Source organism: Mycobacterium shunyiense (assembly GCF_058270075.1).
Map to the genome: position 1 here is coordinate 287,769 of NZ_JBZDPU010000005.1, position 57,671 is coordinate 345,439.

The window sequence follows — 57,671 nt, forward strand, 5'->3', positions numbered from 1 at the left end:
CCGTCTCGACGGCGTCATCGAACATGACGTCCTCGAACGGGCCATTCGTCACGTGGTCGCTGAGGCCGAACCCCTCAGGGCTGTATTTGCGGAGGTAGACGGCCAAGTTTTCCAGACAGTTGTCGACTATCCGGACATCGAACTCGGCCGCTACGACTTGACGGGCTCGGCCGACCCGGTGCAGGACGCCTATCGGGTGGTTGCAGCGATCCGTCGAACGCCGATGCCGCTGGACGGTCCGCTGTTCAAGTTCGCGTTGATGCAGACTCGGTCTGACGAGTTCTACTTTTTTGTGTGCTGTCACCACATCGCGATCGACGGCATCGGCATGGGTCTCGTCATTCACCAGATTGCCGCCGCCTATACAGCAATCGATGCCGGCGAGGCGATACCGCCCACGATCTTCGGCCCGCTGAAGAGCATCATCGATTGCGAGTCCGAATACGAGGCTACCGACGATTACCTCGTTGATCAGGCCTATTGGTCCAAGAATGTACCGCCTGAAGCTGAGTCTCGTCCTGGACCCGCCGTCGGAGTCGCAAACCCGATCGATGAGTACGAGCCTTCTGCGCCAATCCGATTGGATCGTTGCGCGGTCGACAGGGCGCGAGAGCTCTCGAAAGCTCTCGGGGTCCGCCGAGCGTCGGTGGTCGCCGCGGCGTACGCGCTGCTCGTACATGGCGAGACCGGGGGATCCGAGGTTGTCCTCGATTTTCCGGTGAGTCGACGGGTGAGTCCTGAAGTACTGCTGATGCCCGGGATGGTCTCCGGAGTCGTGCCATTGGTTCTGACAACGTCACCGCAGTCCACAGTGGCCGAATTCTGCAGGCATGTCGACACGCGCATCCAGGAAGCGATGCGCCATCAGCGTTTCCCGCTCCGCGCTATCGAGAACAAGACGCGTTTCCAGGGGGCCGGGCAGCCGTCGACTCGGGCCGCGATCAATTTCATCCCGACCATCCCGGTCGCCTATTTCGGTAGCACTTTCGGGTCGGGGACGGTGACCCACACCGGGCTGGTGGATCAGTTCGGTCTCGTGTTCCTCCAGGAAGGTGAAGATCTCCTTCTCAGCATGACGGGCGTGGGGGAGCTGTTCGCCGGCTGCGACGCAGGCGATTTGGCGGACCGTTTCCAACGGGTGCTGACATCGATGACGGCCGACCCGGGACGGTCGATTTCCACTGTCGACGTCCGTGATGAGCTCACCGGGTTGGACGGGTGGGGTAATCGGGCGGCGCTCGAGGTGCCGGCTGCGGTGTCTGTGTCATCAGCGGCAATTCCGGAGCTGTTCGCCGCGCAGGTGGCCCGCGATCCGGCTGCGGTGGCGGTCAGTTTCGGTGACAGTTCGATGTCCTATCGCGGGCTGGATGCGGCTGCGAATCGGTTGGCGCACTTGCTTGTCGAGCGCGGTGTCGGTCCGGGGCAGCGGGTTGCGCTGCTGTTTCCACGCTCGGTCGAGGCCATCGTGGCGATCCTGGGTGTGCTCAAAACCGGTGCGGCGTATGTGCCGATCGATCCGTCGGTACCCGATACCCGGCTGGAGTTCGTGCTGACCGATGCATCCCCAGTTGTCGCCGTGACCACCGCCGATCTGTTGGATCGGCTCAGTGGGCGCGGGCTGGCGGTGATCGATGTTCACGACCGTTCGGTGTACGGCCGGCCGAGTACGCCGCTGCCGGCGCTGCCGACACCGGACGATACCGCGTATCTGATCTACACCTCGGGTACGACGGGTGTGCCCAAGGGCGTGGCGATTCCGCATCGGAATGTGACGCGGTTGTTGGATGCAATCGATCGTGATGTGGCGTTGTCGTCGGGTCAGGTGTGGACGCAGTGTCATTCGTTGGCGTTCGACTTCTCGGTGTGGGAGATCTTCGGTGCGCTGCTGCATGGTGCGCGGCTCGTCGTCGTATCCGAATCGGTGACGCGCTCGCCTGAAGAGTTCCACGCACTACTCGTCGACGAGCACGTCACGGTGCTGAGTCAGACTCCGTCGGCGTTCTATGCGTTGGCTGCCGTGGACACGGCACAGCCGGAGAACCGGCTGGCCCTCGAGGTGGTGGTGTTCGGTGGAGAAGCACTCGACCCGCCCCGCCTGAAAGCATGGCTGGCCGAACACCCTCGGCTGCCCCGGTTGATCAACATGTACGGGATCACCGAGACGACGGTGCACGCCTCGTTCCGTGAGATCACCTCCGCGGACGCCGAAGGCGATGTGAGTCCGATCGGTGTGCCACTGGCGGATCTGGCGTTTTTCGTGCTCGACGACTGGTTGCGTCCGGTGGCTACCGGTGCGGTGGGCGAGTTGTACGTGGCCGGTGCCGGTTTGGGTTATGGCTATGTGGGCCGGGCTCCGTTGAGCTCGACGCGATTTGTGGCCTGCCCCTTCGGCACACCGGGTGCGCGGATGTATCGCACCGGGGATCTCGTCTGTTGGAGTGCCGACGGGGAGCTCCATTATCTGGGTCGTGCCGACGAGCAGGTCAAGATTCGTGGCTACCGGATCGAGCTCGGTGAGATCGAAGCCGCATTGACGGCTTTGGTTGGCGTCGAGCAGGCGGTGGTGATCGCCCGGGAGGATCGCCCCGGGGACAAGCGGCTGGTGGGTTACCTGATCGGGTCCGCCGATCCGTCCGTGGCACGTGCGGCGCTGGCCGAGCGTCTGCCGTCCTACATGGTGCCCACGGCCGTGATCGCCTTGGATGCGTTCCCGTTGACCGTCAACGGCAAGCTCGACCGGAAAGCGTTGCCCGCACCCGAATATCACGACGTCGATGACTACCGGGCCCCGTCCACTCCCACCGAGGAGATCCTCGCCGGCATCTACGCCCAGATCCTGGGACTGGACCGGGTCGGCGTCGATGCATCGTTCTTCGAGTTGGGCGGGGACAGCATCCTGTCGATGCAGGTGGCCTCCCGAGCCCGCGCGGCGGGGCTGGTGTGCCGCCCCCGGGACATCTTCGTCCAGCAGACTGTCGCCCGCCTCGCTCAGGTGGTCGGGACGACCACGGTTGCGCACCGGCCCGCCGACGACGGACTGGGTTCGGTGACTGCGACCCCGATCATGTGGTGGCTGAAGGACCTGGAAACGGCCGACAGCCCGATCGACCAGTTCAATCAGACGGTGGTGCTGCAGGCACCCTCCGAAATCAGCGAGTGCGATCTCGTAATCCTGTTGCAGGCCTTGATCGATCGGCACGGCACACTCCGGTTGCGTGCCCAGGACGACGGCGCGGCCAGATGGTCGTTGACTGTTCCCGATGTGGGCTCGGTTGACGCCGCCGACTGCCTGCACGCGGTAGATGTGCTGTCCGATGAGGCCCTGCTGACGGCACGGTCGCGGTTGAACCCGGCCGCCGGGACGATGCTCAGCGCGCTGTGGGTGTCTTCTGCACGCCAGCTGGTATTGATCGTTCACCATCTGTCGGTTGACGGGGTGTCGTGGCGAATCGTGTTGGAGGATCTCAACATCGCCTGGGCCCAGCTTCGCAGCGGGCAGCCTCCGGCATTGCCGGATACCGGCACGTCCTTCGGTCGCTGGGCGGATCTGCTGGCTCACGCTGCGCGGCACCCGCACGTAGGGGAGCTGGCACAGCAGTGGCGGCAGATCGCCGCGACACCGGCGAAGTTGCCCGAGCCGCAACCCGAGGTCGACACCTACGCGACCGCCGGACAGCTGTCGATGGTGCTGGACGCCGAGACCACCCAGATGCTGCTCGGCGCAGTGCCTGCCGCGTTTCACGCCGGGGTGCATGACATCTTGTTGATCGCCTTCGGGTTGGCGGTGGCCGAATTCTCACGCGCCGGCGGCGCACCGATCGCCATTGACGTCGAGGGTCACGGTCGCCACGAGGAGATGGCAGACCTGGGTGGGATTCCCGCTCGAGATGTCGACCTGTCGCGCACGGTCGGATGGTTCACCACCAAATACCCGGTGGCGTTGAGCTTCGATCGCGGTGGTGGCCTGTCGTGGGCCCAGGTGGTCGCCGGTGATGCGGCTCTCGGCGCCACGCTCAAAGATGCCAAGGAGCAGCTGCGGGCCCAGCCCGACGGCCTGACTTACGGCCTACTGCGGTACCTGAACCCGGACGTGGACCTGGCCGGGCCTGACCCGGTGATCGCATTCAACTACCTGGGGCGCCTGGGGGCGACGCCGGACGAGACGTCCGCTGATGTCTGGCGGATCTGCCCCGATGGCTTCTCGTCGGCGAGCATCGCAGCGGCGGTGCCCACCGCACTGGGGCACACCGTGGAACTCAACGCGGCCACTGTCGACACCGCCGTCGGCGTCCAATTGAATGCCGACTGGACGTGGGCGCTCTCTGCGCTCGACGACGAGCTGGTGAACCGATTGGGCCAGTTGTGGTTCGAGGCCCTGACCGGCATCTGCGAGCATGTGCGTCGCGGTGGCGGCGGCTTGACTCCGTCGGACATCGCCCCGGCCGAGTTGAGCCAGCAGCAGATCGACGAGCTGAGTCGGCAGTACCGCGTCGCCGACGTGTTGCCGCTGACACCGCTGCAACAGGGACTGCTCTACCACGCCGGCGCCGCACTGGACTCTGACGACGTCTACGCGATGCAGCTCGACATCACATTGAGCGGACCGCTCGACGAGAATCGGCTCCGCGATGCGGTGCAGACGGTCGCGGCACGGCATCCCCACCTCGCGGCCCGGTTCTGCGAACAGTTCGAGCAGCCGGTGCAGGTCATCTTTGTCGACCCCGCGGTGCCGTGGCGGTTTGTCGAACTGAATCCCGACGCCGACGTCGTCGATGACCAGATCCAGGCGGTCTGTGCCGCCGAACGTGCCGCGGTGTGCGACCTCCACAACCAGGCGCCGTTTCGGGCTGCCCTCATCCGCGTCGCGGATGAGCGGCACCGTTTCGTACTGACCACCCACCACATCGTCCTCGACGGCTGGTCGATGCCGATCCTGCTGCAGGAGATCTTCGCAAGCTTCGGTGGGCATCGGCTGCCTGCCGCCGCACCGTACCGCCGATTCGTCACCTGGCTGGGCGAACGGGATCACGCCGGCGCCCACGAGGCGTGGCAGGAAAGGTTGACTGGCTTCGACACTCCCACCCTGGTCGGCCCGGGAGACCGAAAAGGGCTGGGGCAACGAGGCGTCGAGTCATTCCGGCTGCCCCTCGAGATCACCCGGGCCCTCGGCGACCTGGCTCGCTCGCATCACACCACCGCCAACGTGGTGTTGCAGGGCGCGTGGGCGCTGATGCTCAGCTCGCTGACCGGTCAGTCTGACGTCGCATTCGGCACGACGGTCTCGGGGCGTCCGGACGAGGTCGCCGGCGCGGATTCGATGGTGGGCCTGCTCATCAACACGGTGCCGGTTCGGGCCACCTTCACGCCGGCAACCAGCACCGCGGACCTGCTCGATCAGCTGCAGAGTGCCCACAACGACACGCTCGAGCATCAGCACCTGGCGCTCCGGGACATCCACCGCATCACCGGCCAGGACCAACTGTTCGACACCCTCCTGGTTTTCGAGAACTATCCGATCGAGACCACCGCGCCGCTGGGTGTCGACGGCTTGACCGTCACCGAGTTCGATTTCCGCGAGTCCAACCACTACCCGCTGGCGGTGCAGGCGCTGCCCGGCCGCGAGACCGGGCCACGCGTCGACCGCGAAATGCAGCTACGCGTTGAGTACGACACCGATGTCTTCGACCTCGGCGCCATCGAGGTCCTGATCGATCGGTTGAAGACGATCCTGGCGTCGATGGCCGTGGATCCGGACCGGCCATTGTCGTCGGTCGATCTGCTGGACGAGCGCACGCACTCCCGCCTCGACGAGTGGAGCAACCTGGCGGTATTGGCCAAACCGGCCACAGCGCAGTCAATTCCGACGTTGTTCGCCGAACAGGTCGCGCGCACGCCCGACGCCGTGGCGGTGACCTTCGACGGCCGGTCGATGACGTACCGGGAACTCGATGTCGCAGCCAACCGGCTTGCGCACCTGTTGGCAGGTCACGGCGCCGGCCCGGGTGAGGTTGTGGCGCTGCTGTTCTCCCGGTCTGCCGAGGCGATCGTGGCGATTCTGGCGGTGCTGAAGACCGGCGCGGCCTATGTCCCGGTGGACCCGGCACTTCCGTTGGCGCGTATCGAGTTCATGGTGGCCGACGCCGCCCCCATCGTCGCGGTCACCACCGCCGACCGGCGGTCGCGTCTGGACGGGTGCGACCTCCACGTCATCGACGTCGACGACGCGGCTGTGGACCACCACCCCGCCAGCGCGCCCTCGGGACCGGGACCCGACGACATCGCTTACATCATCTATACCTCGGGCACCACCGGTGTCCCGAAAGGTGTTGCCATCCCGCATCGGAACGTACCCGGGCTGTTCGGCTCACTCGACACCAACGTGTCGTCAGGGCCGGGTCAGGTTTGGACGCAGTGGCATTCGTACAGCTTCGACGTCTCGGTGTGGGAGATCTTCGGTGCGTTGCTGCACGGCGCACGTCTGCTGGTGGTGCCTGAACACGTCGCCGAATCGCCCGACGCTTTCCATCAGCTGCTGGTCGCCGAACGCGTCACCGTGCTGAGTCAGACGCCCTCGGCAGCGGGGATGATCTCGCCGCAAGGCCTGGACTCGGCTGCCTTGGTGGTGGCCGGCGAGGCCTGCCCGTCTGAATTGGTCGACCGCTGGGCGCCCGGACGCGTGATGATCAACGCCTACGGTCCCACCGAGGCCACGGTGTACGCGTCGATGAGCGCACCGCTCGCCCCGGGGCCGGTCGTGCCCATCGGCAAGCCGGTGGCCGGGGGAGCGCTGTTCATCCTGGACGCCTGGCTGCGTCCGGTGCCGCCCGGAGTGGTCGGCGAGCTTTACATCGCCGGTCGCGGTGTGGGCGTGGGTTATTGGCGCCGGGCAGGTTTGACCGCGTCGCGGTTCGTGGCCTGCCCGTTCGGCAGCGCGGGACAACGGATGTATCGCACCGGCGATCTGGTGCGGTGGGGCGACGACGGTCAGGTGCAGTACCTCGGGCGCGCCGACGAGCAGGTCAAGATCCGGGGCTACCGCATCGAACTCGGTGAAGTACAAGCCGCGCTTGCGGCTGTCGACGGGGTGACACAGGCGGTGGTGATCGCCCGCGGCCACGACGCCGGTCCCGTGCGTCTCGTCGGCTACATCACCGGCACCGCCGATCCGGGCCAGGTCCGCGCCGAGGTGGCCGAGCGGCTGCCGAACTACATGGTCCCGGCCGCGGTGGTGGCGATCGACGCGGTGCCGCTGACGGTCAACGGCAAGCTGGACCGACGCGCGCTGCCCGCACCTGACTTCGCCGGCACCGATCACTATCGGGCACCGTCCAACCCGGTCGAGGAGATCCTGGCCGACGCCTATGCCCGGGTCCTGGGCCTGAATCGGGTAGGTGTCGACGACTCGTTCTTCGATCTGGGCGGGGATTCGCTCTCCGCGATGCGTCTGGTCGCGGCGGTCAACACATCCCTGAAGGCAGGAATCGGGGTGCGCTCGTTGTTCGACGCGCCCACGGTCGCGCAGTTGGCGTGCCATATCGGTGGGGAAGCGGCTCAGTTGCAGCCGCTGGCCGCCGGTGAGCGCCCGGACGTGGTTCCGTTGTCGTTCGCCCAGTCGCGCTTGTGGTTCCTGGATCAATTGCAGGGCCCCTCATCGGTTTACAACATGACGGCCGCCTTCCGCCTCAGCGGCGCGCTGGATGTCGATGCGTTGCGTGCGGCGCTGACCGATGTGGTGGACCGGCACGAGAGCCTGCGGACGTTGTTCGCCGCACCCGACGGGATTCCCCGCCAGGTGGTGATGGCACGTGGATCTGTGGAATTCGGTTGGGAGGTCGTCGACGCCACCGATTGGACGGCGGTGCGCCTACAGGAGGCCGTCGAGGCCGCGTCGCGACACACCTTCGACCTGTCCACCGAGATCCCTTTGCGGGCCCGGCTGTTCCGCCTGGCAGAGGACGAGCACGTGCTCACTGCGGTGGTGCACCATATCGCCGCCGACGGCTGGTCGATCACTCCGCTGGTGGCCGATCTGGGGGTGGCCTACACCAGTCGATGCGCAGGACAGGCACCCGGTTGGGCGGACCTGGCGGTGCAGTACGCCGACTACACGTTGTGGCAGCGCGCCCAGTTCGGCGATCTCCAGGACAGCCACAGCCGAATTGCGGGGCAGGTGGCCTACTGGCAGGACGCGCTGGCCGGGATGCCCGAGCGCACCGCGCTACCCACCGATCGGCCCTACCCGCTGATGTCCGATCAGCGGGGCGCGACGTTGGCGGTGGACTGGCCCGCCGAGTTGCAGCAGCAGGTGGCCCGGTTCGCTCGGGAGCACAATGCGACCAGTTTCATGGTGGTCCAGGCAGCGCTGCTGACGCTGCTGTCCAAGCTCAGTGCGAGTGCGGATGTGGCGGTTGGCTTTCCGATCGCAGGACGTCGCGATCCGGCACTGGATGACCTGGTCGGCTTCTTCGTCAACACCTTGGTTCTGCGGGTCGACCTCTCAGGCGATCCGACGGTCGCCGAGGTCCTGGCTCAGGTTCGCGCGCGGAGTCTGGCCGCGTTCGACCACCAGGATGTACCGTTCGAGGTGCTGGTCGAGCGGCTGAACCCGACTCGGTCGCTGGCACATCACCCGTTGATCCAGGTGGCGTTGGCATGGCAGAACCTCGGCCGGCACGACGTCAACGATCCGGCCGCCGGAATGGCGTTGGGCGATCTGCAGGTCTCCCCGGTGCCGGTGGATACCCACACCGCGCGAATGGATTTGAATTTCTCGCTGACGGATCGCCGGACCGACGCCGGTGAGCCGGCAGGCATCGGCGGGACGGTGGAATTCCGCACCGACGTATTCGACGCCGACACCATCGCAACACTGGTCGCCCGGCTGCAGCGAGTCCTGACCGCGATGACTGCCGATCCGGCCGCGCGGTTGTCGTCGGTTGATCTGCTCGATGCCGATGACCACGCCCGTCTCGCGGCGGTCGGCAACCAGGCGACGCTGACCCGCCCCGCGCCGAGGGCCGTGTCGGTGCCGGCATTGTTCGCCGAACACGTGACGCGTACTCCGGATGCAGTGGCGGTCACCTGCGGCGACCGTTCATGGACCTACCGCCAACTCGATGAAGCCGCGAACCGGTTGGCGCACTTGCTGATCGGTTATGGAGCCGGTCCCGGCCGGTGTGTGGCGCTGCTGTTCAACCGGTCAGCCGAGGCGATCGTGGCGATCCTGGCGATCCTCAAAACCGGTGCCGCATATCTTCCGATCGATCCGTCGGTGCCCGATACGCGGCTGGATTTCGTGCTGGCCGATGCGGTACCAGTGGCCGCGGTCACCACCACCGATCTGGTCGAGCGGCTGCAGGGCCGCAGCTTGGCGATCGTCGACGCGAGCGTCGAACCCGGCAAGCAGTCGACTAACGCCCTCCCGGCGCCCGATGCGGACGACATCGCGTACCTGATCTACACGTCGGGCACCACAGGCGTTCCTAAAGGTGTCGCGGTCACCCACCACAACGTGACCCAGCTCCTCGAGACACTCGACGCCGGACTGCCGCACCCCGGCGTATGGCCGCAGTGCCATTCGCTGGCCTTCGATGTTTCGGTCTGGGAAATCTTCGGCGCTCTGCTCCGTGGTGGACGGGTGGTGATGGTGTCCGAGGAGATCACCGTTTCCCCGGAAGACTTCCACGCCTTGCTCGTTCGCGAGAACGTCGACGTTCTCACCCAGACACCGTCAGCAGTGCGGGTGTTGCCGCGCGAGGGGTTGGAGTCGGCGGCACTGGTCGTGGTCGGTGAGGCCTGCCCACCCGAGGTGGTGGAGCAGTGGGCTCCTGGCCGGGTGATGATCAACGCCTACGGTCCGACCGAGACCACGATGTGTGTGGCGATCAGTGCGCCCCTGAAGGTGGAAGCCGCCGGACCACACGTGGTCCCCATCGGCTCACCGGTTCCCGGAGCGGCGCTGTTCGTGCTCGACGAGTGGTTGCGTCCGGTTCCGGCCGGAGTCATCGGCGAGCTGTACGTGGCGGGTGCAGGCCTGGGATACGGCTACGTGGGCCGGACCGGGTTGACCGCCTCACGGTTTGTCGCATGTCCGTTCGGCGGCGTCGCAACGCGCATGTATCGGACCGGAGACCTGGTGTGCTGGCGGCCCGATGGGCAGCTGGAGTACCTCGGCCGCGCCGACGAGCAGGTCAAGATCCGCGGCTACCGCATCGAACTCGGTGAGGTCCAGGCCGCCCTGGCCGAACTCGACGGCGTCGAGCAGGCCGTCGTGATCGCCAGGGAAGACCGTCCCGGTGACAAGCGGCTGGTCGGATATCTCACCGGCACCGCGGATCCGGCCGGGGTCCGCGCCGCGCTGGCCGAGCGGCTGCCCGCCTTCATGGTGCCCGTCGCCGTGGTGGCGCTGGCGGCACTTCCGTTGACGGTGAACGGAAAACTCGACACCCGGGCCCTTCCCGCGCCCGACTACGCAGACGGGGAGCGTTACCGTGCCCCGGCAGACGCCGTCGAAGAAGTCCTGACCGGTATCTACGCACAGGTTCTGGGGCTGGAGCGGGTCGGAGTCGACGACTCGTTCTTCGACCTCGGCGGCGACAGCATCCTGTCGATGCAGGTCGTTGCGCGGGCCCGCGCGGCCGGCCTGGTGTGCCGCCCACGCGATGTCTTCGTCGAGCAGACCGTGGCCCGGTTGGCCCGGGTTGCCGGTGTAACCGCCGGATCACATGGCCCGGTCGACGAAGGCGTGGGACCGGTGCCGGCCACCCCGATCATCAGGTGGCTGCATGCCGTGGAACGCTCCGGCGGCCCCATCGACCAGTTCAACCAGACGCTGCTGGTGCAGGCTCCCGGTGGGGCGACCGAAGCCGACGTCGTCATCATGTTGCAGGCCGTGCTGGATCGGCATGCCATGCTGCGGCTGCGTGCCGAGGCCGACCAGGCGGGCGGGTGGTCGTTGACCGCGCCCGAGCCGGGTTCTGTCGACGCAAGCGAATGTCTGCAGTCGGTGGACGCCCTGACGGATGAGGCACTGGTAGTCGCACGGTCGGGGCTGGACCCGGCCTCCGGCGCGATGTTGCGGGCGTTGTGGGTCACCTCCACGGCTCAGCTGGTGTTGGTCGTTCACCACCTGGCGGTCGACGGGGTGTCGTGGCGAATCATCCTGGAAGACCTCAACATCGCCTGGGCGCAGCATCGCGGCAGCCAACCGGTCGTGCTGCCTCCCGCGGGGACGTCGTTCACCCGCTGGGCCGGACTGCTGGAGGCCTACGCGAGCGATCCGGACGTTGCGAGCCGGGCGCAGGAGTGGCGACGGATCGCAGCGACGCCCGCGGTGTTTCCGCCAGTGCACCCCGAAACGGATACCTACGCGACCGCCGGCCAGTTGCCGATATCGCTGGACACCGAGACCACGCGAATGTTGCTCGGCGAGGTGCCGACAGCGTTCCACGCCGGGGTACACGACATCCTCCTGATCGCATTCGGCCTCGCGCTGGCTGAATTCACGGGCAGCGGCGGCGATCCGATTGCGCTCGATGTCGAGGGCCACGGGCGGCATGAGGAGATTGCCGCTGACGTCGACCTGTCCCGCACGGTCGGGTGGTTCACCACGAAATACCCGGTTGCACTGTCTCTGGGCGCGCTGTCCTGGGATCAGGTGATCGCCGGTGACCCGGCGTTGGGCGCGGCGGTCAAAGAGGCCAAGGAACAGCTGCGGGGCCAACCGGACCCCTTGTCCTACGGGCTGCTGCGCTACCTCAACCCCGATGTCGACCTCGACATGGCCGACCCCACAGTCGGATTCAACTACCTCGGCCGCCTCGGGGGCGGGTCCACGCAAATGACCGGCGAGTTGTGGCAGATGCCGGCAGAAGCCGCATCGACCACCGCTGTGACCGCGGCGATATCGATGCCGTTGTCCCACACCGTGGCCCTCAATGCCGGCACCGTCGACACCGGTGCAGGCCCACATCTGCAGGCCAACTGGACCTGGGCGCAATCGTCGATCGACGAGGCCGAGATCATGCGGCTGAGCCAATTGTGGCTGGACGCCCTGAGCGGTCTCTGCGTGCACGTGCGAAGTGGCGGAGGAGGATTGACCCCGTCGGACATCGCGCCGGCCCGGCTTGCCCAGCACGAGATCGACGAATTGTCACAGCAGTACCGGATCGCGGACATTTTGCCGCTGACCGCGCTACAGCAAGGCCTGGTCTTCCACAGCAGCACCGCGCAGGGGCCCGACGACGATCTGTATGTCGTCCAACTGGACATCACGGTCGCCGGAATGCTCAACGAGCACCGGCTGCGCGATGCTGTACAGGCCGTTGCCAATCGCCATCCACACCTGGCGGCCCGATTCTGCGAGCAGTTCGACGAGCCGGTGCAGATCATTCCGGCCGATCCCACCGCGGGTTGGCGATATGTCGAATTGGGCGCCGCGGCAACCGAGGAACAGATCCGACAGATCTGCGCCGAGGAACGCAGCGCGGTGTGCGACCTGGCCCATCCACCGGCTTTCCGGGTGGCGGTCGTCCGCACTGCGAACAACCGACATCGAGTGCTGCTGACCAATCACCACATCGTGCTCGACGGCTGGTCGCTGCCCATCCTGTTGCAAGAGATCTTCGCCTGCTATCAAGGGCTTCGGCTGCCCGCGGCCACGCCGTATCGCAGTTTCATCACCTGGCTGGCCGATCGCGACGTCGCGGCCGCACACGCAGCCTGGCGCGAGGTACTGGCCGGCTTCGACACACCCACCTTGGTCGGTCCGTCGCAGAAGTCAGGGTCGGGGCGCCGTGGCGTGCGGGCGCATCGACTGTCCGAGCAGACCACCCGGGAGCTCAATGATCTGGCGCGCTCACACCACACCACTGTCAACATCGTGCTGCAGGGTGCGTGGGCACTGCTGCTGAACTCCCTTACCGGCCAGCATGACATCGCCTTCGGCACGGTGGTCTCGGGTCGGCCGGCCGAGGTGCCCGGCGCGGAATCGATGGTGGGTCTGCTGATCAACACGGTGCCCGTGCGCGCTGACATCACCGCGGCGACCAGCACCGCCGACCTGCTCGACCACCTGCAGAGCGCACAGACCAAAACCCTTGAGCACCAATATCTGGCGCTCAGCGAGATTCATCGCATCACCGACCAGGACCGTCTGTTCGACACCTTGTTCGTGTTCGAGAACTACCCGGTGGACACCAACGCATTGTCCGGAGTGGACGACGGACTGGAGATCACCGAGTTCACCAGCCACGAGTCCACCGACTACCCGCTCACGATGCAGGCGATACCCGGTGACGAACTGCGGCTGCGTCTCGAATACGACACCGATGTGTTCGACCCGACCGACATCGAAGCCCTCACCAAACGGATCGAGGCGATCCTGGCGGCGATGACCGCCGCCCCGGATCGGCAGCTGTCGGCGCTGGATCTGCTCGACGAGTCCGAACGGGCGCGCCTTCAGCGCTGGGGCAACCGGGACGTCCTGGCTCACCTGCCGCAGCCGACGTCGGTGCCGGAACTGTTCACCGCCCAGGTTGCACGTACGCCGGAGGCGGTGGCGCTGGTCTGCGAGGACCGGACCTTCACCTACCGCGAACTCGACGAGGCCGCGAATCGATTGGCACACTTGCTCGTCGGTGAGGGAGTAGGACCCGGCGAGCGGGTCGCGTTGATGTTCCCCCGTTCGGCAGAGGCAGTCGTGGCGATCTTGGCGGTGCTCAAGGCCGGTGCGGCCTACCTGCCGATCGACCCGGCCCTGCCGGAGACCCGGGTCGATTTCATGCTGACCGACGCCGCTCCCATCGCCGCGGTCACCACCAGGGCGCTGTTCGATCGGTTCGACGGTCACCAGCTGAGGATTTTCGACGGCGGCGATGTTGCCGACCCCATCGTGGCCACCCAGCCCAGTACGGCACCGACGCCGCCGGCCCCCGACGACATGGCCCACATCATCTACACCTCGGGCACCACCGGGCAGCCCAAGGGTGTTGCGGTCACCCAGCACAACGTGGCGCAGCTGTTCGACTCGTTGCAGATCGGGATACCGCTTGCGCCGGGACAGGTGTGGACGCAGTTCCACTCATATGCCTTCGACTTCTCGGTGTGGGAGATCTGGGGTGCGCTGCTGCACGGCGGGCGCCTCGTGGTGGTGCCGGAGTCGGTGACGCGCTCACCGGAGGACTTCCACGACCTGTTGGTGCGTGAACAGGTCACGGTGTTGACGCAGACCCCGTCGGCCGTGGGCGTGCTGGCGGTGCAAGGCCTGGACGACACGGCGCTGGTGATCGGCGCCGAGCCCTGCCCGCCGGACCTGGTGGATCGCTGGTCTCCGGGGCGGGTGATGGTCAACGTCTACGGCCCGACGGAGACCACGATGTGGTTGTGCGCCAGCACGCCTCTGGAGGCCGGTTCCGGTGCGCCGCCGATCGGCTCGCCCACGGCGTGGGCGGCGTTCTTCGTACTGGACGAGTGGCTGCGCCCGGTGCCCGCAGGCGTGGTCGGCGAGTTGTACCTGTCGGGTGCCGGTGTGGGCGTGGGGTATTGGCGTCGTACGGGATTGACCGCATCGCGTTTCATGGCGTGTCCGTTCGGGGAACCTGGCTCGCGCATGTACCGCACCGGCGATCTGGTGCGTTGGCGCGCCGACGGACAGCTGGACTACTTCGGCCGCGCCGATGAGCAGGTCAAGATCCGCGGGTATCGCATCGAGCTCGGCGAGATCCAGTCCGCGCTCACCGCGCTCGAGGGAGTTGACCAGGCAGCGGTGATCGCCCGCGAGGACAATCCGGGTGACAAGCGACTGGTTGGCTACATCACCGGGACCGCCGATCCCGTCCAGGCACGCGCCGCGCTGGCCGAACGCTTGCCGGGCTACATGGTTCCCGCCTCGGTGGTGGCGCTGGCCGCGCTGCCGGTGACGGTGAACGGCAAACTCGACGCCCGGGCGCTGCCGGCGCCGGACTTCCAGGACGCCGGTCACTATCGTGCGCCCGCCGGCCCCGATGAGGAGATCCTGGCCGGGATCTTCGCCCGCGTCCTCGGCGTGGAGCGGGTGGGCGCCGACGACTCGTTCTTCGATCTGGGCGGGGATTCGGTCTCGACCATGCGCCTGGTCTCCGCGATCAACGCCGCTCTGGACACCGAACTGTCGGTACGCACGGTGTTCGAAGCGCCCACGGTCGCCCAATTGGCATTGCATGTCAGTGAACGCGCAGGGCGCCTGGAGCCACTGGTGGCCGGGGAACGCCCGGATGTGATCCCACTGTCGTTCGCCCAGAACCGGTTGTGGTTCGTCGACCAGTTCCAGGGGCCGTCCCCGGTTTACAACATGCCGGTCGGTCTGCAACTGCATGGGCACCTCGACGCGGACGCGTTGGGTGCAGCGCTCGCGGATGTGGTGGCTCGCCATGAGAGCCTGCGGACGTTGTTCGATGCGCCGGAGGGAACACCTCGGCAGGTGGTGGCATCGGTCGACGCGATCGAGTTCGGTTGGAGCGTCGTGGATGCCACGGCTTGGCCGGCCGGTGCGCTCAAGGAGGGCATCGCCGAGACAGTGCGGTACAGCTTCGACCTGGCTGCCGAGATACCCTTGCGGGCAAAACTTTTCCGCGTCGCGGAAGATGAGCACGTACTGGTGGCCGTCGTGCACCATATCGCCGCCGACGGGTGGTCCCTTACCCCGCTGGTGCGTGACCTGAGCGTGGCCTACGCCGGCCGGAGCAGGGGAGAGGCTCCCGAATGGGAGCCTCTGCCGGTGCAATACGTCGACTACACGCTGTGGCAGCGTGCGCAGCTCGGTGATCTCGACGACACCGACAGTCCGATCGCCGCGCAGCTGGCCTACTGGGAAGAGGCGCTGGCTGGCCTGCCCGAACACCTGGCTCTGCCAACCGACCGTCCTTACCCGCCGGTTGCCGATCAGCGCGGGTCCACCGTGGCGGTGGATTGGCCGGTCGAGTTGCAGCAACGGGTGAATGAGGTGGCCGCCGAGCACAGCGCGACCAACTTCATGGTGATGCAGGCTTCCCTCGCCGTTCTGCTGTCCAACCTGGGCGCGAGTTCAGATGTGGCCGTTGGTTTCCCGATCGCCGGGCGCGGTAACGCAGCTCTCGATGAGCTGGTGGGCTTCTTCGTCAACAACTTGGTGTTGCGAGTGGATCTGGATGGGAATCCCACGGTGGCGGAGTTGCTGGCGCAGGTGCGGACTCGCACCCTGGCCGCCTTCGAGAACCAGGACGTGCCGTTCGAAGTTCTGGTGGAGCGCCTCAATCCGACCCGGAGCCTGACCCATCATCCGCTGGTGCAGGTCGCGTTGGCTTGGCAGAACCTTCCCTGGCAGGACACCGGTCCAGCGGACGGGTTGACCCTGGGCGATCTCCAGGTGACACCCCTGCCGGTGGACACCCAGACCGCCCGTATGGACCTGACCTTGTCCCTCGGCGAACGGTGGACCTCCGACGGTGAGCCCGCCGGGATCGGCGGCGCGGTGGAATTCCGCACCGACGTGTTCGACGCAGACAGCATCATGGCGCTGATCGCGCGGTGGCAGCGCGTATTGGCAGCGATGACATCCGATCCCACCCAGCGGCTGTCGTCTCTGGATCTGCTCGACACGGCCGAGCATGTCCGCCTCGACGGCTGGGGCAACCGGGCAGTGTTGACGACTCCCGAGCCCGACCGCTCCGCCGTGTCGATTCCAGAACTGTTCGCCATACAGGTCGTCCGTGCCCCCGAGGCGGTGGCCATCTCCGCCGACGGTCGCAGCATGACTTATCTGGAACTCGATAGTGCCGCACACCGGTTGGCCCACAAGCTGGGTGCCCACGGTGTCGGCCCGGGGGCATGCGTGGCACTGCTGGCGGAGCGCTCCGCGGATGCGGTGGTGGCCATGCTGGCCGTGCTCAGGACCGGTGCGGCGTATCTGCCGATCGACCCGGTGCTACCCGATGCGCGGATCGAATTCATGCTCGCCGACGCCGCACCGGCCGCCGCGATCGTCACCGCGGGTCTCGCCGACCGACTGGCCGGATGCGACGTCCTGGTCATCGACGTCGGTGACACCGCCGACGTCGCACACCCGGATCCCTACGGGGCCACCGACATCCGACTCGCGGCGCCGGAAGCCGACGACATCGCGTATCTGATCTACACCTCGGGCACCACCGGTGTCCCCAAAGGCGTGGCGATCACCCACCGCAACGTGACCGAACTGCTGGGGACCCCGGACACCTTCCTGGCCGGAAAGACCTGGACACAGTGGCATTCCTACGCCTTCGATGCCTCGGTCGAGGAGATCTGGGGCGCGCTGCTACACGGTGGCCGACTGGTGGTCGTACCCGAATCTGTGGCTCGCTCACCAGAAGATCTGCAGACCCTGCTCGTTGCCGAACAGGTCGACGTGTTGAGCCAGACCCCGTCGGCGGTGGCGATGTTGTCACCTGAGCGGTTGGCCGGCGTGACGTTGTTGGTGGCCGGTGAGGCCTGCTCGGCCGACACGGTGGACCGTTGGGCGCCGGGGCGGGTGATGGTCAACGCCTACGGCCCGACGGAAACGACGATATGTGCCTCCAGGACTGTGCCTTTGAGCGCCGGGTCCGGGGCGCCGTCGATCGGGGCGCCGGTACCGGGCGCGGCGCTGTTCGTGCTCGACGGATCGATGCGGCAGGTGCCGCCCGGCGTCGTCGGGGAGTTGTACGTGGCCGGCCGCAGCGTGGGTCTCGGCTACCTGGGCCGGGCCGACCTGACCGGCTCCCGCTTTGTGGCCTGCCCGTTCGGCCTACCGGGCAGCCGCATGTACCGCACCGGCGACCTGGTGTCCTGGGGCACCGATGGTCAATTGCGCTACGTGGGCCGTGCTGATGAGCAGATCAAGATCCGCGGATACCGCATCGAGCTCGGCGAGATCCAGGCGGTGCTGGCCGGTTTGGACGGCGTCGAGCAGGCGGCGGTGGTCGCTCGTGCGGACCGGCCCGACACCCTGCGGCTGGTGGGCTACGTAACCGGGACAGCGGAGCCGGGCAAGCTGCGTGCCCAGCTCGCCGAGCAGCTCCCGTCCTATATGGTTCCGGCCGCCGTGGTCGTCCTGGCGGCTTTGCCGTTGACCCCCAACGGAAAGCTGAACACCCGCGCCCTGCCGGCACCCGAGTACCAGGACATCGACCACTACCGTGCCCCCGCGAACCCCACCGAGGAGATCCTGACCGAGATCTACGCCCGCGTGCTCGGCGTGGAGCGCGTCGGAGTTGACGACTCGTTCTTCGACCTCGGCGGAGATTCCCTGTCTGCGATGCGTCTGGTCGCCGCGGTGAACACGGCCCTGGACACCGGCCTTGCGGTGCGGGTGCTGTTCGAGGCGCCGACGGTGGCGCAACTGGCACCCCGCATCGGCGGGGAATCGGCACGCCTTGATCCGCTGGTGGCCGGTCCGCGGCCCGCGGTGGTTCCGCTGTCGTTCGCGCAGTCCCGGCTGTGGTTCCTGGACCAATTACAGGGCCCGTCACCGGTTTACAACATGCCGACCGCACTCCGTATCAGCGGGGCACTCGATGTCGAGGCGTTGGGTGTGGCGCTGGCCGATGTGGTGGCCCGTCACGAGAGCCTGCGCACCGTGTTCCCGGCCGTCGACGGCATTCCGCGGCAGTCGGTGGTGGCGGTCGAGGACGCCCAGTTCGGCTGGGATGTCGTCGATGCCACCGGTTGGACCACGGAGCGGCTGCAGCAGGCCGTCGGCGAGGCCGCGAGTCACACGTTTGACCTGTCCACCGAAATACCGTTGCGGGCGCGGCTCTTCCGCCTTGCCGACGACGAACACGTACTGGCGGCGGTGGTGCACCACATCGCTGCCGACGGTTGGTCGGTCACTCCGCTGGTGGCTGACCTGGGAGTGGCCTACGCAGGCCGAAGCTCCGGACAGACGCCCGGCTGGGCTGATCTGGCAGTCCAGTACGTCGATTACACGTTGTGGCAACGCGCGCAGTTCGGCGACCTGGGCGACAGTCAGAGCCGGATCGCCTCGCAGCTGGCGTACTGGCAGGATGCCCTGGCCGGGATGCCTGAACGGGTGGATCTGCCCACCGACCGCCCCTACCCGCCGGCCGCCGATCAGCGTGGCGCCACGATCGCCCTGAGCTGGTCCGCCGACCTGCAGCAGCAGGTGGCCCGGGTGGCTCGGGAGCACAACGCGACCAGCTTCATGGTGCTGCAGGCGGCGCTACTGACCGTGCTCTCCAAACTCAGCGGAAGTTCCGATGTGGCAGTGGGTTTCCCCATCGCCGGACGCCGGGACCCTGCGCTGGATGAGCTGATCGGCTTCTTCGTCAACACCCTGGTTCTGCGGGCAGACCTGGCCGGTGACCCCACCGTGGCGGACTTGCTCGCCCAGGTACGGGCCCGCAGCCTCGCCGCCTACGAGCACCAGGATGTGCCGTTCGAGGTGCTCGTCGATCGGCTCAATCCGACACGCTCCCTGACCCATCACCCATTGATTCAGGTGGCTCTGGCGTGGCAGAACGTCCCCGGACGGGCCACGAACGCATCCGGCTCCGGGCTCGCGCTCGGCGACCTTGAGGTCAGCCAGATGCCGATGGACACCCACACGGCACGAATGGATCTGAGCTTCTCGCTGGCCGAACGCCGCACCGTGGACGGGGCTCCCGCCGGCATCGGCGGCACGGTGGAGTTCCGCACCGACGTGTTCGACGCGGCGAGCATTCAAACACTGATCAGACGATTCGAGCAGGTGCTGGTCGCGATGACCACCGACACCGACCGGCGGCTGTCCAAGCTCGACCTACTCGACGCCGTTGAACACGCCCACCTCGACGTGATCGGAAACCGGACCGCGCTCGCCCGGTCCGCCCGCACACCGGTGTCGGTTCCCGCGCTGTTCGCCGCGCAGGTCGCCCGCGCTCCGGAGGCCGTCGCAGTGACCTCGGACGGGCATTCGCTGACCTACCGCGGACTCGATGAGGCTGCAAACCGGTTGGCCCGCCGGATGATCGGATGCGGCGCGGGTCCTGGAACCTGCGTGGCCCTGCTACTGGACCGCTCCGCCGAGGCGATCGTCGCGATGCTGGCGGCGCTGAAGACCGGAGCCGCGTATCTGGCGATCGACCCGGCGCTGCCCGCGGCCCGGATCGATTTCATGCTGGCCGATGCCGCACCTGTCGTCGCGGTCACCACCGCCGCATTGGCTGATCGGTTGGCCGGACATCGCCTGCAGACCATCGATGTTCACGATCCGGCTTTGGCCGACCAACCGGCTACACCGCTTCCTGACCTGGCGCCCGAGTTCGCCGCCCATGATCTCGCCTACCTGATCTACACGTCGGGGACCACCGGTCTGCCCAAGGGCGTGGCCGTCACCCACGACAATCTGGCGCACCTGGCCCGGTCCACGCCTGCGGATCTCCCGGCGAATCAGGTGTGGACGCAGTGTCATTCGTACGCCTTCGACTTCTCGGTGTGGGAGATCTGGGCCGCCTTGCTGGGGGGTGCGCGCCTTGTGGTCGTGCCCGAGTCGGTGGTGAGCTCACCGGACGATTTCCATGCCCTGCTGGTCCGCGAGCAGGTCAACGTGCTCACCCAGACGCCGTCGGCCGCCGGGGCGCTGTCACCGCAGGGCCTGGAATCGGTCGCCTTGCTGCTCGGTGGTGAGGCCTGTCCCGGTGAGGTGGTTGATCGCTGGGCTCCCGGACGGGTGGTGATCAACGCCTACGGACCCACCGAGATCACGGTCTACGCGTCGATGAGCGTGCCATTGAAAACCGGAGCTGCCGGTCCGAATGTCGCCCCGATCGGGGCGCCTGTCGCCACGTCGGCGCTGTTCGTGTTGGACGAGTGGTTGCGCCCGGTGCCGCCCGGAGTGGTCGGTGAGCTGTACGTGGCCGGCGACGGAGTGGCATGCGGTTACCTCGGCCGGTCGGCCTTGACCGCAGCCTGGTTCGTGGCGTGCCCGTTCGGCGAGCCGGGGGAGCCCGCGACGCGGATGTACCGCACCGGGGATCTCGTGAGCTGGCGTGCCGACGGACAGCTGCAGTACCTGGGTCGCGCCGATGACCAGGTCAAGATCCGTGGTTACCGCATCGAGCTCGGCGAAGTGCAGACCGCTTTGGGCGGGTTGGACGGCGTGGGGCAGGCGGTGGTGATCGCCCGTGAGGACCATCCGGGTATCAAGCGCCTCGTCGGCTATGTCACCGAAGAGACGACCGGGACGGTGGATCCGGGCGCGCTGCGAGAGGCGTTGGCCGACCGACTGCCCCCCTACATGGTCCCGACAGCGATCGTGGTGCTGGAGGCGTTGCCGTTGACGGTCAACGGCAAACTCGACACCCGCGCCTTGCCCGCACCGGAGTACCAGGACACCGGTCGGTACCGTGCACCCGCGACCCACATCGAGGAGATCCTCACCGGCATCTACGCCCAGGTTCTCGGCCTCGAGCGGGTCGGGGTCGACGAATCATTCTTCGACCTGGGCGGGGACAGCATTCTTTCCATGCAAGTGGTCGCCCAGGCCCGGGCGTGCGGCGTGATGTGCCGTCCGCGTGACATTTTCGTCGAGCAGACCGTGGCCCGACTGGCACAAGTGGTCGGCGTGACGAGCGATGACGACGGTCCGGTCGACGAGGGGGTCGGGCCGGTGGCGGTGACCCCGATCATGCGCTGGCTGGAGCAGGTGGAGCGTGCCGGGGGTTCCACCGGCGAGTTCAACCAGACAGTGATGGTCCAGGCCCCGCCGGGAGCCACCGAGTCCGATGCCCAGTTGGTCATGAGTGCCCTGCTGGACCGGCATGCCATGCTGCGGTTGCGCGCCGAACACGACCAAGCTGGCAACTGGTCATTGCTGGTCCCCGAGAAGGGTTCGGCGCAAGCACATCTGGAGTCGGTCGACGTACTCTCGGATGAGGCGTTGGTGGCAGCCCGATCGCGGCTCGACCCGGCCGCAGGCACGATGGTGAGCGCGCTGTGGGTGGCATCCACCCAGCAGTTGGTGTTGACCATTCACCACCTGGCCGTCGACGCGGTCTCGTGGCGGATCCTGTTGGAAGACCTCAACATTGCCTGGGCGCAGCACTGCCAGGGCCGGCCGGTGGCATTGCCGGTGACTGGGACGTCCTTCGCGCAGTGGGCCGCACTGCTCGACGAGCACGCCCGCTCCGTCTCGGTGGAGGCTGAAGCCGACAATTGGCGACGAGCGTTGGCGACTCCATCCGTGCTGCCTGCCGTGCGACCCGAGCGGGACACGTATGCCACTGCCGGCCACCTCACCGCGTCACTGGATGTCGAGACGACGCGGGCTCTGCTCGGCGAAGTCCCCGCAGCGTTCCATGCCGGGGTGCAAGACATCCTGTTGATCGCCTACGGGCTTGCTTTGACACAGTTCCTGGGAGTTACCCTGCCGGTGGCCATCGATGTCGAGGGCCACGGCCGTCACGAGGAATTGGCGGAGCTGGATGGGCTTTGGGATCGGGCCGTCGATCTGTCCCGCACCGTGGGCTGGTTCACCACCAAGTACCCGGTGGTGCTCAACGTCGCGACGGATGTCGGACCGCGCCAGTCGGGCCTGAGCTGGTCTGACGTGAAGGCCGGCGATCCGGCACTCGGCCGCGTGGTCAAAGACGCCAAGGAACAACTGCGTGCGCTGCCCGAGGGACTGACATACGGACTGCTTCGCTACCTCAACCCGGATGTGGATCTGTCCGGTTCCGACCCTGCCGTGGGATTCAACTACCTCGGTAGGTTGGGCGCATCGGGCGCCGCGCCGCAGACCGACATGACCGGGCTGTGGCAGGTCAGCGTCGACGGAGCGGCGGTCGCCACGACTGCCGCGGCGATTCCGATGCCACTCGGGCATACGGTCGAGCTGAACGCAAGCACGGCCGAAACTGACGACGGCCCAAGCCTTTACGCTTCGTGGACCTGGGCTCCGTCGGCTCTGGACGAGTCGCAGGTCGGCAGGCTCAGCCAACTCTGGTTCGACGCCCTCACCGGAATCTGTGCACACGTCCGTGGGGGTGGCGGCGGTCTGACCCCGTCCGACATCGTTCCGGCGGACCTCACCCAGTCACAGATCGATGAGCTGAGCCAGGACCACGACCTTGCCGACGTGCTGCCCTTGACGCCGCTGCAGCAGGGACTCCTGTTCCAGGCCAACGCGACCCGCGGCAGTGACGACGACGATGTCTACGCCATGCAACTCGAGGTCACGGTCACCGGCCCGCTGGACCCCGACCGGCTGCGCGAGGCGGTACGTGCGGTGGTCGGGCGCCACCCGAACCTCGCGGCCCGGTTCGACAAGCGATTCGACGAACCCGTGCAGATCATTCCGGCGGATCCCGATGTGCCCTGGCAGTACCTCGAAATGGCCACGGAGACAGATGTGCAGCAGTTGTGTGCCGGCGAGCGGGCCGCGGTCTGCGATCTGGTCCACCACTCGGCCTTCCGTGCGGCGCTGATCCGGACCGCCGGCGGCGAGCACCGGTTCGTCATGACGTATCACCACATCGTGCTCGACGGGTGGTCACTGCCGATCCTGCTGCAGGAGATATTCGCGGGCTACTACGGACAACGCCTGTCGACTCCCGGATCGTATCGCCGGTTTGTGACGTGGATGGCCGAGCGGGATGTCGACGCCGCCCATACCGCGTGGCGTGAGGTGCTGGCCGGTTTCGCCACACCGACACTGGTCGCGCCGAACCGGACCCGGCCGGGGCGACGGGCCACCGAGACGTTCCGTCTGCCCGCCGAAACCACCCGGGCTGTCAACGAGCTCGCCCGGTCGCAACACACCACCGCCAACACCGTGCTGCAAGCCGCCTGGGCGCAGGTGCTCATGTGGCTCACCGGTCAGCAGGATGTGGCGTTCGGCGTTGCGGTCTCGGGTCGATCGGCAGAAGTGGCCGGCGCGGATTCGATGGTCGGCTTGCTCATCAACACAGTGCCGGTGCGGGCCACCATCACGCCGGACACCACCATCGCCGGTCTGCTCGAAGAACTGCAACGACGTCACGGCGACACCCTTGACCATCAGCATCTGGCACTCAGCGAGATCCACCGCGCCATCGGCCACGATCAACTGTTCGACACGCTGTTCGTGTACCAGAACTATCCGGTGGAGAGCGTGGCGGCATCGATGGCCGACGGATTGGCCATCACGGAGGTCAACGGCCGCGAGTACAACCATTATCCGCTTACCCTGCAAGCGATGCCGGGGACGGAACTGGTTCTCCGTGTCGAATTCGACACGGGCGTGTTCACCGCCAAGCGCGTCAACAAGATCGTCGGGCGTTTCCAGCGGGTGCTGGAGGCCATGACCGGGGAGGAACAACAATCGTGAGTGCGGACGCCAACCGGCGATTGTTGTCGATGGATCTGGACGACGACGATGATCTCGAGGAATTGGACGAGTGGGGTAATCGCGCGGCCTTGAATGGGGCGACGCCGATGTCGTCAGCGGCAATTCCGGTGTTGTTCGCCGCACAGGTGGCTCGTGATCCGGCTGCGGTTGCCGTCAGCTGCGCCGGGCGCCACATCACGTACGGGGACCTTGATCGGGCTGCGAATCGGTTGGCGCACTTGCTTGTCGAGCGCGGTGTCGGTCCGGGGCAGCGGGTTGCGCTGCTGTTTCCACGGTCGGTTGAGGCCATCGTGGCGATCCTGGGTGTGCTCAAAACCGGTGCGGCGTATGTGCCGATCGATCCGTCGGTGCCGGATGCGCGCATAGAATTCGTCCTCGCTGATTCAGCGCCGGTAGCAGTGGTCAGCACCGCCGATCTGATGGATCGGCTGAGTGGGCGTGGGTTGACGGTGATGGACGTCGACGATCCCGCGATGAGCTGCCGGCCGGACACCGACCCACTGATCGAACCTGCCCCCGAAGATGTCGCGTATCTGATCTACACCTCGGGTACGACGGGTGTGCCCAAGGGCGTGGCGATTCCGCATCGGAATGTGACGCGGTTGTTGGATGCAATCGATCGTGATGTGGCGTTGTCGCCGGGTCAGGTATGGGCACAGTGTCATTCGTTGGCGTTCGACTTCTCGGTGTGGGAGATCTTCGGTGCGCTGCTGCATGGTGCGCGGCTCGTCGTGGTGCCCGAATCGGTGACCCGTTCGGCCGAGGAGTTCCATACCTTGTTGGTCGCTGAGCGGGTCAGTGTGTTGAGTCAGACTCCGTCGGCGTTCTATGCGTTGGCTGCCGTGGACACGGACCGGCCGGAGAACCGGCTGGCCCTCGAAGTGGTGGTGTTCGGCGGAGAGGCGCTGGATCCGTCCCGCCTCGGGGCGTGGTTGGCCGTACATCCGGGGTCGCCCCGGTTGATCAACATGTACGGGATCACCGAGACGACGGTGCACGCCTCGTTCCGTGAGATCACCGCGGCCGATCTGGAAGATGCGATCTCGCCGATCGGTGGACCGTTGGCGGATCTGGCGTTTTTCGTGCTGGACGGCCGGTTGCGCCCGGTGGCTGCCGGTGTGGTGGGCGAGTTGTACGTGGCCGGTGCGGGTTTGGGTTATGGCTATGTGGGCCGGGCTCCGTTGAGTTCGACGCGATTTGTGGCCTGCCCGTTCGGCAGCGAGGGCGCACAGGCTAGGCGGATGTATCGCACCGGCGATCTGGTGCGCTGGGGCACAGATGGACAGCTGCAGTATCTGGGTCGTGCCGATGAGCAGGTCAAGATTCGTGGCTATCGGATCGAGTTGGGTGAGATCCAGTCGGCGCTGATGGCTTTGGAGGGTGTCGAGCAGGCGGTGGTGATCGCCCGGGAGGACCGTCCCGGGGACAAGCGGCTGGTCGGCTATCTGATCGGCTCCGCCGACCCGTCCGTGGCGCGGGTGGCGCTGGGGGAGACGCTGCCGCCCTACATGGTGCCCACGGCCGTGGTTGCCTTGGATGCGTTCCCGTTGACCGTCAACGGCAAGCTCGACAAAAAGGCTTTGCCTGCACCCGAATTCCAGCACATCGACGATTACCGCGCTCCGACCACGCCCACCGAGGAGATCGTGGCGGGCATCTACGCCCAGGTCCTCGGGTTGGACCGAGTCGGCATGGACGACTCATTCTTCGATCTCGGGGGAGATTCGCTGCAGGCCATGCGATTGGTCGCTGCGCTCAATCGGACCCTGGACGCCGGACTGGATGAGCGGGTCATATTCGAGGCTCCTACGGTCGCTCGATTGACGCCTCGTATCGGTGCTGACGAAGGTCGACAACAGCCCTTGGTGGCCGGCCAGCGGCCGGCGATGATGCCGCTGTCCTTCGCGCAAAGCCGACTGTGGTTCATCGACCAATTGAACGGGCCGTCACCGGTTTACAATCTGGCGGCCGGGCTGCGCCTCAACGGTCCGCTCGATGTCGATGCCCTCGGTGCGGCGTTCGCCGACGTATTACAGCGCCACGAGAGCTTGCGCACGTTGTTCCCGACGGTAGACGGCACGCCTCAACAGCTGATCGTTCGCGCCGACCAAACGGAATTCGGCTGGGAAGTCATCGATGCCGTCGGTTGGACGGCCGACCGGTTGCAGGAGGGGATCGAGCTGGCGGCGCGGCACAGCTTCGACCTCGCCAACGAGATCCCCCTGCAGGCAAAGGTGTTTCGGACGGCAGACGACGAGCACGTGCTGGTGGCGGTGGTGCACCACATCGCCGCCGACGGTTGGTCGATCACTCCGCTGGTGGCTGATCTGGGGGTCGCCTACGCCGGACGGTGTGCGGGGCAGGCTCCCGGCTGGCAGCCCTTGCCGGTCCAGTACGCGGATTACACCTTGTGGCAGCGCGCGCAGCTCGGCGATCTGGAGGACAGCGCCAGCCGTATCTCTGAGCAATTGGGATTCTGGGCGGACAACCTGGCCGGGATGCCCGAGCGCTTGGCATTGCCGACCGACCGGCCCTATCCCTTGGTCGCCGATCAGAACGGCGACCGAGTCGATGTGGAGTGGCCTGCCGCTCTGCAGCAGCAGGTGGCCCGCCTGGCCCGCGATCACAACGCGACCAAGTTCATGGTCATGCAGGCTGCCCTGGCGGTACTGCTTTCGAAGCTCAGCTCGAGTTCCGATGTGGCGGTGGGATTCCCGATCGCCGGACGTCGCGACCCTGCCCTCGATGAGCTGATCGGGTTCTTCGTCAACACGTTGGTGCTGCGCGTGGATCTCGCAGGAGATCCCAGCGTTGCCGACCTTCTGGCGCAGGTACGGGCGCGCAGTCTCGGTGCATTCGAGCACCAGGATGTGCCCTTCGAGGTGCTCGTCGAGCGCCTCAATCCGTCCCGGTCTCTGGCCCATCACCCGTTGGTGCAGGTGATGCTGGCCTGGCAGAACGTTCCCGGAGCGACCGGTGATTCCGGCGGGAGGGTGGCGCTGGGGGACCTGCAGGTCACTCAGCTACCGCTGGACACCCACACCGCCAGGATGGATCTGTCTTTCTCGCTGGCCGAGCGTTGGACCGAAACCGGCGAGGCGGCAGGAATTTCCGGGACCGTGGAGTTCCGCACCGACCTGTTCGACGGCGACAGCGTCGAAGCGTTGGTCGATCGGTTACAACGGGTGCTCGAGGCGATGGCCGCCGACGAGACCCGCCGTTTGTCCGCGATCGATGTGCTCGATGCCGACGAGCAGAAGCGACTGGACGAGGTGGGCAACCGGGCGACGCTGACCCGCCCGGCACCTGCACCGATGTCCATTCCGGCACTGTTCGAGGCGCAGGTGGCCCGCGACCCTGGCGCGGTGGCCGTCAGTTTCGAGGGGAGCCGGATCACCTACGGGGAGCTCGATCAGGCGGCAAATCGGTTGGCGCACCTGCTTGTCGAGCACGGGGTGGGTCCCGGGCATCGGGTGGCGTTACTGTTCACCCGGTCGATCGAGTCGATCGTCGCGATTTTCGCGGTACTCAAGACCGGCGCGGCCTATGTGCCTGTCGATCCTGCGGTGCCCGACTCGCGGTTGGAGTTCGTACTCGCCGATTCCGCGCCGGTTGCCGTGGTCACCACCACCGATCTGGCCGGCCGACTGAGCGCGCACGGGTTGGCGGTGATCGCCGTCGACGAGGCTCCGACCGCCTCCCGGCCCAGTGGCGCACCACCTGGTGGACCCACACCTGACGACGTCGCCTATCTGATCTACACCTCGGGCACCACCGGCGTGCCGAAGGGTGTTGCGATCCCGCATCGCAACGTGATCCGTCTGCTTGAGGCGCTGGATACCGATCTGAAGCTGTCGGCCGATCTGGTGTGGTCACAAAGTCATTCGCTGGCTTTCGACTTCTCGGTCTGGGAGATCTTCGGGGCCCTGCTGCACGGTGGGCGATTGGTGGTGGTGTCCGATTCGGTGGCGCGGTCGTCTGAAGAGTTCCATGCGTTGCTGGTCGATGAACGCGTCAATGTGTTGAGCCAGACGCCGTCGGCGTTCTATGCCTTGCAGACCGCGGATGAGCTTTCCGCCGCGTTGGAGTCTGAACTTCATCTCGAGTTGGTGGTGTTCGGTGGTGAGGCGCTCGAGCCTGCGCGGCTGGGTGAGTGGTTGCAGGACCATCCGGTGTTACCGCGGTTGATCAACATGTACGGGATCACCGAGACAACGGTGCACGCCTCGTTCCGTGAGATCACCGCCGCCGATGTCGAGGGCAGTGTCAGCCCGATCGGTGTGCCGCTGGACCATCTTGCGTTCTTCGTGCTCGATCGCGCATTGCAGCCGGTCCCGGTCGGCGTGGTGGGGGAATTGTATGTGGCCGGTGCCGGTTTGGGCGCCGGATATGTGGGCCGGGCCGGGTTGAGCTCGTCGAGGTTCGTGGCATGCCCGTTCGGAGCGCCGGGACAGCGGATGTATCGCACCGGCGATCTGGTGTGTTGGCGATCGGACGGAGAGCTGCAGTATCTGGGACGTGCCGATGAGCAGGTCAAGATTCGTGGCTACCGGATCGAGCTGGGTGAGATCCAGTCGGCGCTGATGGCTTTGGAGGGTGTCGAGCAAGCGGTGGTGATCGCCCGGGAGGACCGTCCCGGCGACAAGCGCCTGGTCGGTTACATCACCGGAGACGGCGATCCCGCTGATCTGCGCGCCACGTTGGGCGAGAAGTTGCCGCCCTACATGGTGCCCACCGCGATCGTCGTTGTCGAGGCGTTGCCCTTGACGGTCAACGGCAAGCTCGACACTCGCGCCCTGCCGGCACCCGAATATCAAGACGTCGACCACTACCGCGCCCCGGCCACTGAACTCGAGGAGATCTTGGCCGGCATCTTCGCGCAAGTCCTCGGACTGGAGCAGGTCGGAGTCGACGACTCGTTCTTCGATCTTGGTGGCGACAGTATTTCGGCCATGCAGGTGATCTGGCGGGCGCACGGTGCCGGCCTGACCGGTCGTCCGCGCGACATCTTCGTCCAGCAGACCGTCGCCCGGTTGGCGCGGGTGGTCAGGATGGCCGGCGGCACGGGCGGCGAGATCGACGAGGGACTCGGACCGGTGGTGCCGACCCCGATCATGCGGTGGTTGAAGGACCTGGAAACTCCTGACGGTCCGGTCGATGAGTTCAATCAGACTGTGGTGCTGCAGGCCCCGACGGGTGCCGCCGAGGACGACGTCGTAGTCCTGTTGCAGGCCTTGCTCGATCGGCACGGCATGCTCCGATTGCGGGCGGGGGACGACGGATCGGGCGGTTGGTCTCTCACGGTGCCGCAGGCGGACGGGGTGGATGCCCGCGACTACCTGCACACCGTGGACGTGCTGACGGAAGACGCGCTGGCGGCGGCCCGGTCGCGGTTGAATCCTGCTGCCGGAGCGATGTTGAGCGCGTTGTGGAGTTCGACCACGGGCCAACTGGCGTTGGTCGTTCACCATCTGGCCATCGACGGGGTGTCATGGCGAATCGTGCTGGAGGATCTCAACATCGCCTGGACCCAGCATCGCGGCGGGCAGCCGGTGCTGTTGCCGCCTGCCGGAACGTCGTTCACCGGTTGGGCCGACCTGCTTGCCGAGCATGCGCAGCACCCGGACGTCGTCGGCCACGCGGACGCGTGGCGGCAGGTGACGTCCGTCCCGGCCCCGTTGCCGGCACCCCGGCCGGCGGAGGATACGTTCGCCACCGCCGGGTACCTCACGGAGTTTCTGGACGTCGAGACCACGCGCATGCTGCTCGGCGAGGTGCCCGCGGCATTTCACGCCGGCGTGCAGGAAATCCTGTTGATCGCCTTTGCCCTCGCCTGGACTCAGTACCTGGGGACCGGCGGCGCGCCGGTCGCCATCGACGTGGAAGGTCATGGGCGCCAAGAGGAATTGGCCGGGTTGGGCGGCGCCGATGATCGAGATGTCGACCTGTCGCGCACGGTCGGATGGTTCACCACCAAGTACCCGGTGTCATTGAGCTTCGGAGCCCGTGGAGGCGGGCTGCGTTGGACGCAGGTGGTGGCCGGTGACGCCGCGCTCGGTGCGGTGATCAAAGAAGCCAAAGAGCAGCTTCGAGAGCTGCCCGACGGGCTGACCTATGGTCTGCTGCGCTATCTCAACCCCGACGTGGACCTGGCGGGATCGGATCCCGTGATCGGGTTCAACTACCTCGGGCGGCTCGGTTCTCCGGCTGCATTCGCGTCGGGTGATGTGTGGCGGTTCAGCCAGGACGGCTTGTCGATGACCGGCGCCGCCGGGGCGATACCCATTGCGCTGGCGCACTCCGTCGAGCTCAACGCAGTCACGATCGACACCGACACCGGCCCACATCTGAACGCCACCTGGACGTTTGCGCCGTCGGCACTCGACCACACCGCTGTCACACGGATCAGCCGCCTGTGGTTCGACGCCCTGGCGGGTATCTGCGCCCATGTCAGGCGAGGTGGAGGCGGGCTGACCCCGTCCGACATCGCCCCGGTTCGGCTGAGCCAGCAGCAGATCGACGCGCTGCACGGTGAATCTCCCATTTCCGATGTGCTGCCCCTGACGCCATTGCAGGAAGGACTCCTGTATCACGCCGGTGTCGCCAGCAGCTCCGGAGACGACGTCTATGCGGTGCAGCTGGATCTCGCACTGAGCGGCCCGCTCGACGTGAGCCAGCTCCACGATGCCGTGCAGACCGTGGTCGGCCGGCATCCGCATCTGGCGGCCCGCTTCTGTCCACAATTCGAGCAGCCCGTGCAGGCAATTCCCGCTGACCCCGTCACACCCTGGCGGTATATCGAGTTGGACGCCAACGGCATTGGCATCGATGCAGAGATCGAGGAGATCCTTGCGGCCGAGCGTGCGGCGGTGTGCGACCTCGGGAACCAACCCGCCTTCCGGGCCGCACTCATCCGCATCTCGGGCAACCGCCACCGCTTCATCCTGACCAATCACCACATCGTGTTGGACGGCTGGTCGATGCCGATTCTGATGCAGGAGATCTTCGCCGGCTACCACGGGCTGCGGTTGCCCGCGGCCTCGCCGTACCGCAGGTTCATGACGTGGCTGGCCGAACGCGATCGTCCTGCCGCGCACGCCGCGTGGCGTGAGGTGCTGGCCGGGTTCGACACCCCGATTCTCGTTGGGCCGCCGCAGAAGTTGCGGTTCGGGGAACGTCGGGTCGATTCGTATCGGGTACCGGCGAAGACCACGCGGGCGCTCACGAAGCTGGCACGTTCGCATCACACCACGGTCAACGTGGTGTTGCAGGGTGCCTGGGCAATGCTGCTGAGATCACTGACCGGTCAGTCCGATGTGGCATTCGGCACCGTCGTCTCGGGTCGGCCCGCCGAAGTCGACGGTGCGGATTCGATGGTGGGTCTGCTGATCAACACGGTGCCGGTGCGGGCCACCTTCACACCGGACACGACTACCGGCGATCTGCTGGATCAACTGCAGAGTGCGCACAACGACACCCTTGAGCATCAGCATGTGGCGCTCAGCGACATCCACCGCATCACCGGCCAGGACAGGCTGTTCGACACGGTCTTCGTCTATGAGAACTATCCGACCGACGCCGGAACACAACCCGGTGGCGACGGGTTGGCCATCACCGGTTTCAGCAGCCGCGACTACTACCACTACCCGATCTCGGTGCAGGCCGGGCCGGGCCGCGAGCTGGAACTGCGCGTCCAATACGACACCGATGTGTTCGACGCGGACTCCATCGACGCGTTGATGGAGCGGTTCAAGAAGGTGTTGGTGGAGATGACCGCCCATCCGGGGCGCCGCTTGTCGGCGTTGGACCTCGTGAAAGGTTCCGGGCAACGGCGGCTGCACGGCTGGAGTGGCAAGGCGGTCTCCCCTCAGCCAGAGGCCATGCCGCTGCGGGCATCCGGGGCCGACGAGACCAATGGTGCCTATTGCCCTCCGGCCACGTTGGTCGAGCAGATCGTCGCGAGCATCTACGCCGAGGTGCTGGGGGTGGACCGCATCGGAGTGGAGGAGTCGTTCTTCGCTTCCGGCGGCGATTCGATTTCCGCGATGCGTGCCGTCGCGGCGATCAACGCAGCTCTCGATGTCGAATTGACGGTGCTCACGTTGCTCGGCGCCCCGTCGGTGCGGAGCTTGGCTCAGCACCTGGAAAACGCCCCCGCTCAGTGAGCGATCGCCGCGCCCACCCCGATGGGATGAGCGCGGCGATCACCACATGTAGGGCACGAGGCGGTATCGCGCCTTCTGCGCGTATTCGCGGTATCCGTCCAGTTGCTCGACCAGCAGCTTCTCTTCATCGCGGATACGGATGACGAGCATCATGAGTCCGGGGACGACGGGCAGGAGCCCCCAGTAGGACCCGAGCGCGAGCGGGAAGCCGACGATGGTCAGCACGTTGCCGGTGTACATGGGGTGGCGTACGAGCCCGTACAGGCCGGTGGACACGAGCTGCTGGCCTGTCTCCACCTGAACGGTGGAGGCCGCGAAGCTGTTCTGGATGACCACCAGGCTCGTGACGCCCAGTCCGACGGCCACCAGAACGTCACCGGCGACGCAGATGGCCGCGGGCACCGAGGACCAACTGAAGCGATGGTCGAGCGCGCTGACCACCACCATGGCTGCCAACGAGGCGTACCACCCGGCGATGAGGACCTTTTGCAGCGTGCGGCTTTCGGCGGCAGGCCCGGCGCGTTTGCGGCGTTGATGCGCGGCGGGGTCCGCGCGTTGCAGGAAGATGCTCGGGATCCACGTCGAGAGGGCGAACACCACCAGAAAAGCCCAGGCTTGCCAGTAGTCGAAAGTCCCCGCGAGCAAGAACAGCACCAGGCCGAACACGGTGAGCTCAACAAGCCCGAATCCGACTACTCTCGCAACGGCTTTCACGATCCTCCTGTCGTCCGCCGCGGCATCGACCGCCGGCGGGCGCAACGCAGCGCACGGCTCAACCTACCGTCGGGCACCCACCAGGCGGGTGCGTTTGGTCCCAAGCTACGACCCAGCGGTGCAACCGCTTTCCGCAGGCCTCGTGCCGTAGCGTCCGTGCCTGTGGTGGAACTTCCCGACAGCAGGCAGAAGATTTCCACGATGGTCGCCATGGCCGCGTCTGTGATCCTGCTGGCTTCCTTCGCGGTGATCTACGTCGTGTTGAGCAGCGATGCCCTGACGTCGAACCTGATGGACGGCCGCTACCCGTCGACCGCGGAGGCGATGCGGGCACGAGGGGGAGCTGTGCTCAGTGGGGTGCTGGCGGTACTCGGCTACGGCGGGTTGATCTGGGCCGCAGTGATCAGGAAGACCAGGTTGGTGAAAGTCCTGAGCACTCTGTTCGGCGCTGCGCTGGTCGGATATGTCCCCGTCGCGCTCTTCGCCTGCTTCGCCGCCTTCCAGTGACTCACTTGGTGCCCTCGGTGAGATTCGAACTCACACTGTACGGGTTTTGAATCCGTTTCCTCTGCCAGTTGGGATACGAGGGCGTCCCGATCGGTACTGCGGCTTTACACCATAGAGGATGGCCCCGCGCTCGCCGAACGGCGGCCTCCACGACACAATGTTCTCCATGACCGGGTCACCGAAAGACGCTGACAGCCCCCGCCGTGTGCTCATCGCCGAGGACGAGGCGCTCATCCGCCTCGATCTCGCCGAGATGCTCCGTGAAGAGGGCTACGAGGTCGTCGGTGAGGCCGGCGACGGCCAGGAGGCCGTCGAGCTCGCCGAGGCCCTGCACCCGGACCTGGTGATCATGGACGTCAAGATGCCCAGGCGCGACGGGATCGACGCGGCCTCGGAGATCGCCAGCAAGCGCATCGCCCCGATCGTCATCCTGACCGCGTTCAGCCAGCGTGAACTGGTCGAACGTGCCCGCGACGCCGGGGCCATGGCGTATCTGGTGAAGCCGTTCAGCATCACCGACCTGGTCCCTGCCATCGAGGTGGCGGTCAGCCGGTTCAGCGAGATCGCCGCGCTGGAGAACGAGGTCGCCACCTTGGGCGACCGGCTGGAGACCCGCAAGCTGGTCGAGCGGGCAAAGGGTTTGCTGCAGAGCAAACACCAGATGACCGAGCCCGAGGCCTTCAAGTGGATTCAGCGGGCCGCGATGGACCGCCGTACCACGATGCGGCGGGTGGCCGAGGTGGTGCTGGAAACGTTGGAAGAATCCGAGGAAGCGCCGGCTCCGGAGAACTGACCGACCGGCCCGGTTGTTAATTGTGGGTTTCTGCCGGGCCGAAATTCCGCGTTCAGGCAGCACACGCGCAAGAAGCCTCACTCAACATCCCGCGCTCGGGCCGGTGGTTGGCTATGTTCTACCCGAAGCTCCGGCGCCCCGGCCTGGCAAGGTCAGGGCGTCGGTACCGCTGACAACTCTGACCCGGAGGTGAAGCGTGCGCGGTCGCGTGGCACGGAAAGCATTTGCTCTCGGAAGTGCGGGTGTGGTTGCCCTGGCGATTGCCGGCTGTAACCAGTCCGCACCGGAAGGCGGGGCATCGCAGACCAATCTGAAGATCGTCGAGAAGGTCCAGATCGACGAAAACGGTGCCGAGGTCAAGGCCGCCCAGGACGTCGCGCCCGCCGAGCCCGCCGGTGACGGCAAGGCCGTCTGCCCGCCCGTGATGCTCGGCATGATGGGCGCGCTCAACGGCCCGGACGCCGCCCTGGGTATCAACATCAAGAACGGCGTGCAGCTGGCTGTCGACAAGCACAACGCCGCGAACGCCGGCTGCCAGGTGCAGCTCAAGAGCTTTGACACTGAAGGCGATCCGCAGAAGGCGACCGGCGTGGCGCCGCAGATCGTCGACGACGCGATGATCATCGGCTTGGTCGGGCCGGCGTTCTCCGGGGAGACCAAGGCCACCGGCGATGTGTTCAACCAGGCCGGCCTGGTTGCCGCCACCGCTTCGGCGACCAACGTCACGTTGAGCGAGAACGGGTGGCGGACATTCTTCCGAGGCCTGGCCAATGACGGCGTGCAGGGTCCCTCGGTGGCCAACTATCTCAAGAACACGCTGGGCCACAAGAAGGTGTGCGTGGTCGACGACAGCACTGATTACGGGCTGGGGTTGGCCGAGGCCGTGCGTGAAACCCTTGGCCCGGTTGCCGATTCGTCGTGCAACATCTCGGTGAAGAAGGGGGACAAGGAGTTCTCGGCCGCGATCACCCAGATCAAGAGCGCGGCCCCGGATTCGGTCTTCTACAGTGGCTACTACTCCGAGGCCGCACCGTTCGTGCAGCAGCTCAAGGACGGCGGGGTGACGGCGACGTTCGTCAGCGCCGACGGCACCAAGGATCAGCAGTTCGTCAACCAGGCGGGCGAAGCGTCGAAGGGCGCGTTGCTGTCCTGCCCGTGTGGCCCGGCGACCGGGGCGTTCGCCGACGAGTACACCAAGAAGTTCGGCCAGGCACCCGGCACCTACAGCACCGAGGGCTATGACCTGGGCACCATCCTGCTCAAGGGCATCGACTCGGGTGCCATCACGCGGCCGGCGATGCTGGATTACGTCCGCAAGTACGAGGGCCAAGGTGTGGCGCGCAAGTACCAGTGGACCGACAAGGGCGAGCTGACCACGAACTTGATCTGGATGTACGAAGTCAAGTAGCCCTTTGAGCGAAACGCGTCCGAGACCGTCCCCAGGACTCGGACGCGTTTCGCTTCACACCCCTTGAGTCAGGAGCCGCCGCCGGATGATCCACCAGTGCGTCGAGCAGTCCGCCTGTCTGGCAGCCAACATCAGTTTCAACCTGGACGGATTGCAGGACCGATTTCTCCAACTGACGGTCGACGGGCTGTCGTGGGGTGCGATCTACGCTCTGGTGGCAGTCGGTTACACGCTGGTCTTCGGCGTCCTGCGGCTGATCAACTTCGCCCACTCCGAGATCTTCATGCTGGGCATGTTCGGGACGTACTTCTGCCTCGACGTCATCTTGGGGTTCACTCCCGGCACGCCGTACGACAAGGGCGTGATGCTGACGGTGTTCTACCTCGGTGTTGCCATGGTCTTCGCGATGCTGGTGTCCGGTACGGCGGCCGCGGGTCTCGAATTCATCGCCTACCGGCCGCTGCGAAAACGTAACGCCCGCGCATTGACATTTCTCATCACCGCGATCGGAATGTCGTTCGTTCTGCAGGAATTCGTGCATTTCGTGTTGCCGAAAATCTTGAAAGGCTACGGCGGCAGCAACGCGCAGCAGCCCATCAAGCTGGTCCGGCCGACGATTCAGTTCACGTTGTTCGAAGGCACGAAGTTCGAGGCCGTGATCACCAACGTCACGCTGGTCATCATCGGTGCCGCCCTGGTCGTCGCGCTCCTGACCGACATCGCCATCAACCGCACCAAATTCGGACGCGGAATCCGTGCGGTCGCACAGGATCCGACCACAGCGACGCTGATGGGGGTTTCCCGGGAACGGATCATCATGTCCACGTTCCTGCTCGGTGGTCTGCTGGCCGGGGTCGCCGCGCTGCTGTTCACTCTGAAGGTGCCGCAGGGCATCATCTACTCGGGCGGATTCCTGCTCGGCATCAAGGCGTTCTCAGCGGCGGTGCTGGGCGGCATCGGGAATCTCCGCGGCGCACTGCTGGGCGGTCTGCTGTTGGGCATCATGGAGAACTACGGACAGGTGGTGTTCGGAACGCAGTGGCGTGACGTCGTGGCGTTCGTGCTGCTGGTGCTGGTGCTGTTGTTCCGGCCGACCGGAATACTCGGTGAGAGCCTCGGGAAGGCACGGGTATGAGCGAGCCTCACGGTTCAGAATCGGCCGGTTCGGTGACCAGGACGCTACTGGCCCCCGGCGACGCCATCCGCGAATACTGGTCCACCGTTCCGCGGATGGCCAAATGGGTTGTCGGCGTAGTGGGTTTCGGGCTACTGGCGCTGCTGCCGTTGTTCACCCCGAGTTTCCTCAACACCCCTGGCATCAGTTTTGGCGGCACCATGGCGCAGTTCGCGATGATCGCCGTCATCGCGATCGGCCTCAATGTCGTCGTCGGTCAGGCCGGCCTCCTCGATCTGGGTTATGTGGGCTTCTATGCCGTCGGCGCGTACACCGTCGCCTTGTTGACCAGCCCCGACAGCCCCTGGAACAGGGTGGGCCCCGACGGCTTCTTCAGCAAGGACTGGGCGTGGCTGTCCTGTGTGCCGTTGGCCATGGCCGTCACCGCGCTGGCCGGGTTGATCCTGGGAACGCCGACACTTCGGTTGCGCGGCGACTACCTGGCCATCGTCACCCTCGGCTTCGGTGAGATCATCCGGCTGCTCGCCGACAACCTGTCCGACATCACCAACGGTTCACGTGGACTCAATCAGGTCGCCTACCCGCGGGTGGGGGAGAGCGAGAAGCTGCCCAACGGTGTGTTCTCCAGCGGCAACTCGGTCGGTGAGGCCAACTACGGCACGTGGTGGTTCTGGCTGGGCCTGATCCTGATGATCGGGATCCTGCTGTTGGTCGGCAACCTGGAACGCAGCCGGGTCGGCCGCGCCTGGGTGGCCATCCGTGAGGACGAGGACGCCGCAGAAGTGATGGGCGTCAACACCTTCCGGTTCAAGCTGTGGGCCTTCGTGATCGGCGCCGCAATCGGTGGGCTTGCAGGTGCGCTGTACGCCGGGCAGGTCCAGTACGTGGCACCGCCGACGTTCAACATCATCAACTCGATGTTGTTCCTGTGCGCGGTCGTGCTCGGCGGGCAGGGCAACAAGCTCGGCGTGATCTTCGGCGCCTTCATCGTGGTGTATCTGCCGAACCGCCTCCTTGGGGTCGAGTTCCTCGGGATCAACCTCGGTGATCTCAAGTACCTGTTCTTCGGTTTGGCGCTGGTGGTGCTGATGATCTTCCGGCCGCAGGGACTGTTCCCGGTGCGCCAGCAGCTGTTGACCTATGGCAGATCGGCGCGACGGTTGTTGCGCGGTGCCGCAGACAAGGAGCCGGTGGGATGAGCGAGCCCATGCCCGGTGTAACCGAGAGTGTCGAGGAGCTGGCCGGCGTTCACCGTGACATCCAGGCCGCCGAAGGCGAGATCCTGCTCGAGACCCAGGAGCTCACCGTGAAGTTCGGTGGCCTGGTGGCCCTGGACTCGGTCAGTTTCAACATCCGCCGCGGCGAGATCCTCGGTCTGATCGGACCCAACGGTGCAGGCAAGACCACGTGCTTCAACGCGATCACCGGTGTGTACCGGCCCAGCTCGGGTTCGGTCGTGTTCGACGGCGCCCCGTTGGGCCGCATCAAACGGCACCAGATCACCCGCCGGGGTATCGCCCGCACCTTCCAGAACATCCGCCTCTTCGGCGAGATGACCGCACTGGAGAACGTGATGGTGGGAACCGACGCGCGGCACAAGACCTCGGTGCCGGGTGCCTTGGTGCGGTCCCCGCGGCACGGTCGCGAGGAGCGCTCGGCGATCGAACGTGCCGTGGCGTTACTGCACTTTGTCGGGATCGCGCATCGTGGCGAGGAGAAGGCAAAGAACCTCCCCTACGGGGATCAGCGGCGCCTCGAGATCGCCCGCGCGCTGGCCACCGAGCCCAAGCTGCTGTGCCTGGACGAGCCGGCTGCCGGGTTCAACCCGGCCGAGAAGGCCTCGCTGATCGAGTTGATCCGCAAGATCCGCGACGACGGCTACACGGTGCTGCTGATCGAGCACGACATGCGACTGGTGATGGGCGTGACCGACCGCATCGTGGTGCTGGAGTTCGGCCGCAAGATCGCCGACGGCCTACCGTCGGAGATCCGTGAAGATCCGCGAGTGATCGCCGCCTATCTGGGGGTACCCGATGACGACATCTCCTGAATTGTCACAGACGGAGACCAGCCGCCCGGTACTGCTCGAGGTGCGCGACGCGGTGGTGCACTACGGCCGCATCAAGGCATTGCACGGGGTTTCACTGGTGGTGCACGAGGGAGAGCTGGTCACGCTGTTGGGCTCCAACGGGGCCGGCAAGACCACCATGATGCGCGCGATCTCGGGCCTGCGGTCGCTGACCTCGGGCTCGGTGTGGTTCGAGGGCCGCGACATCTCGCGCGTGAAAGCCCACCAGCGGGTCATCGACGGGCTGATCCAGGCCCCGGAGGGACGCGGGGTCTTTCCCGGTATGACCGTGGTCGAAAACCTGGAGATGGGTTGCTATGGGCGCAAATTCGCGTCCCGCGGCGAGCACGACGAGAGTTTGGACTGGGTGTTCACGACGTTCCCGAGGCTGGCCGAGCGGCGTTCCCAGGTGGGCGGCACCCTCTCGGGCGGGGAGCAGCAGATGTTGGCCATCGGCCGCGCGTTGATGGCCCGGCCCAGGGTGCTGCTGCTCGACGAACCGTCGATGGGACTGGCACCGATGGTGATCTCACAGATCTTCAAGATCATCTCCGAGATCAACACCCAGGGCACCACGGTGCTGCTGGTGGAGCAGAACGCCCAACAGGCACTGAGCCGCTCGGACCGGGCCTACATCCTCGAGACCGGCAGTGTCACCCGCACCGGTGCTGCGCGGGAATTGTTGGCGGACGACAGTATTCGCGCCGCCTATCTCGGCGTGGCCTGAACCCCCAGGCGTAGCGAGCGTGCGGGTCTGCCGGCGACACGCCGCGCAGGATTCGGCATTTGTGCACCTTCACGGCACGCTGAGGTGGTGATGGTAGGCAAATCGATCGCGCTGTTCGTGCTGGCCGCGGTGTTGGAGATCGGCGGGGCCTGGTTGGTGTGGCAGGGCGTACGGGAGCACCGCGGCTGGATGTGGATGGGGGCCGGGGTGATCGCGCTCGGCGCCTACGGTTTCGTCGCAGCGTTCCAGCCCGACGCCCACTTCGGTCGGGTGCTGGCCGCCTACGGCGGGGTGTTCATCGCCGGATCGTTGTTGTGGGGCATGGCCGCCGACGGCTTCCGGCCCGACCGCTGGGATGTCACCGGCGCACTTGTGGCGCTCGTCGGGGTCGGCCTGATCATGTACGCCCCGCGCTGAGGCTGTCAGCCCAGATGGGCGCTGTCGTCGTCGAGATCGTCGCGGCGCAGGCCCATGGGCGTGGCGGCCGGCACGTCACCGGCGGCCACCACCTGGCGGGTGATCGGTGTCAGCGTCGCGAACAGGGTGGTGATCTCGTCGTCGGTCAACGCGTCCAGCGCCGCCACCGACAACTCGTCGGTGCGGTCTTCGACCGCCTGCTTGACGGCGCGCCCGGCGTCGGTCAGGTCGCCCCGGCTGTCCAGCCAGCCCCGGGAGCGCAGCCGCTCGACGTAATGCTCCCACTGCTCGTCGTCGTAGTCGCGGCTGCGCATGATCATCTCGCGCGGCACCCGGCCGGCCGCGGCATGCAGTACATTGCTTTCCCGGCCGCTGATCCCCTCGGCGACCAGCACGGCGATGTGGGAGTCGCCGCGTTGCTCGCGCAGCAGGGTGACCGCGTGCCAGAGCTTCGCGATCGGTTCCTCGGGCCACGGCAAGGCCCGATTGGCGGCGTATAGCGGCCGCCCCTCCAGCGGTGCGGTGCGAGCTGCCTTCGCGGTCAGCTCGGCGGCCAGACGAGTGGATTCGGAGTCGGCCACCCCGGAGCGACGCAGCGCCGCGACCGCCGTGTCCGATCGCATCTGCAAATGCGTTGCCGGACTTGCTATGTCCCAGACCGCCGGCAGCGCCTTGGCAACCCGCTCGGCGGTGAAGTTGTAGAACGCGGCCGTCACGACTTCTGGCGCCACGATGCCGAGTGGAGCCGAGCGGCTGGCGAAGTACCCCATCCAGAAGCCGCGGTAGCCCGCGGCATCGAAGGCCGCCCGGGGCTCGGGGGCGAAGTAGGTGACTCCGTGTACCGGCTCCAGCCGCTCGAAGAATCGACGTGCCAACGCGGGAGTGCGAGTCATTCCGCTAGTTAAGCATCGGGTCCGACCGGATCGATCACCGCGGTGGCGGCCTCGTCGATGATGGCCCGCATCGCCCGCTCCGCGGCGTCTTCGTCGCGCAGCCGGATGGCCCGGGCGACCTCGTCGTGCAGCTCGATGGCGGCCGGATTGGGGGAGTGCGGCATCAGGCCGTGCTCGGTGCGTCCGGCCAGGACCTCGGCTACGACGTCGTTGAGCGCGCGGAACATCTCGTTGCCGCTGGCCTCGAGCAGGGTTCGATGGAATACCTTGTCCGCCAGTAGGTATGCGTCGAGGTTGCCGGACCGCCCGTGCACCACCATGTCCGACACCGCGGCGGCCAGCACCCGGCATTGGTCCGGATTCGCCCGTCGGGCGGCGAGTGCCGCGGCAGCGGGTTCGAAACCGCGCCGCAGCTCCGACAGTGATGCCAGCAGCGCTGCCCGGTCGCCGGCCTGTAGGCGCCACCGAATCAGCCTGGGGTCGAACACGTTCCACTTGCGCGCCGGCTGGACGGTGATCCCGACCCGGCGTCGCGATTCGACCATGCCCATCGACTCGAGCACCCGGATCACCTCGCGCGCGACGCTGCGGGACACCTCATGCTCGGCGCTGAGCCGGTCCAGGGTCAGCACCTGCTCGGCCGCCAGCTCGCCGGAGACGATTCCGGTGCCGAGCGAGGTCAGCAGGCTGGCATGCAGCGCGCCGACGTTTGAGGGCGAGGACACGGTTACATCCTGTCATATTGCGCGTTGAGCAGTAAAAAACAGATGTAATTGTGATCATCTTGCAAACGTATGCTTTTTGCGTCATGCTGTGTGACGGCAGACACACATTGTGAGGGATGTATGGGTTTACCAGTCGTGGTCATGGGCGTATCGGGGTCAGGGAAATCGACAGTAGGCGCCGCGCTGGCACAGCGAATGCGCGTTCCGTTCGCCGATGGCGATGACTTTCACCCCGCCGCCAACATCGCCAAGATGTCGGCGGGCCACGCTCTCGACGACGCCGATCGCTATCCCTGGCTGGAGGCGATCGGCGACTGGCTCGCCGAGCACCACGAAGGTGGTGTGATGAGTTGCTCGGCACTCAAACACAAATACCGCGACCAATTGCGGCGGCACTGTCCCGGCGTCGTGTTTCTGTACCTGAGCGGCACACGCGAAGTGATCCGCCGACGTCAGGCCAGTCGGCCGGGACATTTCATGCCTGCCACGCTGCTGGACTCCCAATTCGCGACGCTGGAGCCGCTCGGACCGGATGAGGCCGGTGTGGCCATCGACGTAGATCAGAGCATCGATGCCATCGTCGACGAATATGTGGCCCAATGCGACGCTGCGACAACCGAACAGGAGAACCGATGACCTCGACGCTCACTCATCTCGCGGCCGGGACGGAGCTGGTTGAGCCGGTGGCGGGTGGCGCGCAGTTGGTCCTGGCCGCACTGGCCGGCATCGCCCTGATCGTCGTGCTGATCACGATCGTCAAGCTGCATCCGTTCCTGGCCCTGATCTTCGGCGCACTGACCGTGGGCATGGCCGCGGGCGAGAACATCAGCGACGTGCTCGCCTCGTTCTCCAGCGGATTCGGGTCCACCGCCGCCAGCGTCGGGATCTTGATCGCTCTCGGCGCGATGTTCGCCAAGCTGTTGGCCGATTCCGGGGGAGCGGACGAGATCGTCGACACCATCGTCGGACACGCGTCACCGCGGATGCTGCCGTGGGCAATGGCGTTGGTGGGCGCGATCATCGGCCTGCCGATGTTCTTCGAGATCGGCCTGGTGCTGCTGATGCCGGTGATCTACCTGGTGGCCCGCCGTTCGCAACTTTCCCTGATCACGGTCGGCATTCCTGCGCTGGCGGGCCTGTCGGCCATGCACGGATTTGTTCCACCCCATCCGGGACCGGTCGCTGCGATCTCCTTGCTCAACGCCGACCTCGGGGTCACGCTGGCGCTGGGTGTGCTGGTGGCAATCCCGACGATCGTTGTGGCAGGCCCGTTGTTCGGCAAGTTGGCCGGACGCTGGGTCGTTCTCGAGGTCCCGGACCGGTTCGACGCCGCGGACCCTACGGACAGGGAATCGAACGGCGATGACACCGCCGGCGCGGCGGGAACGGTGACCGCGACGAAGACGCGGCCGACGTTCGGCCTCACCATGTTCAGCGTGCTGCTGCCCGTCGCGCTGATGATGGGCAAGGCGCTCGTCGACATCCTGGTCGACGACAAGTCGCATCTGCTGCGTCAGACGTTCGACATCCTCGGCCAGCCCTTGATGGCGTTGCTCATCGCGGTGGTCGTCGGCATGTTCACTCTCGGTGGCGGCGCCAAGATGAGCCGCGACGAGATCGTGAAGATCATCGAGTCATCTCTGCCACCGGTGGCAGGCATCATCCTGATCGTGGCGGCCGGCGGTGGATTCAAACAGGTTCTGGTCGACACCGGAATCGGCACCCTGCTCGCCGAATGGGCCAAGGGCGCCAATCTGTCCGTGGTGCTGCTGGCGTGGGTGCTGGCCGTACTGATCCGGTTGGCGACCGGGTCGGCCACCGTGGCCACCATCACCGCGTCGTCGCTCATGCTCGGCCTGGTAGATGGGATGAGCACCGGCCAGGTATCCCTGGTGGTGCTCGCGGTGGGTGCCGGATCGTTGTTCTTCTCGCACGTCAACGACGCCGGATTCTGGCTCGTGAAGGAATATTTCGGGATGTCCGTGGGCCAGACCATCAAGTCCTGGTCCCTGATGGAAACCGTGCTGTCGGTATCCGGTCTGGTTTTCGTCCTCTTGCTGGGGCTGGTCGTCTGAGACGGTAAACCGAACGCCGAAACGTGAGGTGCCCGGTGAACGGGCACCTCACGCAAGGGTTCTCAGCCCCGGACCACCTGTGTTCCGCCGGCGAGTTCGTCGTGCTTGCCCTGTTTGGTGGGGCTGCCGCTGATGGTGACTGCGATGACGATCATCGCGACGACCGCCAGCAGGCCGCCCACCCACGGGATGATCGTCAGCAGGGTGAAGGCATTGCGAATCGCCGACTGCGCGGCCGTCGGCTTCGGTGTGCCGCCGGGTCCGTGTACTGCGAGCCCCAGTACCTTCTTGCCCGGTGTCGACCCCATCCCCACTTCGAACGCCACGTAATAGATGAACATGAGGAGTCCGGTGAACAGACCGGTCACCCAGTAGCTCGACAGTGAGTCGGTGACGAACGACAGGAAGAACGCCCCGATCATGACGACGATCCCGTCGATCACGCGCGCCAGCCATCGCCGGCCCAAGCCGCCAGGGGTCTGGGTGCCGTAGGGCGGGGGATACCCACCCGGTACTTGCCCGCCGTAGGGCGGTGGGTAGCCGCCCGGTTGTCCGTACTGACCGAATTCCGGTGGAGAGTCGCCCGTACTCATGCCGTCAACGCTACCGACTCCGTCGCTGCTCGAGTTGGGCTCGCGCGACATCGGCCAGCGCAGCGGAGCGTTCACGCGCGGCCTCGGCGAGTTCGGGTGCCCGCTCACGGGCGATGTGGGCGAACTCGGTGGCGCGTTCGCGGGCCGCGTCGGCCACCTCGGGACCGTGTTCCCGCGCGAGTTGCGCCAATTCGGTCGCCCATTCAGTCGTCCGTTCCACTGCCGCATCGGCGAGTTCGCGGCCGCGTTCGGCGCCGACGGCCAGGCCCTGACCGACCTTCTCGGCGAACGCATTGTCGGTGAGGGCGTCACTGCTTGCGGATACACCGGGAACGACGGCGGCGACGCTGGCCGAGACGTTCCGTGCCGCACGGCGTCCGCGCCAGGCCAACGACGGCTTGCCGGCCGTGTCGGCTGCGGCGATGATCAGCCCGCCCAACAGACTCACGTCGGTGAGAAACTCACGACGCTGAGCCGCGGCGTGTTGCGGGTCGGTGTCTTTCAGGAATGCCTGTGAGCCAATGCTTCTCGGAATCATCGTGATGGCCAGCGCCGCTGCGGTGAGGCGAGGGGCCCGGCCGAGCGCCAGGAGTAGCCCACCGCCCACCTGAACCGCCGCGTTGACCCGTGCGACCGTGTCGGCGTTGTTCGGAACCCCGGCACCCACGGGGCCGGGCAGTGCACTCAGCGCACCCAGGGTTCTGCGTGTCGCTTCGGTGGAGGTGCTCGGGTCGCGCAGGGTCTCGACGCCTCGGGCGATGAAGGTCGCAGACAGCATGGGGCGGGCGATTCGTCTGATCAACATGAGCTAGGAGTTCCCAGAGCCCGCCAGGGCAAACCTGTCCGGTCAGGTCAGCGTCGCCCGGCCAGCAGTACCTCGCTGAGATGCGTGGTGGTCTGAACCCCGTCGTCGTAATCGCCCTGGTCGCCGAGGGCATTCATGATCGCCAGCGTGTAGCGCTGCTGCGGTCCGGCGAAACCTACGCTGTTGACCACCCAGCCGCCCTGTTCGAGTGACCAGCCGTCTTTGTTGCCGGGTTTCATCGCCGCGCCGGCGCCCCAGACGCCCCACTGCTGGTTCGCGTCGACGTGCTGGAGCGCATCGACGATGTCTGCCGTCTCGGCCGGGGTCAGGCTGGTCAGCGTGTAGGTCATCAACCGATCCAGATCCTCGGGTGTGGCCTTCTGGAAGCCCCAGTACGGGAACGTCCTGCTGAACCCGCGCTGCGGTTGCAGCCCGGTCAGCCCGTACGCGGGGAAGTCGGCGTTGAACGCCTGGTGATCGGCGCCGCTGTACCGCGACCACAGGGTGTCGGCCGCATCGTCGTCAGAGGAGTGCAGCATGGCCGCCATCAGCGCCCGGTCCGAATCGGTCAGCGTGACGGTGCCGGCCCGTTGCCTGGTCAGCAGGTCGACCACCATGGCCAGCTTGATCGTGGACGCCGTCCACACCTGTTCGCCGGCGTGTGCATTTCGGTAGACCGCGCCGGTGGTGCGGTCACGCAGGACGTACCCGACCGTGCCCGGGCGGGTCGCCAAGTAGGCGTCGGCAGCGGCCAGGCGCTCCGAAAAGTCGCAGTCCGATCCGGTCAGACAGGCGGCACTCGCCGACGGGACAGTGGTGCCGGCGCCCAACGCGGCCAATACGCAGGCAAAGGACAGGAGGCGGCGCATAGGAGTAGCTTCGCAGGGTGGATCCGCTGGCCGGCACGGGGCTGTGAACTACGAGTGGGAACAGTTGGGGGCGGGTGTGTGGCGCACGCGCCTGCCCTTCCTGGACGTGACCGTCGGTCTGGTCAGTGGCAGCACCGATGCTTTGTTGATCGATGCCGGTACGACTTTGGCCGAGGCACGCGGCATCGAGGCCGATGTCGCGGTGCTCACAGGTCATCGGGTCAGGCATATCGTCCTGACGCACAACCATTTTGACCACGTCCTCGGTTGCTCCTGGTTCAAGGATGCCGACATCTGTGGTGCACCAGAAGTTGCCGCTGCCATGACAAATGGCCGGCCGCTTTTGCGCGAGGACGCGGTCCGCTACGGCGCCGACCCCGACGACGTCGACCGGGCCATCGCGGCAATGCCGGAGTCCGTGCATGAGGTGACCGGTGGAGAGATCGATCTCGGTGGCCGGACCGTGAGCATCTGCCGCCCCGGTGCCGGCCACACCAACCACGATCTGATCGTCACGGTGCCGGACAGGCATACGGTCGTGTTCTGTGGTGACCTCGTCGAACAGTCCGGCGACCCGGTCATCGACGCCGACTCCGACCTCGAATCCTGGCCGGTCACCCTGGAGGCGGTGCTGGCCGCGGGCGGGGAGGACGGAATTTACGTTCCCGGCCACGGCGCCGTCGTCGACGCGCATTTCATCCGGCTCCAGCAGCGTTGGCTGGGTGCCCGGCGGCCTTCGTGATCCCCGCCGTCCAAATTAGTTAGCCCATATGCGACGATTCGCCGATGACCGAGGTTGACGCCCATTTCGTGCAGTCCGAGCAGGACCGGTTCCAGCCGACCCGCTTTGCCCAGAGCCACTGGGGTCAGGATCATCTCAACGGCCCGGCGCTCGTCGGCCTGGCCGCCCGGGCATTGGAGTCAGCCTTCGGCCTGCCCGAATTTCTGCCGGCTCGGTTGACGGTCGACCTGTTCAAGGCCGCCCGTGGGCTGCCGACGACGACGAAGGTGGCGCTGCTCCGCGACGGCAGGCGTGTCCGCAACTCCGAGTGCGAACTGGTCCAGGACGGCGTCACCGTCGCGCGGGCGACGTTGGTTCAATACCGGTTGAGTGAACCGCCGCGTGGTGAGGAATGGATCTCGCCGGCCGGCTTCGAACCGCCCGCCGTGCTCGACGGAGATCGGACGACATACATGGGCAGCGATGCCGGCGGTTGGAGTCGCGCCATCGCCGACCATCAGAACGCGTCGCGTAAGCGATTCATGAACCGCACCATCACCGTGGTGCAGGGCCACCCGAATTCGCCCTTTGTGCGGGCGGCGATGGCGGCCGAGGGCACCAGCCTGGTCACCAACCTGGGAACCGCCGGCGTCGGCTACATCAACGGTGACCTCACGGTCGCGCTGTCGCGGCTCCCGCGAGACGAGTGGATCGGCGTGGAGGCGGACTCGCATCGGGCCGCCGACGGCATCGCGGTCGGCGCCTCGACGTTGTACGACAGTGCCGGGTCGTTCGGCACCGGCCTCGTCACCGCGATCAGCAACCCGGCGGCTCAGATCGATTTCAACAACGACCCGTTCCCGGATCGCACCGCACCGAGGTGACCGCCTGACCGGCACCGAGGTCTCCAGCCCGGCCGCAGCGGCAATAGAGCAGACATGGCCGGGCTGGATGACGGGTTCGAACGTGCGCTGTTGCAGGAGCTCTTGCTGGCCTATGGCCCGTGCGGTCAGGAGGACCAGGTGCGCGAGGTCTGCCGCCGGGAGCTGGAACACCTCGTCGACGAACTTTCGACCGATGCCGCAGGCAACCTCGTCGCCTTGATCAAGGGGGCGAAGCCGGGCGCCGCAACCACCCGGATACTGGCCCATCTCGATGAACTGTCCATGCTCGTCAAGCGGATCGAGCCGGACGGCACACTGCGGCTGACCCCGCTGGGCACGATGTACCCGGCCAATTTCGGTCTGGGCCCCGTCGCGATTCTGGGCGACGACGAAACCCTGTGCGGGGTCCTCGCATTGGGCTCGGAGCACACGACACAGGAAACCCAGCACGTCTGGCAGACCAAGCCCGACCAGGGCGACAAGGCACTGGATTGGCCGGATGTCTACGTATTCACCGGCATGGAGCCCGACCAGCTGGCCAAGACGGGTATCGGACCGGGCACCCGGGTGTGTATCGACCGCAGCAAGCGTGAGCTCATCGAGGTGGGTGACTACTTCGGCTGCTATTTCATGGACGACCGTGCCGCGGTACTCGCCCTGATCCTGCTGGCCCGACGGCTGAATGACACCGGTCGGCGTCCGGCCGGCGACCTGTACCTGGTGTTCACGACGAACGAAGAGGTCGGCGGGGTAGGCGCGGCCCACGCCTGCCGGACCGTGCCCGGGGATCTCACGCTCGCGGTGGAAGTCGGCCCGACCGAAGCGGAGTACGGCACCACGGTCACCGGCGGGCCGATCGTGGCGTACAGCGACGCGCAGTGCGTATACGACAAGGGTGTCGCCGATCGCCTGTGTGCGATCGCACGGGATCTCGGATATTCGCCGCAGGCGGCGGTGCTCGGCGCCTTCGAGTCCGATGCGTCACACACAAAAGCCTCAGGGCTGTCGCCCCAGGCGGGACTGCTGTGTCTGCCGACCTTGAGTACGCATGGCTACGAGGTGATTTCCCGTACCGCCATCACGGCGGTGACAGATGTATTGGTCGAGGTCGTCGTCGATGGGTGAACTCACCGAAACACCACCCATCGCATGGCGGTGTACATGAACACCGCCTCACATCCTCCGGCGACGACCCGGGCCAGGTGGTACTCGACCCCCACGGCTGCCAGCCCGCTGGAGACGCCCAGGATGAATGCCAGGTAGTTGACCACGACTACGACCACGTACACCGTCAGCTGGGGACCGACCGCCGCGTGCGAGCGGAAGTTCAGAGTCCGGTTCAGGTAGTAGGCCAGGCCGAAAGCCGCGGCGTATCCGACCGTCACCGCGACCGGGAGCGACGCCCGGAACCCACCGTGCAGGAATGTCAGGATCATCAGGTCGACCCCGAAGGTGAAGGTGTTGATCAACGCGAAACCGAGGAATGTCGGAGCCACAAGAGAATTCAGTGGTGCGGGCAGGGCCCGCACCACCGCGACGCACATCTGGTGGAATCGCTCGGCCGGCGTAACCCGGCGCGGTTCGCTCCGCACATGGACACGGTGGCATCGGAAGGTGTCAGGACCGTGAGCAACGGGCGAACTTCACCGTCACTCCGAGATCGCCACGCCCTCATAGCTGGTCAGCATCTCGGTATTCGGCAACGCCATCTGCAGGTAAAGGTCGATGTGGCGGATCTTGTCGTCGGCGGTGAACTCGTACACCGAGATCGAGTTGACCACTGACTCGAAGTCGCCAATCTTGGTGCGTTCCTCGAGTTCGAGGAACACGACGCCGTCGACTTCGCTGACGCGCTTGAACAAGCCGTCCCACTCCGAAGCGGCGGCCCAGTTCGTCATGAAGTCGATGTACTGCTCCCAGTTCATGACCTCCTTGAAATTGCCGACGCGTTCAAACTCGTCGACGGCGACCAAGTCGGCCAGCGGGGCCCACCCTTCGGTCCCGAAGCCGGGTTGTTTGGCGGCGCCCACCAGTTGCTTGGTGGTGACCGCATACTGCACCACGGTGCGGCATCGACCGGTGTAGTCGTCGACAACTTCGCTGACATCTTTCAACGGTGGAATTCCTGTTCTGTGGTCGGATGGGCGATGGGACGCGTCAGGAGCCGGCTGCTGCCAGATATTTGTCGACGACCGAATGGAAGTGGGCGATGACGACTTCTTCCTTGACCAACGCCATGTGCTGCAGGGCGGTGTTGCGCAACCCGATCTGCTGACGTGGCATCTGCTCGTAATCCTGTTGCAGCGCTTCGAAATACTTGTAGCTGCCCGCCTCGTCGACGACGATCGGTTCCGCGGTGAAGGCGGCTTTCATCTCGTCCGGCAGCCACATATAGCTGGCCACATGCCAGATGCAGCGGTTGGGATCACCGTCCGGGTGCGGCAGCGACATGATGATCGTGGCTTCGCCGGCCCGGATGGTCATGAAGAGATTGGGGAACCACACCCAGCCGTGGTTGTCGCTCATCTGGGCGTCGGTCAGCTCGCTGACGTCAAGTCCCATGCCGGTCAGGGTGTCTCGCGTTGCCCGCTGCAGCAGCAGGCGGGCGGTGATGCCGTCGGGGAAGTTCAACGAGCCATCGTCGGCGCGGTACTCGGCGACAAGTTCCTGGAACCGGGGGAGCACCGCCACCGTCGACGGGAAGGTCTCGGGCAGATCCATGATGCCGTCGACCTGCTGCTCCGGGGTGGCTCCGACGACATCGAACGGTGCCATCGACACGCTGTGCTGCTCGAAGAACCGGTACCGGCTCGTGGCGGGGTCGATGTTGATCACCCGCAGCAACTGCGGGTGGATGCCGTCGATGTGGTAGCCCTCCTGGAAGGCATCGAGGACGACTTTCCAGTTGCAGTCGATGGCCTCGGTCACGTCCATCACCGTCACCATCTCGTCGAGGTGATACGGCGCCAGCATCGTCGCGACCTCCTCGCCGATGAAGTCCGCCAGAGGTCCGGCATTCGGATCAGGGTTGAGGAAGATGAACCCGGCGAAGGTTCCCACCGAGACCTCGATGAGGCCGTGGGTTTCTTTGTCGATCGGCCCGGCCAGCGCCTCCCGCAGCATGCCCTTGAGTCGGCCGTCGAGGTCGTAGGACCACAGGTGGTACTGGCAGAGAAAGCCACGTTTGGCGTTCCCGCGGGCCTCGCGACACAGCACGTTGCCGCGGTGTCGGCAGGCATTGACAAATGCGCGAAGCCTCTCGTCCTTACCCCGCACCACGAGGTAGGACTGATCAAAGATCTGGTACTGCTTCCAATCGCCGGCCTTGGTCAACTCGTCGACCCGGCCGACCACCTGCCACACCTTCTTCCAGATCGAATCACGCTCCTGGGCAACGAATTCCGGCGCGACATAGCGACTGGTGGGAATCTGCATCCGATAGGCATCGGGCGCGATGTCGTCCAGCTTGGTGGCGGTGTCGACCCAATTGCCGGGGCGTGCTGTCTGCACGGGCTGACCTCCTCATTCGATATCGGGGTTGCGAGGCGTGGTTGGAGAACAGAACGTCCTCACCTGTGACTGCGGTCACTACTATACATTGACGTATCTGCAATACAAGTATGAATATCTATGGGACAAGCCGCAGCGATCGTGGAGGTGTTCTGGTGCGGGCTCAGTTGGACGTTCTGGCCAAAAGCGCAGAGCAAGCGGTGATCTGGGCCGGCGGACTCATCTGCGACCGAGCACTCGGGGGTTGGGCGGTCGTCGTCTGGCTACCGGAAACGGTCGGGACGCCGGCATTGAAGATTCTCGGCGCCGAGACCCGTATCGGGGTCCTGGACGCCGAGTTCGCCGACACCGGGACAACGCTGGTCCGGGTCGGCCATTCTCTGAGCTCGGCGGCGGAGCGCCCACGGCACCAGACCTATCGCTGTGTTCCGCCCGTTTCCCACAGCTCGCCGCACGACGGCTCCGGCCGGCAGGTCAGCAGCGACGATGCGCTTCAGCATCGCCTCAGCATGGCCGCCCGTGCCTTCAAAGAGCAGGCACTGAGAGCCTGCGGAAGTCTGGCCTCGGCCGGATTCACCGAGCACTTCCGGCCGGCCGAGCAGCGGTGGTCGCCGCGGCAGGCAGACACCGCCACACCCGCTGGCTAACGTTTGACAGGATGGGGTCATGGCCGAACGCTGGACGAAGCAACGCCGCTTGGAACACACGCGCAACGTCCTGCTGGATGCTGCCGAAGAGGTATTCGCGCGCAAAGGGTTTGACGGCGCCGCACTCGAAGACATCGCCGAAGTCGGGGGATACACCCGGGGTGCCATCTACTCCCACTTCGGCAGCAAGGCCGAACTGTTCCTCGCGGTGATCGAACGGCAGCGCCAACAATTCCTCGACGGATTCGCCGACGTCATCGAAACGTTCCACGCACTCGAGGATCTCGACGCCGACGAACTCGGCGACCGCTGGCGAGATCTGGTGGCCGCCGAGGGGCCTGACCGTGCTGTGCTCGGATCCGAGTACACGCTGTTCCTGCTGCGTAACCCCGAGGCGCGCGAGCGTGTGGCTACGCAACGCGAGGAAACGGTCCGCGCGCTGGCCGACTACATCTCCAAGGGCGCCGCCCGCCTGGGCGGCCATCTGAGCATCCCGGCGCTGGACCTGGCCCGGGTCATCCTGGCCGCAAACGACGGCGTCACGCTCAACAGCCTTGTCGACGACCAGGCGGTCTACCGTCCGTTCCTTCGCATGGTTCTGGCCAATATCGTTGTCCCCAAGGGGAACGACTTGTGAGCACGACCGGACATCCTGCGCGCACCGGCGCGCTGATGGCCATGGCCTCCATGCTCTGTGTACAGATCGGGCTGGCCGTTGCCGTCGGCCTGATCGATGACGTCGGCGCCGAGGGTGCCGCATGGCTTCGACTGGCGTGGGCGGGCGTTCTGATACTCGTCATCGTGCGACCACGCCCCTCGGCGTTCACCCGATCGGCGTTCTGGACCTGCGTCGCACTCGGCGTGGTCACCGCCGGGGTGACGATGCTCTTCATGGCGGCCCTGTCCCGGATCCCGCTCGGCACGGCTAGCGCGCTGGAATTCCTCGGGCCGCTCGGGGTGGCCGTCGCGCACGGAAAGGGCCGCAACCGGATTCTGTGGCCCGGGCTGGCGGCCGCCGGCGTGGTCCTCCTCACCGAGCCGTGGACGGGCGACGTCGACCTCATCGGTGTGCTGTACGCCCTGAGCGCTGCACTGTGCTGGGCCTGTTACATCCTGCTGACGCAACGGGTCGGAGATGAGGTGGCCGGTATCAAGGGACTGGGGGTGTCGATGCCGGTGGCCGGCCTGGTCGGCACCGCGGTGGTGGGGCCGTCGGTATTTCCCCAGCTGACTCCGCAGCTGCTGCTGATCGGTGTGGGGCTGGCGATCCTGCTGCCGGTGGTTCCGTTCGCCCTCGAGATGTCGGCGTTGCGGTATCTGAGCACGGCGGCGTTCGGGACGCTGATGGCGTTGGAGCCCGCCTTCGCGATGCTGGTCGGTTTTGTCCTGCTCCATCAGACTCCGGCCGCGGCGGCGGTGATCGGTATCTGTCTGGTCGTGGCGGCGGGAATCGGGGCAGCTCGCACGGGTGCGCGCGCCACACCAGTCCCTGCCGAGATCGGTTGATCCGGCTACGCTGGCGCCAATGGCACGTGGTGGAGTCTTCAATTCCCCGGTCTCGCGGTGGTTCAATGCGGCAGCGGTGGGCCTGACCCGGGTTCCGGTGCTCGGCAGATGGATCGGTCACGGTGTGGTGGTGATCGGTTACACCGGGCGGCGGTCGGGCCGGTGGTTCGAAACCCCGGTGTCGGTGAAGCGGGACGGCGATCAGGTGACCATCCATGTGATGGCACCGGACAGCAAGAACTGGTGGCGCAACTTCCTCGGCGAGGGGGGACCGCTGACCTTGCGGAACCTGGACGGCAGGGACCGCACAGGGCACGCGGTCGCCCACCGTGACGGCCGGGGCAAGGTGGCCGTCACGGTGCAGCTCGACGCTTCCTGATCAGGAGACGTCGATCCGCTTGCGCCGATACAGCGTTCCCGCCACGAGCAGCAGCAGGCTGATCACCAGGATGGCCGTGGCCAGCACGTTGATCTGCGGCGGCACCGCAGCCTTGACCGCCGCATTGACGTACAGCGGATATGTGACGGTGGAGCCGCTGACGAAGTAGGTGATGATGAAGTCGTCGAGCGAGAGTGCGAACGACAGCATCGCCGCGGCGACGATGCCCGGAACTATCAGCGGCAGAGTCACTCTGAAGAACGTTCTGGTTGGGCTGGCGCCGAGGTCCATCGACGCGTCCTCGAGTGTCCAGTCGAATCCGCGAACTCTGGCCCGCACCGTCATGGCGATGAAGCTGACCTCGAATGCGACGTGGGCGACGAGGATCGTGGTGTAGCCCGCAGCCCAGCCGAGGTCGAGGAACAGGGTCAGCAGGGAGGCGCCCATCACGACCTCGGGCGCGGTGAGCGGGAGCACCAGGAACGTATCGACTGCTTTGTGGCCGCGGAAGCGTTGGCGTACAAGGGCGATGGCGACCAGGGTGCCGAGCACCAGCGCGATGGCGGTGGATACCGCTGCGACGTTCAAGCTCAGCTTGAGGGCGTCGGTCAGCGCCGGGTACTTGAACGGGTGCGCCCAGTTGTCGAGCGTGAACCCCTGCCAGGTGTAGTTGAACTTGCCTGCCGGCCTGTTGAACGAGAACAACACGATCACGAAGATCGGCAGGAACAGGTACAGCAGCACCAGGCCGGCGACGATTCGCAGTGCCCAGTCACCCCATCGTGGTGAGCCTTTGACGACTTTCGGTTCAGCCGGACTGGTGGCGTCGGCCATCGCGGTCAACGTCATACGAGATCCTCCGTACCGAGCGCCCGCGTGTAAAGCAGCACTCCGACCAGGATGATCGCCATGAGCACCATGCTGAGTGCGGCTGCCGCCGGATAGTCCTTGACCACCAGGAACTGCTTCTGGATCACGTTGCCGATCATGGTGGTTTGCGTGCTACCGAGGTAGTCCGCATTGATGAAATCGCCCGCCGCGGGGATGAACACCAGCATGCTTCCGGCCAGTACCCCCGGCATCGACAGCGGCAGAATCACTTTCGTGAAGCTGCGAGTGTTCGACGAGTACAGGTCCTTGGAGGCCTCGATGAGGCGGGGATCGATCTTCTCCAGGCTCACGTACAGCGGCAGGATCATGAAGATGATCCAGTTGTAGGTCAGGCCGCCGATCACAGCCCAACTCGTCGACAACAGCCGCCCCTCGCTGGGGAGCAGTCCGATGGACCCGAGCGCGCTCACCACTACACCGTCGTCGGCGAGAATCGTCTTCCAGGCGATCGTGCGGATCAGGAAGGTGACGAAGAACGGCAGAATCACCAAGCCGAGGATCAGGTTCTTGTATCGGCCGGCCTTGAAGGCGATGACGTAGGCCAGCGGGAAGGCCAGCAGCGCGCACAGCAGGGTCGCCACCAAGGCATAGCCGAACGTCCGAAGAATCTGGTCCTGATACTCGCTGAACGCATGTGCGTAATTGCCGAAGTTCCAGTCGAATTCCAGTGTCGGCAGGTACACCGAACCGCCGGATGTCGACAACGAGGTGCGTGCCAGTGAGATGAACGGCACCACGAAGAAGATCCCGAGGTACACCAACGCCGGCAGGATCATCAGGTACGGGGCGATTTTGCTCCGCTGCCGGCTACTGGTGGCCACGCCTGCCATCGGCGTCAGCCTCCGGTCACTGCGGCGTACAGACTGTTGAACTCCTGAGTCTGTTCGTCGGTGAGCGCCGGCCACGACTTGAGCTTGGCCTGGACGTCGGCGGGCGGGTTGATCAGCGGGTTGCTCGCCAGCTTGGGGTCGATCTTGGCGAGCTCGTCGGTCATGTCGGACAGCACCGGCACGAACTGGGTGAACGCAATGAGTTTGGCGTAGTTCGCCCGGTCGTAGACGTAGTCGATCCAGGCCTCGGCCGCCTTCTCGTTCTGCGAGGTGTAGGGAATCACCATGGTGTCGATGAACCAGTCGCCGCCAGACTCCGGCACGATGAACTGCAGGTCCGGGTTGTCGGCCTGCAACTGCACGACGTCACCCGAATATGCCTGGGCTACAGCGATATTTCCGGCTGCCAGATCGTCGGCGTAGTCGTTGCCGGTGAACCGCCGGATCTGCCCCTTGTCCTTCTGCTCGCGGATGAAATCGACCGCCTTGGTGATGGATTCGGTGGTCGGATCCTCGACGGAGTTGCCTTGCCACTGCATGATCATGCCGAGCCCATCCTGGGTGTCGGACAACAAACTGACCCGGCCCTTGAAGGCCGGATCCCACAGGTCGTCGATCTTGGTGATGTCGCGTCCGGTAGCGGCCTTGTTGTAGGCCAGGCCCACCATGCCGGTCATGTACGGTGCGGTGTACTTGCGGCCCGGATCGGCCTTCGAGTTGAGCAGGTCTTCGCGGAGATTCTTCTTGTTGGGGACGCGGGAGTTCCGAATCTCGTTGAGCCACTTGAGTCCTGCCAGCCGGACTGCCATGAACTCGGTGGGCACCACGAGGTCGGCCCCGATGTCCTGCTTGCGGGACAACGGTTCCTTGACCTTGGCGAACCACTGCTCGTTGTCGTTGAAATCCTCTTTGTAATCCACGGTCAGGCCGGTCTTGGTCTGGAACGCTGCGACGAATCCGTCGGCCATGTACAGCGGCCAGTTCGAGATGCGCACGTTGCCGGTGGCCGGCGAGCCATCGTCGGGGGCGGCCGAAGATGTTCCGGCGGAGCCACCCTCACCACCTGTCCCGCATGCGGCCAGCACGGCGGGGCCCAGCGCGAATGCGGCGGCGGCCGCAGCGCCACCACCGAGGAAGCGACGCCGCGAGGTGCGGTTCGCGGTCAGTCGGGCGAGCAGGCGGGGGTCGATATTTTCAGGCATGGGCGGCCTTTCGGTGAATTCGGACGCTTTTGGTCACGGGCAGGGGCGGCGGGTGGAGAGTGCCTACGTATCGTCGAGCATCTCTTCGAGATCTTCGGTGGTCGGGATATCCGCGGCCGGAAGCACCCGCGACGCGTCAGGCGACCAACCCACGTGGACCTGATCGCCGGGACGCAGCAGGGGCAGTTCCTGCTCGGGGCCGACGTGGGCGATGATCGTCGAATCATCAGGCGCCGCAAGGGAAAGCCTGAGCACCGGACCCTGGAAGGTCAGGTCTTTGACGGTGGCGGGAACGGTGGCCACCTCCCCGGTGGGCACATCCATCGAGACGCGGACCCGTTCCGGGCGGATCATCAGGGTGGCCTGCCCACCGGGCTCGATGGTGGTATCGCCGGGCTTGGCCTTGAGCGTGGTGCCGAGTACCTCCACCTCGACGAAGTCGCGGTTGGAGCGTCCGGTCTGCCGGCCCGCCCACAGGTTGGCCTGTCCGATGAAGCTGGCGACGAAAACGGTTGCCGGGCGGTCATATATCTCGGTTGGGCTGCCGATCTGCTCCACGTTTCCGTTGTTCATCACCGCGATCCGGTCGCTCATCGTGAGCGCCTCTTCCTGATCGTGGGTGACGTAGATGAACGTGATGCCGACCTCGCGCTGGATCCGCTTGAGTTCGAACTGCATTGCGTGTCGCAGCTTGAGATCAAGGGCGCCGAGCGGCTCATCGAGCAGGAGCGCGCTCGGGTAGTTGACCAGGGCGCGGGCCAGGGCCACGCGCTGTTGCTGACCGCCTGAGAGCTGGCCGGGCTTGCGCTTGGCGAAGTCGGTGAGCCGAACGATTTCCAGCAGCTCGTCGAC

At 66.0% G+C, this 57,671-nt stretch carries 31 protein-coding genes, 1 tRNA gene and 2 pseudogenes (2 of these 34 cut by a window edge); 20 read left to right on the top strand and 14 right to left on the bottom strand.

What is annotated here, in order from left to right; translation table 11 throughout:
• The 3 genes and pseudogenes from AC4ELH_RS03815 to AC4ELH_RS03825 all read left to right on the top strand — a co-directional run.
• Positions 1–24,334, top strand: the 3' portion of a protein-coding gene (locus AC4ELH_RS03815) for a non-ribosomal peptide synthase/polyketide synthase (protein WP_498883272.1). 134 nt of this gene lie to the left of the window's left edge; 24,334 of the gene's 24,468 nt are visible here — the last part of the coding sequence; the start codon falls outside the window, past its left edge; the stop codon is at positions 24,332–24,334.
• Between the two features lie 152 nt (positions 24,335–24,486).
• A pseudogene (locus AC4ELH_RS03820) lies at positions 24,487–32,176 on the top strand (amino acid adenylation domain-containing protein); the annotation flags it as partial.
• A 146-nt stretch (positions 32,177–32,322) separates the two neighbouring features.
• Positions 32,323–32,520: pseudogene (locus AC4ELH_RS03825) on the top strand (acyl carrier protein); the annotation flags it as partial.
• Positions 32,521–32,559: 39 nt separating this feature from the next.
• Here the strand turns inward: AC4ELH_RS03825 and AC4ELH_RS03830 are convergent.
• A complete protein-coding gene (locus tag AC4ELH_RS03830) occupies positions 32,560–33,234 on the bottom strand; it encodes a methyltransferase family protein (RefSeq protein WP_498883273.1) in 675 nt (224 codons plus the stop codon).
• A gap of 210 nt (positions 33,235–33,444) precedes the next feature.
• Between AC4ELH_RS03830 and AC4ELH_RS03835 the strand changes: the two genes are divergently transcribed.
• Positions 33,445–33,741: a hypothetical protein gene (locus AC4ELH_RS03835; protein WP_498883274.1), complete on the top strand. Its 297-nt coding sequence runs from the start codon at positions 33,445–33,447 to the stop codon at positions 33,739–33,741.
• 6 nt (positions 33,742–33,747) lie between these two features.
• On the opposite strand, the gene AC4ELH_RS03840 is transcribed toward AC4ELH_RS03835, so the two are convergent.
• A tRNA-Leu gene (locus AC4ELH_RS03840) sits at positions 33,748–33,824 on the bottom strand.
• An 83-nt stretch (positions 33,825–33,907) separates the two neighbouring features.
• Between AC4ELH_RS03840 and AC4ELH_RS03845 the strand changes: the two genes are divergently transcribed.
• The 7 genes from AC4ELH_RS03845 to AC4ELH_RS03875 all read left to right on the top strand — a co-directional run bounded on the left by AC4ELH_RS03845 (position 33,908) and on the right by AC4ELH_RS03875 (position 40,289).
• Entirely contained in the window at positions 33,908–34,534 is a 627-nt protein-coding gene (locus AC4ELH_RS03845; RefSeq protein WP_064881559.1) for an ANTAR domain-containing response regulator, read from the top strand.
• A 196-nt stretch (positions 34,535–34,730) separates the two neighbouring features.
• Positions 34,731–35,942 carry a branched-chain amino acid ABC transporter substrate-binding protein gene (locus AC4ELH_RS03850; RefSeq protein ID WP_498883275.1) on the top strand — a complete coding sequence of 404 codons (1,212 nt, stop codon included), beginning with the start codon at positions 34,731–34,733 and terminating at the stop codon, positions 35,940–35,942.
• Between the two features lie 85 nt (positions 35,943–36,027).
• Entirely contained in the window at positions 36,028–37,077 is a 1,050-nt protein-coding gene (locus AC4ELH_RS03855; protein ID WP_064881522.1) for a branched-chain amino acid ABC transporter permease, read from the top strand.
• Complete coding sequence (locus AC4ELH_RS03860; protein WP_498883276.1) at positions 37,074–38,276, top strand: branched-chain amino acid ABC transporter permease; 1,203 nt, start codon at positions 37,074–37,076, stop codon at positions 38,274–38,276. Before AC4ELH_RS03855 ends, AC4ELH_RS03860 begins: the two co-directional genes overlap by 4 nt.
• Entirely contained in the window at positions 38,273–39,127 is an 855-nt protein-coding gene (locus AC4ELH_RS03865; protein WP_498883277.1) for an ABC transporter ATP-binding protein, read from the top strand. Before AC4ELH_RS03860 ends, AC4ELH_RS03865 begins: the two co-directional genes overlap by 4 nt.
• Positions 39,111–39,872, top strand: coding sequence for an ABC transporter ATP-binding protein (locus AC4ELH_RS03870; protein ID WP_498883278.1), 762 nt, complete (start codon positions 39,111–39,113; stop codon positions 39,870–39,872). The genes AC4ELH_RS03865 and AC4ELH_RS03870 overlap by 17 nt, the downstream gene beginning before the upstream one ends.
• A 90-nt stretch (positions 39,873–39,962) precedes the next feature.
• Entirely contained in the window at positions 39,963–40,289 is a 327-nt protein-coding gene (locus AC4ELH_RS03875; protein ID WP_064934896.1) for a YnfA family protein, read from the top strand.
• A 5-nt stretch (positions 40,290–40,294) separates the two neighbouring features.
• Here the strand turns inward: AC4ELH_RS03875 and AC4ELH_RS03880 are convergent, their stop codons facing one another.
• Complete coding sequence (locus AC4ELH_RS03880) at positions 40,295–41,182, bottom strand: SCO6745 family protein (RefSeq protein WP_064881514.1); 888 nt, start codon at positions 41,180–41,182, stop codon at positions 40,295–40,297.
• A gap of 8 nt (positions 41,183–41,190) precedes the next feature.
• Positions 41,191–41,907, bottom strand: coding sequence for a FadR/GntR family transcriptional regulator (locus tag AC4ELH_RS03885; protein WP_064881512.1), 717 nt, complete (start codon positions 41,905–41,907; stop codon positions 41,191–41,193).
• 120 nt (positions 41,908–42,027) lie between these two features.
• Here AC4ELH_RS03885 and AC4ELH_RS03890 point away from each other — a divergent pair, with 120 nt between their 5' ends.
• On the top strand, positions 42,028–42,543 hold the full coding sequence (locus tag AC4ELH_RS03890) for a gluconokinase (protein ID WP_448447319.1): 516 nt from the start codon (positions 42,028–42,030) through the stop codon (positions 42,541–42,543).
• Entirely contained in the window at positions 42,540–43,982 is a 1,443-nt protein-coding gene (locus tag AC4ELH_RS03895; protein ID WP_448447321.1) for a GntP family permease, read from the top strand. Before AC4ELH_RS03890 ends, AC4ELH_RS03895 begins: the two co-directional genes overlap by 4 nt.
• A gap of 62 nt (positions 43,983–44,044) precedes the next feature.
• Here the strand turns inward: AC4ELH_RS03895 and AC4ELH_RS03900 are convergent, their stop codons facing one another.
• From AC4ELH_RS03900 to AC4ELH_RS03910, 3 genes are all read right to left on the bottom strand, one after another.
• Positions 44,045–44,575: an RDD family protein gene (locus tag AC4ELH_RS03900; RefSeq protein ID WP_055114004.1), complete on the bottom strand. Its 531-nt coding sequence runs from the start codon at positions 44,573–44,575 to the stop codon at positions 44,045–44,047.
• Positions 44,576–44,585: 10 nt separating this feature from the next.
• The gene (locus tag AC4ELH_RS03905; protein WP_498883279.1) at positions 44,586–45,353 is read right to left on the bottom strand and encodes a DoxX family membrane protein; all 768 of its coding nucleotides are present in this window, start codon (positions 45,351–45,353) and stop codon (positions 44,586–44,588) included.
• Between the two features lie 74 nt (positions 45,354–45,427).
• Positions 45,428–46,249 (bottom strand): serine hydrolase, encoded by an 822-nt coding sequence (locus tag AC4ELH_RS03910; RefSeq protein ID WP_463793400.1) that lies wholly within the window; start codon positions 46,247–46,249, stop codon positions 45,428–45,430.
• A gap of 43 nt (positions 46,250–46,292) precedes the next feature.
• Here AC4ELH_RS03910 and AC4ELH_RS03915 point away from each other — a divergent pair, with 43 nt between their 5' ends.
• Genes AC4ELH_RS03915 through AC4ELH_RS03925 form a run of 3 tightly spaced genes read left to right on the top strand, consistent with a single transcriptional unit; the run spans position 46,293 to position 48,979 of the window.
• Positions 46,293–46,991 carry an MBL fold metallo-hydrolase gene (locus AC4ELH_RS03915; RefSeq protein ID WP_498883280.1) on the top strand — a complete coding sequence of 233 codons (699 nt, stop codon included), beginning with the start codon at positions 46,293–46,295 and terminating at the stop codon, positions 46,989–46,991.
• Positions 46,992–47,035: 44 nt separating this feature from the next.
• Positions 47,036–47,854, top strand: a complete 819-nt coding sequence (locus tag AC4ELH_RS03920) for an acyl-CoA thioesterase domain-containing protein (RefSeq protein WP_498883281.1) — start codon at positions 47,036–47,038, stop codon at positions 47,852–47,854.
• A 54-nt stretch (positions 47,855–47,908) separates the two neighbouring features.
• Positions 47,909–48,979, top strand: a complete 1,071-nt coding sequence (locus AC4ELH_RS03925; protein ID WP_498883282.1) for a M20/M25/M40 family metallo-hydrolase — start codon at positions 47,909–47,911, stop codon at positions 48,977–48,979.
• A gap of 2 nt (positions 48,980–48,981) precedes the next feature.
• Here the strand turns inward: AC4ELH_RS03925 and AC4ELH_RS03930 are convergent, their stop codons facing one another.
• The 3 genes from AC4ELH_RS03930 to AC4ELH_RS03940 all read right to left on the bottom strand — a co-directional run bounded on the left by AC4ELH_RS03930 (position 48,982) and on the right by AC4ELH_RS03940 (position 51,364).
• A complete protein-coding gene (locus AC4ELH_RS03930; protein WP_498883330.1) occupies positions 48,982–49,398 on the bottom strand; it encodes a GtrA family protein in 417 nt (138 codons plus the stop codon).
• Positions 49,399–49,503: 105 nt separating this feature from the next.
• On the bottom strand, positions 49,504–49,977 hold the full coding sequence (locus tag AC4ELH_RS03935) for a hypothetical protein (protein ID WP_498883331.1): 474 nt from the start codon (positions 49,975–49,977) through the stop codon (positions 49,504–49,506).
• Between the two features lie 34 nt (positions 49,978–50,011).
• The gene (locus AC4ELH_RS03940) at positions 50,012–51,364 is read right to left on the bottom strand and encodes an aromatic ring-hydroxylating oxygenase subunit alpha (RefSeq protein WP_498883283.1); all 1,353 of its coding nucleotides are present in this window, start codon (positions 51,362–51,364) and stop codon (positions 50,012–50,014) included.
• 155 nt (positions 51,365–51,519) lie between these two features.
• Here AC4ELH_RS03940 and AC4ELH_RS03945 point away from each other — a divergent pair, with 155 nt between their 5' ends.
• From AC4ELH_RS03945 to AC4ELH_RS03960, 4 genes are read left to right on the top strand one after another with little or no spacing between them, the layout of a single operon-like run.
• Entirely contained in the window at positions 51,520–52,011 is a 492-nt protein-coding gene (locus AC4ELH_RS03945; protein WP_064958685.1) for a hypothetical protein, read from the top strand.
• A 19-nt stretch (positions 52,012–52,030) separates the two neighbouring features.
• Positions 52,031–52,648 (top strand): TetR/AcrR family transcriptional regulator, encoded by a 618-nt coding sequence (locus AC4ELH_RS03950; protein WP_135360146.1) that lies wholly within the window; start codon positions 52,031–52,033, stop codon positions 52,646–52,648.
• A 35-nt stretch (positions 52,649–52,683) separates the two neighbouring features.
• A complete protein-coding gene (locus AC4ELH_RS03955; protein ID WP_498883332.1) occupies positions 52,684–53,517 on the top strand; it encodes an EamA family transporter in 834 nt (277 codons plus the stop codon).
• Positions 53,518–53,536: 19 nt separating this feature from the next.
• Positions 53,537–53,896: a PNPOx family protein gene (locus AC4ELH_RS03960; RefSeq protein WP_135360147.1), complete on the top strand. Its 360-nt coding sequence runs from the start codon at positions 53,537–53,539 to the stop codon at positions 53,894–53,896.
• On the opposite strand, the gene AC4ELH_RS03965 is transcribed toward AC4ELH_RS03960, so the two are convergent.
• The 4 genes from AC4ELH_RS03965 to AC4ELH_RS03980 all read right to left on the bottom strand — a co-directional run.
• Entirely contained in the window at positions 53,897–54,745 is an 849-nt protein-coding gene (locus AC4ELH_RS03965; protein ID WP_065147269.1) for an ABC transporter permease, read from the bottom strand. It abuts the gene before it with no gap.
• Positions 54,742–55,617: an ABC transporter permease gene (locus AC4ELH_RS03970; RefSeq protein ID WP_003885200.1), complete on the bottom strand. Its 876-nt coding sequence runs from the start codon at positions 55,615–55,617 to the stop codon at positions 54,742–54,744. The genes AC4ELH_RS03965 and AC4ELH_RS03970 overlap by 4 nt, the downstream gene beginning before the upstream one ends.
• 5 nt (positions 55,618–55,622) lie before the next feature.
• Positions 55,623–56,819 carry a polyamine ABC transporter substrate-binding protein gene (locus tag AC4ELH_RS03975; protein ID WP_498883284.1) on the bottom strand — a complete coding sequence of 399 codons (1,197 nt, stop codon included), beginning with the start codon at positions 56,817–56,819 and terminating at the stop codon, positions 55,623–55,625.
• Between the two features lie 63 nt (positions 56,820–56,882).
• Positions 56,883–57,671 carry the 3' portion of an ABC transporter ATP-binding protein gene (locus tag AC4ELH_RS03980; RefSeq protein ID WP_498883285.1) on the bottom strand. The gene runs 285 nt beyond the window's last position, so the window shows 789 of its 1,074 coding nt (coding positions 286–1,074); the start codon falls outside the window, past its right edge; its stop codon occupies positions 56,883–56,885.

Excerpts from the sequence above, each read along its gene's own strand:
- AC4ELH_RS03835 (WP_498883274.1), top strand. The coding sequence starts at position 33,445 with ATGGCCGCGTCTGTGATCCTGCTGGCTTCCTTCGCGGTGATCTACGTC.
- AC4ELH_RS03845 (WP_064881559.1), top strand. The coding sequence starts at position 33,908 with ATGACCGGGTCACCGAAAGACGCTGACAGCCCCCGCCGTGTGCTCATC.
- AC4ELH_RS03855 (WP_064881522.1), top strand. The coding sequence starts at position 36,028 with ATGATCCACCAGTGCGTCGAGCAGTCCGCCTGTCTGGCAGCCAACATC.
- AC4ELH_RS03860 (WP_498883276.1), top strand. The coding sequence starts at position 37,074 with ATGAGCGAGCCTCACGGTTCAGAATCGGCCGGTTCGGTGACCAGGACG.
- AC4ELH_RS03865 (WP_498883277.1), top strand. The coding sequence starts at position 38,273 with ATGAGCGAGCCCATGCCCGGTGTAACCGAGAGTGTCGAGGAGCTGGCC.
- AC4ELH_RS03870 (WP_498883278.1), top strand. The coding sequence starts at position 39,111 with ATGACGACATCTCCTGAATTGTCACAGACGGAGACCAGCCGCCCGGTA.
- AC4ELH_RS03875 (WP_064934896.1), top strand. The coding sequence starts at position 39,963 with ATGGTAGGCAAATCGATCGCGCTGTTCGTGCTGGCCGCGGTGTTGGAG.
- AC4ELH_RS03880 (WP_064881514.1), bottom strand. The coding sequence starts at position 41,182 with ATGACTCGCACTCCCGCGTTGGCACGTCGATTCTTCGAGCGGCTGGAG.
- AC4ELH_RS03890 (WP_448447319.1), top strand. The coding sequence starts at position 42,028 with ATGGGTTTACCAGTCGTGGTCATGGGCGTATCGGGGTCAGGGAAATCG.
- AC4ELH_RS03895 (WP_448447321.1), top strand. The coding sequence starts at position 42,540 with ATGACCTCGACGCTCACTCATCTCGCGGCCGGGACGGAGCTGGTTGAG.
- AC4ELH_RS03900 (WP_055114004.1), bottom strand. The coding sequence starts at position 44,575 with ATGAGTACGGGCGACTCTCCACCGGAATTCGGTCAGTACGGACAACCG.
- AC4ELH_RS03905 (WP_498883279.1), bottom strand. The coding sequence starts at position 45,353 with ATGCTGTCTGCGACCTTCATCGCCCGAGGCGTCGAGACCCTGCGCGAC.
- AC4ELH_RS03910 (WP_463793400.1), bottom strand. The coding sequence starts at position 46,249 with ATGCGCCGCCTCCTGTCCTTTGCCTGCGTATTGGCCGCGTTGGGCGCC.
- AC4ELH_RS03920 (WP_498883281.1), top strand. The coding sequence starts at position 47,036 with ATGACCGAGGTTGACGCCCATTTCGTGCAGTCCGAGCAGGACCGGTTC.
- AC4ELH_RS03925 (WP_498883282.1), top strand. The coding sequence starts at position 47,909 with ATGGCCGGGCTGGATGACGGGTTCGAACGTGCGCTGTTGCAGGAGCTC.
- AC4ELH_RS03930 (WP_498883330.1), bottom strand. The coding sequence starts at position 49,398 with ATGTGCGTCGCGGTGGTGCGGGCCCTGCCCGCACCACTGAATTCTCTT.
- AC4ELH_RS03950 (WP_135360146.1), top strand. The coding sequence starts at position 52,031 with ATGGCCGAACGCTGGACGAAGCAACGCCGCTTGGAACACACGCGCAAC.
- AC4ELH_RS03955 (WP_498883332.1), top strand. The coding sequence starts at position 52,684 with ATGGCCATGGCCTCCATGCTCTGTGTACAGATCGGGCTGGCCGTTGCC.
- AC4ELH_RS03960 (WP_135360147.1), top strand. The coding sequence starts at position 53,537 with ATGGCACGTGGTGGAGTCTTCAATTCCCCGGTCTCGCGGTGGTTCAAT.
- AC4ELH_RS03965 (WP_065147269.1), bottom strand. The coding sequence starts at position 54,745 with ATGACGTTGACCGCGATGGCCGACGCCACCAGTCCGGCTGAACCGAAA.
- AC4ELH_RS03970 (WP_003885200.1), bottom strand. The coding sequence starts at position 55,617 with ATGGCAGGCGTGGCCACCAGTAGCCGGCAGCGGAGCAAAATCGCCCCG.
- AC4ELH_RS03975 (WP_498883284.1), bottom strand. The coding sequence starts at position 56,819 with ATGCCTGAAAATATCGACCCCCGCCTGCTCGCCCGACTGACCGCGAAC.